Origin of the sequence: Arsukibacterium ikkense (assembly GCF_000987775.1) — a bacterium.
Lineage (GTDB): Bacteria > Pseudomonadota > Gammaproteobacteria > Enterobacterales > Alteromonadaceae > Alishewanella > Alishewanella ikkense.
Map to the genome: position 1 here is coordinate 1 of NZ_LAHO01000022.1, position 50,841 is coordinate 50,841.

The 50,841-nt window shown below is 51.2% G+C and carries 40 protein-coding genes; 22 read left to right on the forward strand and 18 right to left on the reverse strand.

Going from position 1 to position 50,841, the window contains the following annotated elements; genetic code table 11:
• Positions 1–31 precede the first annotated feature (31 nt).
• From WG68_RS17850 to WG68_RS17860, 3 genes are all read right to left on the reverse strand, one after another.
• Positions 32–2,083, reverse strand: a complete 2,052-nt coding sequence (locus tag WG68_RS17850) for a TonB-dependent receptor (RefSeq protein ID WP_200897631.1) — start codon at positions 2,081–2,083, stop codon at positions 32–34.
• A gap of 164 nt (positions 2,084–2,247) precedes the next feature.
• A complete protein-coding gene (locus WG68_RS17855; protein ID WP_235357781.1) occupies positions 2,248–3,612 on the reverse strand; it encodes a 5-methyltetrahydrofolate--homocysteine methyltransferase in 1,365 nt (454 codons plus the stop codon).
• Between the two features lie 27 nt (positions 3,613–3,639).
• Complete coding sequence (locus WG68_RS17860) at positions 3,640–6,099, reverse strand: TonB-dependent receptor (protein WP_046559091.1); 2,460 nt, start codon at positions 6,097–6,099, stop codon at positions 3,640–3,642.
• A 217-nt stretch (positions 6,100–6,316) separates the two neighbouring features.
• Between WG68_RS17860 and WG68_RS17865 the strand changes: the two genes are divergently transcribed.
• From WG68_RS17865 to WG68_RS17875, 3 genes are read left to right on the forward strand one after another with little or no spacing between them, the layout of a single operon-like run.
• A complete protein-coding gene (locus WG68_RS17865; protein WP_046559092.1) occupies positions 6,317–6,691 on the forward strand; it encodes a MerC domain-containing protein in 375 nt (124 codons plus the stop codon).
• On the forward strand, positions 6,678–7,898 hold the full coding sequence (gene zigA / locus WG68_RS17870) for a zinc metallochaperone GTPase ZigA (protein WP_046559093.1): 1,221 nt from the start codon (positions 6,678–6,680) through the stop codon (positions 7,896–7,898). The genes WG68_RS17865 and zigA overlap by 14 nt, the downstream gene beginning before the upstream one ends.
• Complete coding sequence (locus tag WG68_RS17875; protein WP_046559094.1) at positions 7,895–8,467, forward strand: DUF1826 domain-containing protein; 573 nt, start codon at positions 7,895–7,897, stop codon at positions 8,465–8,467. Before zigA ends, WG68_RS17875 begins: the two co-directional genes overlap by 4 nt.
• Before the next feature lie 104 nt (positions 8,468–8,571).
• Here the strand turns inward: WG68_RS17875 and WG68_RS17880 are convergent, their stop codons facing one another.
• Complete coding sequence (locus tag WG68_RS17880) at positions 8,572–9,540, reverse strand: hypothetical protein (protein ID WP_152663149.1); 969 nt, start codon at positions 9,538–9,540, stop codon at positions 8,572–8,574.
• Between WG68_RS17880 and WG68_RS19615 the strand changes: the two genes are divergently transcribed.
• The 3 genes from WG68_RS19615 (at position 9,539) to WG68_RS17890 (ending at position 12,126) form a co-directional block, all read left to right on the forward strand.
• Positions 9,539–9,796 carry a hypothetical protein gene (locus WG68_RS19615; RefSeq protein ID WP_152663150.1) on the forward strand — a complete coding sequence of 86 codons (258 nt, stop codon included), beginning with the start codon at positions 9,539–9,541 and terminating at the stop codon, positions 9,794–9,796. The two genes, WG68_RS17880 and WG68_RS19615, sit on opposite strands and share 2 nt — an antisense overlap.
• Positions 9,797–9,863: 67 nt before the next feature.
• A complete protein-coding gene (locus WG68_RS17885) occupies positions 9,864–11,471 on the forward strand; it encodes a sensor histidine kinase (RefSeq protein WP_046559096.1) in 1,608 nt (535 codons plus the stop codon).
• Entirely contained in the window at positions 11,452–12,126 is a 675-nt protein-coding gene (locus tag WG68_RS17890; protein WP_046559097.1) for a response regulator transcription factor, read from the forward strand. The genes WG68_RS17885 and WG68_RS17890 overlap by 20 nt, the downstream gene beginning before the upstream one ends.
• A 102-nt stretch (positions 12,127–12,228) precedes the next feature.
• Here WG68_RS17890 and WG68_RS17895 read toward each other — a convergent pair whose 3' ends face one another.
• Positions 12,229–12,780, reverse strand: a complete 552-nt coding sequence (locus WG68_RS17895; RefSeq protein WP_046559098.1) for a phosphoribosyl-AMP cyclohydrolase — start codon at positions 12,778–12,780, stop codon at positions 12,229–12,231.
• A 213-nt stretch (positions 12,781–12,993) separates the two neighbouring features.
• Positions 12,994–13,125 carry a hypothetical protein gene (locus WG68_RS19950; protein WP_268753186.1) on the reverse strand — a complete coding sequence of 44 codons (132 nt, stop codon included), beginning with the start codon at positions 13,123–13,125 and terminating at the stop codon, positions 12,994–12,996.
• A 74-nt stretch (positions 13,126–13,199) separates the two neighbouring features.
• Here WG68_RS19950 and WG68_RS17900 point away from each other — a divergent pair, with 74 nt between their 5' ends.
• The 4 genes from WG68_RS17900 (at position 13,200) to WG68_RS17915 (ending at position 17,019) form a co-directional block, all read left to right on the forward strand.
• Positions 13,200–14,516 (forward strand): ATP-binding protein, encoded by a 1,317-nt coding sequence (locus WG68_RS17900; protein WP_152663151.1) that lies wholly within the window; start codon positions 13,200–13,202, stop codon positions 14,514–14,516.
• Positions 14,517–15,038, forward strand: a complete 522-nt coding sequence (locus WG68_RS17905) for a response regulator transcription factor (protein ID WP_046559100.1) — start codon at positions 14,517–14,519, stop codon at positions 15,036–15,038.
• Between the two features lie 150 nt (positions 15,039–15,188).
• Complete coding sequence (locus tag WG68_RS17910; RefSeq protein WP_046559101.1) at positions 15,189–16,223, forward strand: CobW family GTP-binding protein; 1,035 nt, start codon at positions 15,189–15,191, stop codon at positions 16,221–16,223.
• A gap of 169 nt (positions 16,224–16,392) precedes the next feature.
• The gene (locus tag WG68_RS17915) at positions 16,393–17,019 is read left to right on the forward strand and encodes an outer membrane beta-barrel protein (RefSeq protein WP_046559102.1); all 627 of its coding nucleotides are present in this window, start codon (positions 16,393–16,395) and stop codon (positions 17,017–17,019) included.
• A 32-nt stretch (positions 17,020–17,051) separates the two neighbouring features.
• On the opposite strand, the gene WG68_RS17920 is transcribed toward WG68_RS17915, so the two are convergent.
• The 8 genes from WG68_RS17920 to bfr (WG68_RS17955) all read right to left on the reverse strand — a co-directional run bounded on the left by WG68_RS17920 (position 17,052) and on the right by bfr (WG68_RS17955) (position 27,807).
• Positions 17,052–18,116, reverse strand: coding sequence for a hypothetical protein (locus WG68_RS17920; RefSeq protein WP_046559103.1), 1,065 nt, complete (start codon positions 18,114–18,116; stop codon positions 17,052–17,054).
• Positions 18,117–18,121: 5 nt separating this feature from the next.
• On the reverse strand, positions 18,122–19,189 hold the full coding sequence (locus WG68_RS17925; RefSeq protein ID WP_046559104.1) for a hypothetical protein: 1,068 nt from the start codon (positions 19,187–19,189) through the stop codon (positions 18,122–18,124).
• Between the two features lie 317 nt (positions 19,190–19,506).
• The gene (locus tag WG68_RS17930) at positions 19,507–22,383 is read right to left on the reverse strand and encodes an insulinase family protein (RefSeq protein ID WP_046559105.1); all 2,877 of its coding nucleotides are present in this window, start codon (positions 22,381–22,383) and stop codon (positions 19,507–19,509) included.
• 137 nt (positions 22,384–22,520) lie between these two features.
• Entirely contained in the window at positions 22,521–23,411 is an 891-nt protein-coding gene (locus WG68_RS17935; RefSeq protein ID WP_046559106.1) for a ZIP family metal transporter, read from the reverse strand.
• Between the two features lie 158 nt (positions 23,412–23,569).
• Positions 23,570–24,424 carry a DMT family transporter gene (locus WG68_RS17940; RefSeq protein ID WP_046559107.1) on the reverse strand — a complete coding sequence of 285 codons (855 nt, stop codon included), beginning with the start codon at positions 24,422–24,424 and terminating at the stop codon, positions 23,570–23,572.
• 146 nt (positions 24,425–24,570) lie between these two features.
• Positions 24,571–26,709, reverse strand: coding sequence for a S9 family peptidase (locus WG68_RS17945; protein ID WP_083981972.1), 2,139 nt, complete (start codon positions 26,707–26,709; stop codon positions 24,571–24,573).
• Positions 26,710–26,865: 156 nt separating this feature from the next.
• A complete protein-coding gene (gene bfr, locus WG68_RS17950; protein ID WP_046559108.1) occupies positions 26,866–27,333 on the reverse strand; it encodes a bacterioferritin in 468 nt (155 codons plus the stop codon).
• Positions 27,334–27,807, reverse strand: a complete 474-nt coding sequence (bfr, locus tag WG68_RS17955; RefSeq protein ID WP_046559109.1) for a bacterioferritin — start codon at positions 27,805–27,807, stop codon at positions 27,334–27,336.
• 192 nt (positions 27,808–27,999) lie between these two features.
• On the opposite strand from bfr (WG68_RS17955), the gene WG68_RS17960 reads away from it, so the two are divergent.
• Entirely contained in the window at positions 28,000–29,544 is a 1,545-nt protein-coding gene (locus WG68_RS17960; RefSeq protein ID WP_235357782.1) for a S10 family peptidase, read from the forward strand.
• Between the two features lie 87 nt (positions 29,545–29,631).
• Positions 29,632–31,002: a class II fumarate hydratase gene (locus WG68_RS17965; RefSeq protein WP_046559110.1), complete on the forward strand. Its 1,371-nt coding sequence runs from the start codon at positions 29,632–29,634 to the stop codon at positions 31,000–31,002.
• Between the two features lie 18 nt (positions 31,003–31,020).
• Here WG68_RS17965 and WG68_RS17970 read toward each other — a convergent pair whose 3' ends face one another.
• The gene (locus tag WG68_RS17970; RefSeq protein WP_046559111.1) at positions 31,021–32,379 is read right to left on the reverse strand and encodes a peptidoglycan DD-metalloendopeptidase family protein; all 1,359 of its coding nucleotides are present in this window, start codon (positions 32,377–32,379) and stop codon (positions 31,021–31,023) included.
• A 391-nt stretch (positions 32,380–32,770) separates the two neighbouring features.
• Between WG68_RS17970 and WG68_RS17975 the strand changes: the two genes are divergently transcribed.
• Positions 32,771–34,732: a pectate lyase family protein gene (locus tag WG68_RS17975; protein WP_046559125.1), complete on the forward strand. Its 1,962-nt coding sequence runs from the start codon at positions 32,771–32,773 to the stop codon at positions 34,730–34,732.
• Positions 34,733–34,923: 191 nt separating this feature from the next.
• Positions 34,924–36,588, forward strand: a complete 1,665-nt coding sequence (locus tag WG68_RS17980) for an amidohydrolase (RefSeq protein ID WP_083981974.1) — start codon at positions 34,924–34,926, stop codon at positions 36,586–36,588.
• On the opposite strand, the gene WG68_RS17985 is transcribed toward WG68_RS17980, so the two are convergent.
• On the reverse strand, positions 36,570–37,589 hold the full coding sequence (locus WG68_RS17985) for an AraC family transcriptional regulator (RefSeq protein WP_046559112.1): 1,020 nt from the start codon (positions 37,587–37,589) through the stop codon (positions 36,570–36,572). The two genes, WG68_RS17980 and WG68_RS17985, sit on opposite strands and share 19 nt — an antisense overlap.
• Before the next feature lie 171 nt (positions 37,590–37,760).
• Between WG68_RS17985 and WG68_RS17990 the strand changes: the two genes are divergently transcribed.
• A complete protein-coding gene (locus WG68_RS17990) occupies positions 37,761–38,867 on the forward strand; it encodes an alkane 1-monooxygenase (RefSeq protein WP_046559113.1) in 1,107 nt (368 codons plus the stop codon).
• Between the two features lie 110 nt (positions 38,868–38,977).
• On the opposite strand, the gene WG68_RS17995 is transcribed toward WG68_RS17990, so the two are convergent.
• Positions 38,978–39,361, reverse strand: coding sequence for an HPF/RaiA family ribosome-associated protein (locus WG68_RS17995; RefSeq protein ID WP_046559114.1), 384 nt, complete (start codon positions 39,359–39,361; stop codon positions 38,978–38,980).
• A gap of 204 nt (positions 39,362–39,565) precedes the next feature.
• Between WG68_RS17995 and WG68_RS18000 the strand changes: the two genes are divergently transcribed.
• Complete coding sequence (locus tag WG68_RS18000) at positions 39,566–40,318, forward strand: TrmH family RNA methyltransferase (RefSeq protein ID WP_046559115.1); 753 nt, start codon at positions 39,566–39,568, stop codon at positions 40,316–40,318.
• Between the two features lie 54 nt (positions 40,319–40,372).
• Here WG68_RS18000 and WG68_RS19250 read toward each other — a convergent pair whose 3' ends face one another.
• Positions 40,373–43,273, reverse strand: a complete 2,901-nt coding sequence (locus WG68_RS19250; RefSeq protein WP_052749162.1) for an ATP-binding protein — start codon at positions 43,271–43,273, stop codon at positions 40,373–40,375.
• Between the two features lie 237 nt (positions 43,274–43,510).
• Between WG68_RS19250 and cysM the strand changes: the two genes are divergently transcribed.
• The 6 genes from cysM (at position 43,511) to WG68_RS18035 (ending at position 50,679) form a co-directional block, all read left to right on the forward strand.
• Positions 43,511–44,395 carry a cysteine synthase CysM gene (gene cysM, locus WG68_RS18010; protein ID WP_046559116.1) on the forward strand — a complete coding sequence of 295 codons (885 nt, stop codon included), beginning with the start codon at positions 43,511–43,513 and terminating at the stop codon, positions 44,393–44,395.
• 147 nt (positions 44,396–44,542) lie between these two features.
• Positions 44,543–45,841 (forward strand): porin, encoded by a 1,299-nt coding sequence (locus WG68_RS18015; protein ID WP_046559117.1) that lies wholly within the window; start codon positions 44,543–44,545, stop codon positions 45,839–45,841.
• A 21-nt stretch (positions 45,842–45,862) separates the two neighbouring features.
• A complete protein-coding gene (locus WG68_RS18020; protein WP_046559118.1) occupies positions 45,863–47,494 on the forward strand; it encodes a BCCT family transporter in 1,632 nt (543 codons plus the stop codon).
• 8 nt (positions 47,495–47,502) lie between these two features.
• On the forward strand, positions 47,503–49,350 hold the full coding sequence (locus WG68_RS18025) for a DUF294 nucleotidyltransferase-like domain-containing protein (RefSeq protein WP_046559119.1): 1,848 nt from the start codon (positions 47,503–47,505) through the stop codon (positions 49,348–49,350).
• 7 nt (positions 49,351–49,357) lie between these two features.
• Complete coding sequence (locus tag WG68_RS18030) at positions 49,358–50,101, forward strand: 3'-5' exonuclease (protein ID WP_046559120.1); 744 nt, start codon at positions 49,358–49,360, stop codon at positions 50,099–50,101.
• Positions 50,102–50,169: 68 nt separating this feature from the next.
• The gene (locus WG68_RS18035) at positions 50,170–50,679 is read left to right on the forward strand and encodes a DUF4442 domain-containing protein (RefSeq protein ID WP_200897632.1); all 510 of its coding nucleotides are present in this window, start codon (positions 50,170–50,172) and stop codon (positions 50,677–50,679) included.
• Positions 50,680–50,841 lie beyond the last annotated feature (162 nt).

Here is a 50,841-nt window from a genome sequence, read left to right on the forward strand (position 1 = left end):
CTGCCGGGCAAAGCCGGCAGCGGTTTTTTTATTAGAAATTTAAACGCACACCCACCGCCAGCTGTCGGGCGGGCAATGGCGCATCTTCTTTGATAAAAGAACTATGCACAAACGCCAGACGATTGGTCAGGTTTTGCAGCTTGGCAAACAGCATCAGCTCATTACCCTGCCAGTTGAAATAGCGGTTCAGGCCGGCTTCTAACACGGTGTAACCGGCTGTTGGTGTTTCATTTTCGGCTAAACGCTGTTGCCTGGCGTAGTGGTTTACGCCCAGCTGGGCGCCCCAGTTATCGGCGCGATAAGCATATTCAGCACCTAAACGATAAGCCGGTACCCGCGGTAAGTAACCGCCGTCCTGCAAACGGGCTATCACGGTATCGCCAAGCAGTGTCAGTTGATGCTCTGGCGTGACGTGCCAGCTGATACTGACCTCGGCGCCATGCAACCGGGCATCTTGTTGCTGATACTGGTAAGCGTCAAAATCGGCAATAATCACGCCGAGATTAGCTAAAAATGCGTAATCGTCTATCTGATTGTAAAACAGATTAAGCGTAGTGCTGATGTCCGCAAACTGACCGCGCCAGCCCAAATCCAGATTATTAGCCTGTTCGGCTTTAGCCAGCGCCGGGTTATGGATGATCACCGTCTCGCCCGCCGCTTGCTGCACTTGATAAGCCACGCCAATTTCATAAGAACGGGTACCAATATGAATGCCATTGGCATATAGCTCGTTAGCTGCAGGTGCCCGCTCAGCCTGGCTAAACGCTAACGTCAGCTGCTGATTTGGCCGCACATCGTACACCGCCCCCAGCGACCAGCTGAACAGGTTAAAGCGTTGCTTTAGATCGCGGCTACCTAAACTGTCGGTTAGCTGATAAGCCTGGTGGGAAAGCTGTTCATAGCGGCTTCCTAATTCCAGTTTTAGCACACCAAAACGTTTTTCATGCAACATAAATAGCGCATGGCTGTCGGTATCGGTATTCGGGGTAAAGGTTTCATCACCCAGCGCCTGATAATCGCGCAACATGCCATGGTAGCCAATAATACCGCGCCAACTGTCAGGCAACTGATAGGTCGCGGTAGTACGCAGCTCCAAGGCCTGGCTTAAAAACTCGGTGCCCGGTCCGCCATCTTCATACTCGGCGTGATCATAGTCGGTAAAGGCAAGGTCAAAAGTCAGGCTTTGCCATAATGCAAAGGTGGGCCGCCATTCAGCAGCCAGCGCTGCACGTTGCTGGTTTAGTTTAATAAACTCACCGTCATCGTATTCTGCAGCCGGGCCTTCAGGCAAACCATACTCGGTCTGGATCACCCCGTAGCTTACGCCGATAAAACCTTGCTCAGCAATATAGCTACTACCCAGGTTTAACACCTGATGCTCAGACCAGGAATTATGCAGCCGCGTGCTACTATCGCCCTGGTCATTCTGGTAACGCGGCACGGTGTAATCATGCCCCTTCCGCCAATTACCATCGACATGCCAGGCAAAGGTGCCGCGGCCATTATCATGAGCAACACTCAGGCTACGATCATTGGCCGCCGTACCAAAACGGCCGAGCAGCACCGTATCACTGTGGCTGGGTAGCTGCTGTGGAATTCGGTTATCCACCACATTAATCACGCCACCAATAGCGCCACTGCCATACAATAAGGTTGCCGGGCCGCGCAACACTTCAATTTGCTGGGCGGTTACCGCATCGGCGGTAATGGTATGATCCGGCCCCTCACGCGACACATCGCCGGTACCCATGCCATTGTGCACCACCTGCACCCGGGCACCATCCAGCCCGCGGATCACCGGCCGCGATGCCACAGGGCCATAGTAGTTGGCATGCACGCCCACTTCATATTTCAAGGTTTCGCCAATACTGACATCGGTGCGGCGCAGTAATTCTTCGCCGCTAAGTACTGATACCGGCCCGGCCATGTCAACAATGTCCCGTTTTAAGCCAGCAGCCCTGACTTCAACCCGTTCTACTGTCACCATAGGGTCGGCGGCATCCACGGTTTCGGCATAAACAAAGGCGCTTTGCGCCAGCACAGCGCAAACTGCCAAGGAGATTTTAGTTGCTCTGAATATCACAATTCATTTACCTTTAAAAAAGTTGCCGCATGCTAACGCCAGGCGCCACTGACGGCAAGAGCGGCTTGACACATTGAAGATACAAAGCGATAGATCCATAATCGCACGCTAAAAAAAACCGCTGGGTGCAACGCAGCCAGCGGTTACAGGGAACAGCAATTGTTTTAGTGATCGTGATGACCGTGCTCTGGTTCGGCAATGCCTAACCAGGTAATACGGTGCGGGATAAAGTTAAGTTGTTTAGTATTCACCACTTCAGCGTCATGCAAGTCAATGGTGTGCAGCTGACGGGCGATAGGATCAGTAACGTATACCTTGTCATCGGCAGCAGAAATCGCTAATTGAAAACGGGCACCCGCCGGTAAATCGGCCAGGTTTGCTGCGGTCAGCGCTAACTTAGCCGCAAATTCAAAGGCAGGCTCATCGCTGCCCTCGTGCTCATGACCATGGTAGTTAAAAATCGTCAGCGCGCCGGTGTTATCCAGCAGCACAAACTTCTCGCCCTGCTCCGCAAAGCCATAACCCCAAATTGCGGTAGCGGCACCCGGCTGCCAGTCCAGCAGTGCCATTTCAGCGTCTTCGGCATCAATCGCAAATACCGCAGCACCGGCTAAACCAATAAAGTGCTCTGCTGCATCATGGCCGGCCAGAGTGCCAATGCGCATGCTGCCACTGAACTCATCAGTATTGGCCAACTTGCTGGCAGTAAAGGTTTCACCGTCTTGCTCAATCAGCAACACACCATCACTGCAACCAAAAGCAATAAACTCATGGTTTTGCGCGCTACCGTGCATATTAGGGCAGCTGACAGCAAAGATTTCTTCTAAATCAAAGTGGTCACCATGCTGATGATATAAACCCACCTGATCCGGTAAGGTGGTGCTGCTGTTAGCATCACGAATGGAGCTAATCAGGAACTCACCGCGCGGTTGAGCTAAGCCATGCTGATGGGTAGTCAGGCTCAGTTGCGGGTAGTCGCTACGATCCTCACCAATATCGGCATCGGTTAATACCGCAACGCCGGCAGCCGCACCGGTTGCTGCATTACCATCAAAAAATACCGCTAACTGGCCATCTGCAGCACTGAAATGGGTCGGCCGTACCTGTGATAACTGAAAGGGCATTAAGCGCGGCGCCGCCTGAAAATCATCCATATGATCAACGTGATCTTCCTGCCATAAACCACCATCAATAAACTGAACTAAGTCATCGTTGCGCTGCACTACAGCGGCATAACGATAATCGCCTGAGGCATAAAGGGCACTAGGGGTGGTGCTTACCACAAAGGTATTCAGTTCGGTTTTAGCCGGCAACTCTAATACCTGGACAAAAGCACTATCAATGGCCGACAGCACTAAACGCCCTGCGGCATTGACGCCACCATGATCGTGATCATCGTCGTGGTCATGATCGTCACCAACAATTGGCGGCAGTTCATTAATGGTCACCGTGGTATCACCACAACCGGTTAACAGGGCAGCAGACATAGCGAGAGCCAGGTAGGCAACTTTTGTTTGTATTTTCATCATGTTCAATTCCAAATCCATTAGTATTAATTAAAAGCGGCCACGTAAGCCCACGGCCAGGCCACGACCAGGCAATGGCGCATCGTCTTTTAAGAAAGAGGTATGCACCAGCGCACGTTGATCCAGCAAATTCTGACCTTTTAAGAACGCCACCAATTCCTGGCCGGCAAAGTTAAAGCGATAGCTAACCGAGGCATCCAGCATACTGTAACCAGCGGTAGCAGATTCCAGTGCGGCCACCTTGCCCTGGCGGAAATAGCGGGCCAGGGTAATATCGGCATCGTAGTTATTGCCTTCATAAGCCAGTGACGTGAGTAAGCGCAGTGGTGGGGTTCTGGGTAATTCACCGGCACCACGCACACTACCCCGAACATAATCACCTTGCAGGGTAAAGCGCACAGGCTGGCTGATTTGCCAGACAAACTGGGCTTCTAAACCATATAAATTGACATCACGGTTGGTATACAAATACACCGGCAGTTCATCGGTATGCTCGTCATCAGCATGGTCGTTGTGGCCATGATCATCATGCTCATCGCCGTGCTCGTCATGAGAAACCTCGGCAAACAGCCCGGTAAACTGCTGGAAGTAGTAATTATCTACCCGGTTATAAAAGGCATTCAGCACAAAACCGGTGTTTCCCGAGACTTTACGCAAGGTTAAATCGATATTGTTAGAACGCTCAGTTTTAAAACCGTCTGGATTTAACACAAAGCCGTCTTGTGCGTCGTTCAGCTTAAATACGGCGCCGACTTCATAACTATTGGTACCAATATGCGGGCCAAATGACAGTAACTCCGCGGCACTGGGCGCGCGCTCTGCCCGCGATACCGACACGCCGACGTTATAACCCGGGGTAAAGTCATATACGATACCGGCAGACAGGCTGTAAGGGTTGTAACGGCTGTTAAAGTCAAATATCCGGGTAATATCGGGGCCATGGCCGTGATCATCGTGACCGTGGTCATCGTGGCCGTCATCATGGCCATGTAGCTCCAGCATCGGCAATAACACCTGAGGTGCTTTAATGCTAACCCGCTCAGTACGGGCACCCAGCTGCAGTAACACCGGGCCAAAATGCCGCTCTGCCATCCAGGCAGCAGCTAACATGGTGCTGTCTGACGGCGGGCTAAAGGCTTCATCGCCAATCGCCTTAAAGTCGCTGTATTTATAATGCAGGCTTAAACCGCCCTTCCAGTCCTGCCAGGGGCGGTGTAATAGTTCGAGCCGGGCTTCATGGCTTTTATTACTGAATAAGGTACCAATTTCACCATCTTCAATTTCAGCATGCTGATAATCGGTATAGGCCAGCTTGGTATTAACCTGGCTTAACCAGCTATCTGTGTAAAACAAACTACTTTGCAACTGAAAACGATCTTGCTTCTTATCAGCAAAGACCACTTCTTCGTCGCTATCGCCACTTTCAGCGTGACCACCATGGCTATGGCCCGGAATGCCATATTTACGCTCTAGCCTGCCGTAAGATAAACCAACAAAGCCATTTTCCAGCAGGTAGCTACCGCCGATGGTACCACCCTGACTGCGCGAAAAAGTGTTTTCAATCCGCTCGCCATGCCCTTCATCGCGGTCATGATCATCGCCATCATGCTCATCTGCTGCGCTATGGCCATGCGGGCCTTTATAATCGATGCTGTCACGCCAGAAGCCATCGACATACACCGCAAATAAATCGTTGCCATTAACCGCCGAGCCGGCCAGCAATTTCTCAGAGTTAACACTCTGCAACTGGGCAATCCACTCAGCACGCGGCGTGCTATCCGTGGGAACCCGTTCATCAACGATATTAACCACGCCGCCGATGGCGCCACTGCCATAAAATAAGGTAGCTGGGCCACGTAACACTTCAATTTGGGTGGCCGTGCTGGCTTCAGTGGCCACACTGTGATCCGGCCCCACTCTTGACGCATCACCGGCATCCAGGCCATTCTGGGTGATCAGCACCCGTGGGCCATCTAAGCCACGAATAATCGGGCTACTGGCGACACCACCATAAAAGTTGCTGTGTACCCCCACTTCGTATTTCAGGGTATCGCCTAAGGTCGCAGCCTGGCGCATTTTCAGTTGCTCGCCGGCTAACACGCTAACAGGTAAAGAAGATTCGGTAATAGAGGCATGCAACGGGCTGGCGGTAACGTCAATTACTTCAAACGGTGTCGGTTTCACGGTCAGGGTTAAATTAGTTAGGCCCTGCGCCGGTACCTGCACTTCAATATTGCGATGCGCAATACGCCGGCCAGCTAAATGCAGTTCTACCTGCTGTGCGGCGAGGCCCGTTAACTCAAAGCGCCCCTGACTATCGGTCAGCACTTTAATGGCGGTGCCCGATACCGACACCTCAACATTCGCAGCGGGTTTGCCAGCAGCATCCAGCACAGTGCCGCTAATTGAATTCGCTGCGGCATTCGCTGCAAACAACATCATGCCGATGGCCGATGCTAAAGCCATTTTACGTAACGTTTTACGCAACATAGTTACTCCCTTTATAGTGCTCAGGCTGAACGATGCAGCCGACAACAAGGCCAATATGTTATAGTATCTCATTATGTGACGCAATGTTATAATATTACAAAATGAGTCAGTGCCAACCTGTGAACTCACAGGCATAGTGCCCTGCCTCAATAGATATGTTATATTATAACAGTTGCTGTTCAACTCCATACCACAACCATCCTTTAAGTGAGGCCCTATGAAAGATCTGATTGCTGCTGCGTTATCCGGGCTTTGTGTGGTGCATTGTTTAGCCTTACCTATTTTGCTGGCTGTCGGCAGCTCTGGCCTGCTGCTGGGCGTATTCAGCTCTGAGTGGTTTCATTATCTGATGTTGCTGCCCATTAGCGCTTTGCTGGTGTGGAGCCTGCCTGGCGGCTGGTGTGTCCATCGCAACAAAACGCCATTTCTGCTGGGCTTAAGCGGTTTTTTATTATTAGTTATTTCATTATTTGCCGGCCACGATGCTGAGCTGGTGTTGTCAGTTAGCGGTGGCTTTCTGCTCGCAGCCGCTCATCTGCGCAACCGGGTTTTATTGCTGCGCACCCAGGAGATCTCCCATGTTACTAACTAACCCCGCTGCCGATAGCCGCTTACCGGTAACGGTACTATCCGGCTTTTTAGGTGCCGGTAAAACCACCCTGCTCAACCACGTGCTGCATAACCGCGATGGCCTGCGGGTGGCGGTGATTGTTAACGATATGAGCGACATCAATATCGATGCTAATCAGCTAAATAAAGAAGTCAGCTTAAACCGCGCCGAAGAAAAGCTGGTAGAAATGAGCAATGGCTGCATTTGCTGCACCCTGCGCGAAGATTTACTGCTGGAAGTAGGCAAGCTGGCCAAAGCCGGCCGCTTTGATTATTTGCTGATAGAATCAACTGGCATCTCAGAGCCGTTGCCGATTGCCGAAACCTTTACTTTTGAACACGAAGACGGCCAGAGCCTGGCCGAGATTGCCAGGCTGGATACGCTGGTGACCGTAGTCGATGCCGTCAACTTCCTGGCCGATTTTGAAGCGGCGCAGGACTTAGCAGAGCGCGGCGAAAGCCTGGGTGAAGACGATGAGCGCAGCGTCGCAGACTTGCTGATAGAACAGGTGGAATTTTGTGATGTATTGGTTATCAGTAAAGCTGATCTGGTAACCCGGCAACAGCTGCAGCACCTGAGCGCAATACTGCGTAGCTTAAATAGCCGGGCGCGGATTATTCAGGCCGAACAAGGCCGGGTAGCCTTAACCGACATTTTAAATACCGGCTTGTTTGATTTTGAGCAGGCGCAGCAAGCACCAGGCTGGTTAAAAGAGCTGCGCGGCGAACATAAACCCGAAACCGAAGAATACGGTATCAGTAGTTTTGCTTTTACCGCCCGCAAGCCATTTCACCCGGCACGCTTTCATGCTTTTTTGCATCAAGACTGGCCCAGCGGCCGGCTGCTGCGATCTAAAGGCTATTTCTGGCTGGCCAGCAGCCCCGAGCATGCCTGGCTCTGGCATCAGGCGGGCGGTATCGCCCGCTATAATATGGCAGGTTTATTCTGGCAGGCAGTACCGCAAACTGAATGGCCAGAGGAAGCAGAGATGCAAGACGCGATTAAGCAAAGCTGGCAAGAGCCCTTTGGTGACCGCCGGCAGGAACTGGTATTTATTGGCCAGCAGCTGGACAAAACCCACATGCTGGCCGAGCTGAACGCCTGCCTGTTAACTGACGACGAGCTGGCGCCAGGCGAGCAGCATTGGCAGCAGTTGCCCAGCCCGTTTGCTGCGGAGTATGTTGAATGAGTGCCTTATCCTTTAGCTCTTTTCATGCCATTAGCCGGCAACAGGTAAGCCGCACGCCTGAAGTACTGACGGGTATCTTCGCCCCCGATGTTAATCTGGCCAGCTGGCAGCGCCCTGCAGATCCGATAATTAGCGCCTACTGTGCACAACTAGCCTTTGCCATGCCGTTAAAACGTATTGTCACCACTGCTACCGTGCAAGCCGACATTGCAGCAGCGCTGCCTGACGCCCCCGGCAAAGCTGAGCTGTTAGCGGATATTGCGCTGCAATGCGAGATGTTCAGCTGCCTGATGGACTGCCAGCAGCTGGGGCTGCGACTAGAAACCCTGAGCAAACCGATGTGCCCGAAATTTCATACCGATCATCTGGTGTGCCGGCTGGTCTGCACCTATCAGGGGCCCGGCACAGAGTGGCAGGGCGACAGCCCGGCTGATCATAAACAAGCTACACCCTTTGCGGTAACTCTGCTTAAAGGCTCGGGCTGGGAAGGCAATGAACAGCAGGCCATAGTGCACCGCTCACCAGCGTCAGATTTGCCCAGAGTATTGCTCACCTTAGATCCGATGTAATTATAAACAAAGCCGCGTTTACGGCTTTCGGATTATGGATAAAGCTAACAAGCGCTGATACAGCAAGTTGTACTTGTTATGTCAGCGCTTAAAACGGGCAAGGTTTACTGTCTGTCAGTTAATTTATAACCTACAGGTGGATTAAACACAGAGTCGTGCACCATTTCTTCTTTTAGGTAAGTAATATCATATAGATAGTGAAACATTGGCTTTTTGCGCCATTCGTCCAAAATCCTTTCTTTTTGCTGCTCAACCATGCCCGACAACATACTTCTGGCAGCACCACCCAGCCCACTGCTTAAATCTACACCGGCGTTTTGCTTTTTACTGCGGCGCTTCTCCTGACAAGCCTGCGCATCGCGATACCATTCTGTTTTAATGGATAACGGGTAGCCTTTAATTGTGGCTAATTCTTTTAGGAAGCTGTTGTACTGCTCTTTATCGGTATTTTCAATATCGCCGGTGACAGCGGCTAGCGCCATATAAGCCTCTTTGCCCAGCAACCGCACTAACGCATTATCTTCAGCATTATCGGCATAGCCTTGTTGAAACTCGCGCTGTACCGACCAGGCTTGTTGCATTTCAGTCTCAGGAGTCGTGGTCCAGAAGACCATCTGCGCCAGATTAGTATCTTTTTTCGCTGAGGCGTCCTGCATCACAACTTGCCACTCTACTTTGTACTCTTCGGCCTTAACGTTGCTGATAACGCGTTGTTGCCCGGTTTTAACCACACTAAATTCATTACTAACGACACTGACCTCACAACCCATAGATTCATAGCTTTCATATTGCTCTTCTTCCCGCTCTGAAGCCGCGGTGAAGCCAGGAAAGCTAAAGGTTGTACACCCTGCTAACGGGCATTCACGATATTGTTTTTTATCATGGTCAAGCATGTAACTCAGCTTGGTATCAATGCGCCCAATTTGGCCGGTATGGCTGTTGGCCCAGCGCATCAAGATATTTCTAAACTTGGTATCATGGTCTAACCGGCGCATGTCAGAGCGAGTGTGTACGACTTGCTTACCACTAAATTCAGGTATGTATAAGCCGTTGATATAATAATCAGCCTTCATGACTATAGTTGGATTTTTTGGAGTGTTATCAACAACTTTAGGCTTTGAAGCACAGCTTGTTATTGTTGCCAGTACCGCCATAGCAACAAGACTTTTCACAAAAATCTTTCTCACAATAACTCCCTTTATAAAAAAAAAACAAAATTATAACCTTATAACCCGGCATCGCAAGCAATTTAGCTGGCAGATAAAATTAAGCGTTGCATCACTACACAGCGGCCGGCAGCGCATGACAAATACTGAAAAGTTAACCTGATATTCATGCTTTACTGCTGGCGGTTCTTTATACTGGCTCCCCTGATGGTTGCTGGTGGCGTTTGTTTATGTATCTGCGCAAACTGATTATTTCCCTGTGTATTCTGGTCGCTATTATCGTGTTGCAATCAGGCATTGGCTTCTGGGCGCATCAAAATTCTGAGTTTCATACCGAACGCAACCGCATTGCCAACCAGATGCTAACGGAATTTATTTCGTTGCGCGCCGACAAGCAACGTTTAAAAGTCTGGTTAGCCGAATACTTACTAACCGACAATGCCAACACCGATTTTCGCGATACCTTATTTCAGCGCAAACAACAGCAGTTGTCGGCTTTAGATAAACTGGCCATTCGCGATCAGCTGTTCAGCACCAGTGAGGCCGATTTACAACATATTATGCAGCAGGTAAAGGTGATTTCACTGCTGCAAACCAATCTGCAAACCTTAGAGCACGCCCTCAGAACCCGTGAAATTGCCTCGTACCAGGACGATACCGAACGCTGGCAAACGCTGATTTCGCTATTTGATAAATTTCAGGATACCGATCTGGCGGAATTGCTGCAGGCGGCGATTGCCCAGCAAAAACAACGCGCCAATGCCACCGAAAACGATGCACTTCGTGCAGTGCAAAAAGTGAAGCAGATAATGTTGCTGATCAGTATTGCCGGCATAGTGCTGGCCGTATTGCTGGGTTATCACTTATCTAAAGCGTTGCGCCAGCCACTACAACAGTTGCTTACAGGCACTAAGCAGCTGCAGCAAGGTAATTTTGCGCATCGTATTAACGAGCAAGGGCCGACTGAGTTTGCCGAGCTGGCCCGCCAGTTTAACCTGATGTCAGGCCATATTGATGCCTTTACCGGGCAGGAAAAGAAAAGCCAGCAAGCCACCGAGCAGCGGGTGCAGGCACGTACCGCTGAGCTGCAACAAGCCTTAGCACAATTACACCAGGCCGAGCTGCGCCAAAAACAACTGTTAACCGATATCAGCCACGAACTGCGCACGCCGGCCACCAGTATTCAGGGCGAAGCCGAAATCAGCCTGCGCGGCAAAGACAAAGACTTAATTGAGTATAAAGACGCCTTCGGCCGCATTTTAGCCTCCAGCCAGCAACTTAACCGGCGCATTGATGATTTGCTGTTTTTAGCCCGCGGCGAAGAGCGGCTGCTACAGGTCAGTTTGAAAAAAGTACCGTTAACGCAGTTTGTCAGCCAGCTTTGCTCACAAGTCCAACAGCAGTTACATAGCCGCTTTCAGTTAACGCTTAGCCCGCTGCCACCACTGAGTAGCACGCAGTGGTTACTGGTCGATAGTGAAAAATTTGCCACGGTGCTGGGTATCATTACCGATAACGCCCAGCACTACGCCAAACAAAGCGACCAGTTGCAGCTTGCTATCACCCCGGGCGACAACGAGCTTAGTGTCCAGCTGGCTGACCAGGGTATTGGCGTTAGCCCACAAGATCAGCAGCAGTTGTTTGAGCGCCACTACCGCAGTACTGCCGCCCGCCAGGCACGGCCCGATGGTTTGGGGATCGGGCTGAGTATCGCCCAGGCTATTATGCAGGCGCACGACGGTACCATTACGCTAAGTGCCAACCAACCACAGGGCACCATAGTCATGCTCACCCTACCATTATTTAACGGAGCCGTTGATGAAAATACTGATCATTGAAGATGATGAACGGGTAGGCAGTTTTCTGGCGCGAGGTTTAAAAGCCGAAGGTTATCTGACCTTATTGCTCAGCGATGGCCTGCACGCCCACGATACCATAAAGCAGTTTGAACCTGAGGTGATTATTCTTGACCGCATGCTGCCCCAGTTGGATGGTATAACCCTATGCCAGCAGCTGCGCAGCCAGCAGGTTAACGCCCGGATCTTAATTTTATCGGCGTTATCTGAAGTAGATGAACGGGTAAAAGGCTTACGGGCCGGCGCCGATGATTATCTGGGCAAACCTTTTCATTTTGAGGAATTATTGGCGCGCATCGAAGTGCTGGCCAAACGCAGCAGCAACATAGAACACAGCCGCCAATTGCAGGTGGCCGATTTAGTGCTCGATTTAGACAGTATGCGGGTGCAACGCGCGGGTAATGAGATTAGCCTCACCGCCAAAGAGCTGGGCATTCTGGAGTTATTAATGAGTAACAGCGGTAAGGTGTATAGCCGCGAGCGCATTTTAACCAATGTCTGGGGCATGAATGAAGATCCGCTAACCAATATTGTTGATGTTTACCTGGCACGGCTACGCAAAAAAATTGACGATGCTTATCCGGTCAAGTTACTGCATACCCGGCGCGGCATCGGTTATTGTTTGCAGGTGGAATAAAAAAGGCTGGTAAGCAGAGGCTCTTTACCAGCCAAAAGGGTTGGGAACCCGTTATGAAAGCAGTTTGCGCCCGCTTAACAGGCGCGGGTTAACTGGCACAGCTTAGTTAGCGCTAAAGGGTAAAGATGAGTGGTGCAGCACAATACGCAGTACGCCCTGCTCATCCTTTTTAAAACCCCAGGTTTTATCAACAGTGGTTACCTGGCCATTACTATCCGTTAGCATCACATGGCCCATAGTTAAGGCTAAGTCACCATTAACATGCACGGCAGCATTGTTAAATTCATAAGCCTGCCAGCCTTTTAACGCAAAGCCACTGTCGTTGGCGAAGCTGCTGTTGCCACCAACAAAGTAGGCCAGCGCGCCGTCATACTCAGTGCGAAACGTTTGCTCGCCACTGGCCAGAGTGGGCTTAAACAGCACCGGCCCCAGGTTATAACCATAGGCACCATCCAATACAGCGCGGGCTGTCTGCTCGGCTTTGGTATGGCCGCCTTCGGTATAAGCCTGGCTGATACTGATTAATGCCTTGCCCCAGGCTTGTTGCGCTGCTTGTAATTCAGCTTCGGTAATCACCTTGCCGGCAGTGGCTGCCTGCACGCTGCCCATCAGTATCATCGCGCTGCTTAAAATGGTTACTGTAAATGTTTTCATCATGTTCACCTTTTACTAAGCCCCTGTGGGCAATGGGTTTGCTGTAACTAGGGTTAGCTTAACTGCAGCAGATGAACCAGAGCGGCATGCAAAGATGAACAAGCTGCTGTTTTTACATTAAAACAACATGAACAGCGCGCCACGTTCAGCCTTGGATCATATCGAGCCGCAAGGCTGATAGCGCAAAGCCTGACGCGGTTTGGCCAGCGATAATCACCGTACGCCAACCTTAAGCGCCTGACGTTGTTCGCGCCTGAGCCAGGACATACTGGCCAGAGTGCGACAATTTGCCGCAGTGTCATCAAGCGGCGCCTGGCGTAGACTAACAGCACTCAGACATGACATTACCGTTGCAATGGTTTAGTCTTTTCTGACATTTGCAAACGGCTGCCTGGCAGCCGTCTTTTTTAGCGGGTGCTATGGCAAAACAACTTATTATTGCAACCGAACTCTCTGCTGAACATCAGCTGCGACATTTTATCCGTTTTCGCTGGGGCCTGATTGCGTTTACCGCCACTGCGGCAGGGGTGGGCTGGCTGTTCACTTACCCCGTCAGCTCATGGCCTTTAATTGGGCTGTTACTGCTTACCCATATTTCAACTAATCTGATTTTAAAATTTATTGCCCATCCAAAGCGGCTGAGCCAGATCTACACGGTCAGCTGCTGCCTCGATATCGTATTGCTGGGGTGTCTGCTGTTACTCAGTGGCGGCGCCAGTAATGGCTTAGTTGCGCTATTGCTGCTGCCCGTTGCCGTGGCAGCAGTGATGTTACCCGGCAAAGTGTGCTACTTAATCGCCATGCTGGCCGTTGCAGCTTACAGTACCTTGCTGTTTATTGGCGATTTAACGATTCCCAATGTCGACCAGCTGCTGCAACAGGCTGAATATGCACAGCATAGTGCACATAGCCACCATGGCAGCGCCGGTGCAGAAGCATTTAACCAGCACTTGCTGCAAATGTGGTGGGCTTTTACCTTATCGGCTTTGCTGATCAGCTGGTTTATTAATAGCCAGGCCAATTTAATCCGGCTTAAATCCCGCAAAATAAGCGAGTTACAACAACAACAAGTAAGGCATGAACATATGCTGGCTCTGGCCACCTTTGCCGCCAACGCGGCACACGACTTAGCCAGCCCCATTCAAACCCTGCAGCTACTGGCGGACGAATTGCAGGTTACCCAGGCCACTATGCCAGCATTAACAGAATTGAAAACTGAGCTAACGCGTTGCCAACACATAGTGCAGCAGCTACGGCAGGATGCAGGCAGTTTACGCTCAGATCAGCAACAGGCTCCATTATTGTTGCAAACCGAACAGCAGCTGGACCATTGGCTTAATAGCCGACCAGATATTAACCTTAAAATCAGTAAAGCGCTCAGTGCTGCCGATTTCAGTCTGAGTGACAGCCAGGGCTACAGCGCAGCGCTGATTAATATCCTGGATAATGCTGCCGATGCCAGTGTGGCTAACCAATGCCCGCAATTAACATTAACGCTTTCGCTTGACCCACAGGGCTTAACGGTCAGTATTCAGGATTTTGGCGAAGGCTTATCGCCGGGCCGCTTAGCTGAGCTGGGGCAATTACCCCAGCAAAGTGAACAAGGTTTGGGTATTGGCCAGTTTCTGGCCAACGTGTCGATTGAACGACTGGGCGGCACTGTGCAGCGCCAAAGCCTGGAAAATGGAACTCTAACGGTACTGACGATACCCCGCCCACCGATGGAGCTGCCCTGAATGAATTTGGTAATTGTCGACGATGATAAGCCTTTACTTGCTGCGCTGAGCCGGCGCTTTAGCCAGCTCGGCTATCGCGTTAGCACCTATGCTGATGTCACAACTGCTGAGCAGCTGATTGCCGAGCAAGCCGATGCCTACTTGCTGGATTTACGCTTTGCCAGCCAGTCGGGTTTAAGCTTTGTTGCGCCGTTACGTCAGGCGCTGCCGCAATGCCGGATTATTATGCTGACCGGCTATGCCAGCATCGCCAATGCAGTGCAGGCGATAAAACTGGGCGCTGATGATTACCTGACTAAACCGGTTGATTTTCAGCAGCTGGAGCAAGCGGTTAGCGGTAAACCGACCGCTACTCAGCAGCAAGCAGCACCAGGCAAAGCACTGCTGTCACCCGAGCAACTGGAGTGGGAGCACATTAACCGCGTGCTAACCGAGCAGAAAGGCAATATCAGCCGCACCGCAGAGCTACTGGGTATGCACCGGCGTACTTTGCAGCGCAAACTGCAAAAACGCAGGCCCTGAATAACAAACCACCTAATTCTGCCCCGCCATTTGCTGTAAAAATTACTACCGCTTTTGCATTAAAACAACATGAACAATCATAAGTTTGAGCCTTGGTAAGCCGCAACATATGCTTTAACATGGCGCCAACGATGTTAGCGATATAGCCATATGACAGAGCGCATACCCCTTTTTTTACTCACCGGCTTTTTAGGTAGCGGCAAAACCACCCTGCTGAATTATCTGGTAAAACAACCGGCCTTTGCCAATACCCTGGTGATTATTAATGAGCTGGGCGATATCAGTCTGGATCACCTGCTGGTTAGCCGCAGCTCGGAAGAGCAAGTGGTACAACTGAGCAGCGGCTGTATTTGTTGCAGTATACGTGGCGATTTAGCCAAAACGCTGCGCGATATCAGCTGGCGCTTTGCCCGCAATGGCCAGCGCCAGTTTGACCAGGTGATCATTGAAACCACCGGCCTGGCGGCACCGGGTAGTATTATACATACCGTAATGGCAGAGCCGAAAATTGCCAGTCAGTTCCGACTGCAAGGGGTTATCGTTACCGTAGATGCGGTAAATGGCCTCAACACCCTGGCACGGCATCGCGAAGCCCAGCAGCAAGTGGCGGTGGCCGATATACTACTGCTCAGCAAAACCGATTTAGCGCCGCCGGCCAGCCAAGCTGCGCTGAGCAAGCAGTTAGCGGTACTCAACCCGCAAGCGCAGCAGCTGATTGCCGTGCAGGGCGAGATCGATCCGACCATACTGTTAGCCCTGGATCATATCGAACCGCAGGGCAGCACTACCTCACTGGCGCAGTGGCTCAACACCAGCCGCTTTAGCACTGATCTCAGCGAGCCTGCGCTGCTTAGCCCGCAAAGTGCAGCATCGGTGCACGCTTCGCCGATTCAAAGCCATGTGTTTATTATTGATAGCCCGATTCCCTTTGCCCGGTTTGAGCAGTGGCTGAATGCTATGGTGCAGCAGATGGCGCCCAATATGCTCAGAATTAAAGGCATCCTGCATATCGCCGGTTTTCCCGGCCCCATGGTTATTCATGGTGTGCAGCATATTTTTCACCCGGCAGAGTTTATGAGCAGTTGGCCTGATACCGACAAGCGCAGCCGCTTGGTATTTATTACCGATGGCATCAGCCGAGAGCAGCTGGCGCAGAGCCTGACGCAGTTCGGCTTAGTGACGTAACGTGATGATTAATCAGATCTATCAGCCCGGGCACCAAAGCTAAAAACCTCAGGCAGCTGAGTTAATTCCCTCAAATACCATCACAATTTTCTGGACTTACAGCATCAAGTGAGACAAAGTTTAAAATAATTGAGATGATTTATTAGGGACGTCACAGGGAGCTTGCGCCATGAAAACTAAGACAAAATGTTGGTTTCACACGTTTGGGGTTACGGCACTAATCCTAACAAGTATAACTTTTATTTTTCCGGGGAGCGCCCAAGCGCAAGCATTTGAACGAGATTGGAAAGTCTCTATTCATACCGGCAGAGCAAGCTTAGATAGCATGACCGAAGGTACCGAAAAGTGGCTGGGAATGGAAACCGAAATGTGGCATCACATTACCGACGACAGCGGTACCGTCCTTGGTGGCTCAATATCCTATTTATTACACCCAAACCTCAGTGTGCGCGGCACATATGAACGCGCTAAAGACTTTCACACTGTTAATAGTTGCAAACCTGATGTCGTTTGTCTAACTGTCCTTATAAGCGAACGCGGTGATGTTGAGCATGCTGCCATCGCCCTTGTTCCAGAACTATCATTATCAGATAAAGTAGATTTATTCGGCAGTATCGGTTTCGGTACAACCCGCAAGAGCGCAGGCCCAGTCCTCACAAGTTACAGCGACAATAGTTTGGTGTATGGTGCGGGCCTTAGCTATCGTCTTAGTAGCAGACTCTATCTATCCAGTGAGTACCAACGCGCGGGCTCCGACTACAACGTTTTTCGCTTCGCCTTCGGTATCCGATTTTGATGCAAGTTCCTTTTAAATGTAGCGTTTCAGTATTACTGCTCTGCCATTTGTTGCAAAAACTGCAGCCGTTGCCGCTCTTCGGCGCTGGCCTGAAAGGGCTCGTCGCTTAACTGACTAAGAGAAAACAACTCCAGCGGATATTCGCTTTGTTCACTGTCGCCATAACGGGTTAGCTCGCCCGGGGCGGCCGATCGGCGCTCCAGCACAAAACCGCTTAACACATAGGGGCCTTCCTGGCCACGCAATACCGCTTTGTAAGCGCGTAACATCAGCTCGGTTTTGCCGCTCGACAGCTTTTCGGTCGCGGTCAGCAGCGCCAGTGGTTGCCCCTCGGCATTAAATAAATTAGCCCGTAACCGATAATGGCCGGCTTGCTCTACGGTAAGCTTTACCGGGATCAGCATATCGCTACCTACCCCGCGGCTGGAACCGACGCCGGTAATAGTGGCTACCGGTTGGCTGTAGGCGATACCGGTTTTCAGGGTTTGCTCGCGGCCGTTGGCACTAAAACTCACGCTGAGCTCTATTGGGCCATCCCAGTTGGCATTAGGGCTAAGTTCAACCTGCCAGGTCTCACCTGCGTCCGGGCCTGCAGCGGCTTGTTGCATAGCCTCAGCTGCCAGTAATTTACTGTTTTGCTCGCTGTGCAGCTGCACGTTAACATTGTGTACGCTAAGGCCACTGACCTCCAGGCTTACCACTATGGGCTGCGGGTAACTAAAGCGGTATTTATCCAGCACAATAGCCGCACTGGCACCGCCGTCCAGCGGTACCGGCTGCACCACATACTGATTTGGGTTTAGCAGATGGCTGTCGTCGGGGTGCAGCGGCCGGGCATAAGATGGGTATTCCAGTTCAGCGGCATAGGCCGTAGCCAATAGCTGGAAACTGTCACTAACCGATGCGGGTAGCCGCTCAGTTACCGTTACGCTAGCTTGCGCTGCTGCCGTGCTGCTGGCCGCCGCTGGCAGCGCTGCCTCAGCCGATAGTGCTGGTACAGCTACCGGCTGGGGCTTGGCAGCGGACGTTGGCCAGAATAGCCACAAGCCTGACAGCAATGCTGTCAGGCTCAGTATTATCCATCCTAATTTAGCCATACCCGCTAGTTCGCCGCCTGATACACCAGCGCAGACATGCTGGTATTGTTCGAGTTACGCACCACCCGATAGCGTGAGCTGAAAATCCACCAGCCGCGGGTTTCATCATAGGTATTAAACTGCAGGCGATCATTGTTTAAATAGCTGGCGCTGCTGTTCGCCGCAGTAATTTCATCCTGGGCCTGGTTGCCGATCACACCACCATGGCTGTAGCCTTTACTCATTAACAATGGGTAGTGATAGGGCATAAAATTGCGCACGCCATCACTCTGGCTGGCCAGCTTGCCATCAAAAGCCACATTCACCGAGCAGCTGCCAAAACTACCGGCTGTCGCGGCGCCGCAGGCAGAGTGGCTGGCTACAACGCCATCATCGGTACCCGGCAAAAATGGCCCGGTGGCGCCCAGATAATCGGAGCCGGCGCCGACAAAGCGCAAACGGGGTACCCGGCTATCGGGAAACGCCGCCAACTGACGGGCACTGTTTACCCGTAAATCATTTAGCACACCAACATTGCCAGCATTGGGTATTTCACCCAGCCAGGCAGCAATAGCCAGCCGTAAAGTCCAGTCAATAAGGCCTGAGCCGCTGGCAATATTCACCGCCAGATCAGCTAGCTCTGAGCCACCGCCGGCACCGGCAAAATCAAAAGTCGCTACAATATTCAGCGGTTGTAAGCCCGCATTTTGCAGCCACAAGGCCTGATTATCTATCAGATAGCGGGTGACTAAATCACCGGTGGAATGGGTGACAAAAATACAACCATTGGCACAGGTACCATTACGTGACATTTGCTGCAACCTGGGCCAGACATAGTCGCTGGCAATTTTGCCGGCTACCCGCTCGTGCGCTGGCCAGTCAATTCGCACATCGGCCCTGTCCCGCCAGTAAGCCTGCCAGTATGCGGCACCGTCACTGCTAACCTCACTGGCATTAGGCCGGCTGGCCAGCTGCTCGGGTTGTAAGCCATGCACCAGTACCACGGGATAGCCGCCGACAGCGGCACAGAGTTGAAAGCTGACGGCCAGGCCGCCAAGTAGTGCTGCGCTAAGCAGCCCAGATAGTTTTTTCATTGCAGATCCTCGTCTTTATCTTATTTTTATTGGTTGAGACTGGTAATACAGGCCTGACTCAGTGAACAAAAATAGAACAGCAGCCGCTGATTGCAAGCGGCATTTTTCGGGACTGGGCTGGCTCAGCCGACCAGTTAACAGCGGCGGTGTTTTAATAAAAAACCAACATGTTAACTAACACTACAACAGCGCACGGCAGACAGGCGCTAAGCTGCAACAGTGGCAGCAGCAATTGCCAGCTGCTGTTTAAAGTGATTACTCAAACTATTTTCAAAAAAAACGCAGCCGAAGCTGCGTTTTGGTAATAGGCCAACCGATTACTGAGTTTTCATCCGGCGATGAAACTCAGCCAGATCAGTGATCACCTGCTGCCCGTCAATTTTGGCAAAAGGCTGCTGGTTAAAGCCGGTACCACGCATTTGCACCGAAATCCTTGCCGCTGCCGGGTTTAACAGCGTTTGCTGATAAAACGCCTGTACATCAGCCAGGGTAAGTTGCTCAACTTCAGCAATTAGTTTTTGCAGGCTATCAAAGGCAAACTTTTCCTGATACCAATCGCTTAACAATGGTGCCATTTCTTCCTGCAGGTTTTTTGGCGGCTCTTTTAACGTTACCAGCAGGCTTTGTTTCAGTTGCTCAAAACTGGCGTTATCCAGCTGTTGCAGGGTTTGCCAGTATTGCTGCTTAAATTCATCAAAGCGCTGCTGCATGTCGGCAACTGACTTCACCGGTGTTTGAATGTACAACCCAAAGCCTGTGTAATCTTCCAGCGTGACTGCCGTACCACCTACCGCATAGGCCAGTTGTTCTTCAGTACGCAGTTTATCAAATGCCTGATTAGAGAAGTGCCCTTGCAATAAGCGGGCTCGGGCCAACTGTTTTACCGACGGATCAGGGTGAATATGCATATCCACCAGAGCCACATCTGCCACGACTAAATCCTGTTGCAGACTGATCACTTCGCCTGCTGCTGGCTGCCATACCGGGCTACGGCTATAAGGTATGCTAGTGCGCGCTGCTGGCAAGGCCGCAGCCAGGGTGTTGACCAGTTGCTGCACATCAGCCTGGTTATAATTACCAAAGGCAAAAACACGCGCCTGATGTTTCGCCAGTACCTGCTGCATAAACTGTTGTAAGTCTGCCGCTGTTAGCTGTTCGGCACTGGCGATTAACTGCTCGTTGTTGTAGTTGCCGCCGCGGAACACGCCATTAAATGCCATAAAGGCCTGCTGGAATGGAAAGCGGCGGTCTAAATTGCGAATACCCCTTACGTAACGGTCTACCGCCTGGCTAAAGCGCTCATCCGTCACCTGAGGTACTAAACCTGCCAGTGCCTGTTGCAGCAATTGCGGCTGCTTATCAGTAAAACCGCCAATGTTCAGTAACAAGCCATTGCTATCGCTTAGCCGCAGCTCCATCCCGGCAACGGATGCTTCCGTTGCCAGCACACTTTGCTCTAAATTGTATAAATCACGCCATAGCGCCAGCATCACTTTGGCGTTAGCATCCTGCAACGCTACCGGGCTATTCAGAAAAATATTCAGGCGACCGCGTGGCTGGCTGGCGAATTGCTGGCTGGGATACAACCAGGCTTTAATACCTTTATCCTCCACTACCAGCTCGGGTGTATCGGCTTTTACTGCGCTACGTAGCTCAAAGTTCTCAGGCAACAAGCGGTTAACCGCTGGCAAATTCAGGGCAATCGGGCTTTGCTGCCAGCTGGCAATTTCCTGCTCGCTGATATCGGCAATTTTGTAGCGGCCGTTATAGAAATGCAGCTCACTGTCAAATGGCTCCTGCTGGCTGATATACCAAACCCGCAGGCTTTGTGGGGTAAGTTGCGTTAGTACCTTATTAATGGCCGCGGCATCAAATCGCTCATAATGATAGTTGGCGTTAACCGCATGCTGGGCCGGCACAAACTGCATGGCGTGCGCCAGATTGGAAACATAGTCAAAACCATCGCTTTTCTCCAGGAAGCGAAAGCGGTTGGCCAGGCTGGTTTGGATCTCATTAAAATACTTGCTGTCGACGCCTTCTTGCTTAATCAGCTCCAGATACTGCATCACTGTTGCGATAATGGCTTCGCGCTGCGCCATACCGCTGTCAGTTAAATTAATATTGATGCTCAAATGGCCATAGTTGCCATAGGCTGCCGGGTCAGAATAAGCCGATAATGATGAAATTAACCCCAGCGCTTTTAGTTGTTCGGCCGGCGTGCCGGGCATTTCAGATCCGAGCAAATAGGTAATAAACTCGTTGGGTTTTACTGCAAATTCAGCACTGTTATTGCTGATAGTGAAATCCAGCTTCAGCTGTTTTACATCTTCATTCGGCACATAATGCACCCGCTTGGCACCAAAGTTCTGATAATTCAGTGCAGTTTCAACTGCCGGTTTCGCAATATTTTTGTTTTCAATAGCGCCAAAATGCTTGCGGGTTAATAATTCCATTTCTGCCAACGGTAAGTTGCTGACCAGCGCCAACTTCATGGTGTTGGCAGAATAGTAATCCTGATAAAACTTAACCGTTTCTTCATGCAGCTTACTACCCTCTTTATCGCTGAGGGTTTCCAGGTTACCAATTAAAAAGCGGTTAGCCGGATGCTCGCCAAACATAGAGCGCGCCAGCTTAAACTGGCCGAAAAAATCCATTTCCCGGCGCATTGACCATTCTGCATTAACCGCATTGCGCTCTTTTTCTGAATATTCTGGTAATAATAGCGGCGCTTTAAAAAAATCAGAAAAACGATCCAGCGCTTCATCAAATGACGGATTATTCACCTGGAACATGTAGTTAGTGATATCCAGCCAGGTATAAGCGTTGGCGGCGCCGCCGTTTTGAGTCATAAAGTTAAAGTATTCGGCCGGATCCGGGTAACGTTCTGTACCTAAAAAAAGCATATGCTCCAGATAGTGTGCCATGCCTTGCTGGCTCATCGGGTCTTGCAGCAAGCCGACACCAACGCTAAGTGAGGCTGCTGATTTTTCTGTCGTAGCATCAGACACCAAAATCACCTCTAACTGGTTGGGCAAAACCAGCGTCTTATAGGCACGTTCGTCGTTCGGGCTAACCAATATCTGGCCAGCAACCTGTTGCTGAACGCGCTGCTCTGCCGTTACACTAGTACGCTCTGTTGCACAGCCCGTCAGCACAGCTATGGCTACAGCGCTGATAACAAATATTTTTTTCATTAGGATACCTGTGATAAATCATTACGCATCGCGCAAATGTGAAATTTTGTAAGGCATAATGTAATGAATAGGCAAGCAAGCTGCCAGCAAAGCCTGTCAGCAGATTGTAATAAAATGTGTCCGGCAGTAAAAGCTGATTAACCCAGTGCAGTATCCAGCAGCATCATTAATACAAACCCCAGCATCAGGCCCGTGGTAGCCGGCAGTTCATGCCCTTGCCGGTGTGACTCCGGGATCATCTCGTGGCTTATCACAAACAACATGGCGCCAGCTGCCAGGGCCAGGCCCCAGGGTAACAACAAGCTGGAATCGCCCAGTACCACAGCGCCAATAATCGCCATAACCGGCTCGGTCAGCCCCGACAGCACTGCGATACTGACTGCCAGTGTCCGGCTGTAACCTGCCGCCAGCAGCGCCATTGCTACCACCAGCCCTTCGGGGATATCCTGAATGGCAATACCGGTAGCTAATGCATTGGCAGCAGCCAGGTCACCACTGGCATAGGACGCGCCAATGGCCAGCCCTTCCGGAATGTTATGCAGAATAATGGCAAATACAAATAACCAGCTGCGCCGCAGTTTCTGGCCAAGAGCCCGCTCTTCGTCTTTGATAAAGTGCTGATGTGGCACTAAGCGTTCCACCAGCAACATTAACGCGGCCCCCAGCATGATAGCCAGGGCAACACTGCCTGAGCTGCGCCACGATGACGCACCAGTTAGTTCCAGTATCGCCAGCGCCGGCACAATCAGTGAAAACATACAGGCAGCCAGCATCACCCCGGCGCCAAAGCCCAGCATCATGTCGTGCAGTTTTTGCGATAATTGTCGCAAGAATAATGCAGGCAAAGCGCCGGCAGCGGTGGCGCCAGCGGCCAGCATGCCGGCATAAAACGCATAACGTACATTCTGCTGCTGTTGCATTAGCAGCACCAGCTGCTGTAAGGCATAGCTGGCGCCCAGCACGATAATAAGGGTACCCAATATCTTGCGGCCACTCAGCCATGGTGGCTGCAGCAACGATAGCTTCATACCTGCTCCTGCTGCCACCGGTTAGCCGGTGGCCAGTTAATAATCTTAAAAAGCTTAAGTATAGGTGTTGAGTCCGCCCACGCAGTTGATGATAATTATCATTACGAAAAAGTAAAGCGGTTGGCGTAGTGAGCTGTGATGGCTACTTAAGTGGATACTTATTCAGCAGGCGGCGCGATTTTTACCAACACGACCAACGCAATCCCGCCCACAATGGCCAGGCCGGCCAGTAACAACCGCAGAGTTACCGGTTCTTGCAATAACAACACGCCAACCAGCGCAGCCAGCAGTGGCACACTTAATTGCACCGTGGCCGCAGTGGCCGATTTTAACAACGGCAAGGCACTGTACCAGATAGCATAACCCACACCCGAGGTTAATGCCCCGGATAGCAGCGCAAACCACACCCCCGCCCTGTCGAATGACGCCTGATTTAATAACAGCAGACTTAGCAGCAGTGCCATAGGCACCGTACGCCAAAAATTGCCGGCAGTTACCTGCAGTGGGTCCGCTGCGCCTTTACCGCGCAACGAGTAAACGCCCCAAGCTACACCGGCGACTAACATCAACATAGCGGCCGAAAGCGGCGGTGCCGCGAGCCCGGGCAACAACAAACCAACAAGACCAGCACACGCCAACAGTAAGCCCAGCCACTGTATCCCACTAAAGCGTTCACCACGCCACAGACCATAAGCTATCATGCTGGCTTGCACCGCGCCGAACAGGATCAGCGCCCCCACCCCGGTATTTAGTTGTATATAAGCAAAGGAAAACCCCGCAGCGTAAATAAACAGCGCCAGTGCTGACAGCCAGTTACCGTCACAACGTACCCCGCGGCTGTTGCGCAATACCACCAAAGCCCACAGCACCAAGGCACCAGACACCAGCCGGATACTAGTAAAGCTGGCCGCATCAATCTCGGTATGCGCCAATGCAGCACGACACAACAACGAGTTACCAGCAAAGGCGATGAGTGCCATCAGGGTTAAAGTCACGACACGGGTATGGGGCATTGCAAGGCCTTCGAAAACCAAACTGACTAAGCCAAGTTAACACTTAAACCGGGAGATTCACATAAATGGGCTCAAAGTAAATTCATAAATGGTAGTAAAAAAATGCCGGGCACTGAAGGCCCGGCATGGTCTTGTACTGGCGGCTTTTATTCTTCCATACCCAGCAGGTTCAGAATAAAGGCGTATTCCTGGGCAAACTCAGCCAGGCGCGAGAAACGCCCCGACTTGCCGCCGTGGCCCGCTTCCATATTGGTTTTAAACAGCAGTGGGTTTTGATCGGTTTTATGTGTGCGTAATTTTGCCACCCACTTCGCCGGTTCAAAATACTGCACTTGCGAGTCATATAAGCCGGTGGTGACTAAGATCGCCGGATAAGCCTGTTTGCTCACCTGATCATAAGGCGAATAAGCCAGCATATAGTCGTAGTACACTTTTTCTTTCGGGTTGCCCCACTCATCAAACTCGTTGGTGGTCAGCGGAATGCTCTCGTCCAGCATGGTGGTAACCACGTCAACAAAAGGCACATGGGCAACCAAGGCCCGATACTTTTCCGGCGCCATATTGGCCACCGCGCCCATCAATAAGCCGCCGGCGCTGCCGCCCATGCCAAATACTTTATCTTTAGCCACATAGTTATTGGCAACCAGATAATCAGTCACTGCTATGTAATCGGTAAAGGTATTTACTTTGTTCAACAGTTTGCCATCTTCATACCAATGCCGGCCCATTTCCTGGCCGCCACGAATATGGGCGATAGCATAGACAAAACCGCGGTCTACCAGAGACAATACGGTAGAGCGAAACGACGGATCGGAAGAACTGCCATAAGAGCCATAGGCATACTGATACAACGGCGCCGTGCCATCGCGCTTGGTGCCTTGACGATACAGCAGCGATACCGGTACTTTCACGCCATCAGCGGCGCTCGCCCATACCCGCTCAGTAACATAGTTGTTCTGATCAAAGCCTCCGAGTACCTCGGTTTGCTTTAACAATTGCTTTTCACCGGTTTGCATATTCAGCTGATAAACACTGTTTGGGGTGGTCAGCGAGGTGTAGCTGTAGCGCAACCAATGGGTATTTTGTTCAGGGTTTATCTGAAAACCGGTAACGTAAGCCGCTTCATCTGAGGCAATATAGTAGGCTTTATCAGGTGCCTGCCATGGCATCACTCTGATCCGGCGCAAGCCGTCGCTACGCTCACTGAGCGCCAGGTAGTGATCAAATACCTGAAAGCCCTGCAAAAAGACTTGCTGATCATGTGGCAGCAACTGCTGCCACTGGTTGCGATCGCCAAGCTTGTCGGCAGCAACAGTCATTAACCGGAAATTCGGCGCATCCCAATCGGTACGGATGATCCAGCGGCCCTGATGATGCTCGGCGCCATACTTAACGTCACGCTGACGCGGCGCGATAACCTGAAAGCTACTGTGCGGCGCGTTGCTCGGCTGCACCCGGATTTCTGTTGATACCGTACTTTCTGAGGTCACCATCACATACTGATCATCACCGCTATTACCAAGGCTTAAATAAAAACTGTTATCTGGCTCCTGATATACGGCTTTTGCCTGAGCAGCAGTATTACCCAGCTTGTGTTGCAATACCGTGGTGCTTAACAAGGTAACCGGGTCGTTCTGAATAACATACAGCGTTTGATTATCTGCCGCCCAGGCCAGGCTGCGTGATAAGCCGGTAAGCTCATCGGCTAAATCCTGACCGGTGCGTAAGTCACGAATTTTCAGGCTGTACTGGCGCCGGCCACTACTGTCCTCCAGATACGCCAGCAGGTTTTGATCCGGACTTACCTGCCAGTTGGCGACCTGATAAAAGTCTTTGCCAGCGGCCAGTTTATTCAGGTCCAGCATCACCTGCTCGCTGCCATCTTTAAGTGATTTACGGGCGTAAATCGGGTATTCCTTACCGGTTTCAAAACGGCTGTAATAGCTGTAATCGCCTTTGTTATAAGGCACTGAGCTGTCGTCTTGCTTGATCCGGCCAATAATTTCATCGGTGAGTTTGTCAGTCAGCGGCTGATAGGCTTTGGCATAGGCGGCTACATAATCGTTTTCCTGATGTAAGTAATCCAGCACCGTTGGCGAGGTGCGGCTGTCATCACGTAGCCAGTAGTAAGGGTCCTGCCGGTCGCCATGCGGCGAGCTAACGTTGTAGGGCTGCTGCACTGCAACAGGGGCAGTGGTTTGGGTACGGCTGATTTCTGCAGCCTGAAGCCAGCAGCTGCTAACAAGGCTGGCAGCCAATAACAGTGAAAGCTGTTTTTTTTGCATATAAATGTCTCAAATAAAAAATTTGCACAAAAGTAACATAAAGCTATCGGCAGAGGCTAAAACCAGCAGCTGAAAAAGTGTAAGCGAGTGTAATAAAAACGCCAGCAGTGAACAGGCTGCTGGCGTTGAGGCGTATATTTTACTGATGCGGTGACATTACATTTGCGATTGCAGGTAATTTTCCAGACCTAACAATTTAATCAATCGCAATTGTTGCTCCAGCCAGTGAGCATGGTCATTCTCGGTGTCGTCCAGCAACTGCTGCAGCATGGCGCGACTAACGTAGTCCTGCTCTTTTTCGCACAAGGCCATGGTCTTTTTCAGCAATTTCGCCACCGTATATTCCACATTCAGGTCGTTTTGCAACATAGCGGGCACATCTTTGCCTACCTGAATGCTATCGCGATTCTTTAAATCGGGCGTGCCTTCCAAAAAGATAATGCGCTCAATCAGTTTGGAGGCATGGCCTTTTTCATCGTCAAATTCATGGTCAATCCGCTCGAATAATTTGTGCAGACCCCAGTCATGATACATCCGCGAATGAATAAAATACTGATCCATCGCTGCCAGTTCATTGGCTAGCAGTTCATTTAATGCCGCTATAACCTGTTGATTGCCCTTCATCTAATTGCCTCCCAGCTGAGCTTGCAGGTAATTGGCCAGCCCCATTACGCTGATTTGATGCTGCTGGGTTTCCAGCCAGTCTAAATGCTCTTCTTCATATTCCAGTAACTCCGTCAGCATATCGCGGCTGACATAATCTTGCTCGGTTTCGCACAGGGCAATGGCCTCACGCAGCAACGGCAATTGCTCATGCTGAAAGTCTTTATCGCATTGCAGCATTTCTTCGGTGTCTTCGCCGATACGTAATTTGCCCAGCGCTTGTAAATTAGGTAAGCCGTCCAGCATTAAAATACGTTCAATCAGCTGATCGGCCTGCTTCATGTCCTTTATCGATTTTTTATAGCAAACGTCATTTAATGCCTGCAGCCCCCAGTTTTTATAAATGCGGGCATGCAGAAAATACTGATTAATTGAGGTCAGTTCAAAGGTAAGTACTTCATTTAGTTTACTAAGTACTTTGGGATTGCCTTGCATAATGCGGCTCCGTTAGCGGTAACAATGGTTTAAGCTTAGGCTATTAGCTGCTTTTAAGCAAAATTACTTTTAAAATCATCACGATACAATTAATAAGTATTCGTATTTTCATCCGGTGTGCTGTCAGGTTATCCTGCAAAACGGTTGTCAGTCGCATCGCGCTTCGCAGCACTGCGGTTTACCAGTACAGTAATGCCAACCTTACAACCAAGAGAGCTGTTTATGCTGCACTTTATTAAAATTAGCGGCCTGCTTGCCGCCCTGCTGACTGCCAGCTGGCAACTGGCTGCTGCCGAACCCATTCGAATTGACGCCGACTCGGTGGTTGTCACCGAACACCGCACCGAAATTAACGGCAAACGGGTGAATTACAACGCCTATACCGGCACCCAACCGGTCTGGGACAGCGAAGGCAACCCAACCGCAACCCTGTTTTACACTTACTATCAACGCACTGATATTAAAGATACGGCCAAACGCCCACTGCTGATTTCGTTTAATGGCGGCCCGGGCTCAGCGTCGGTCTGGATGCACGTGGCCTATACCGGTCCTAAATCTCTGAATGTCGATGACGAAGGCTATCCCATTCAGCCGTATGGGGTTAAAAGCAACCCGCACTCGGTGTTAGATGTGGCCGATATCGTGTTTGTTAACCCGGTAAATACCGGTTACTCGCGGGTACTGCCGGATAAAGACGGCAAAATGCCTGGTAAAGATCAGCAACAGAAAATGTTTTTTGGTACTAATGCCGATGTGACCTATCTGGCCGAGTGGATTAACAGCTTTGTCAGCCGCTATCAGCGCTGGAGCTCACCTAAGTTTTTAATTGGTGAAAGCTATGGTACCACCCGGGTAGCTGGCCTGGCCCTGGCCCTGCAAAACCAGCAGTGGATGTATTTAAATGGCGTGGTGCTGGTGTCGCCGACCGATATTGGTATCAGCCGGGACGGCCCGGTAAAAGCGGCTAACCGCCTGCCTTATTTTGCCGCTACCGCCTGGTATCACCAGATGCTGGCCGCCGATTTACAGCAACAAGATTTATACGACATTCTGCCTGAGGTAGAAGCCTTTACCCTTAACCAGTATCTACCGGCACTGGCCAAGGGCAATATGATTAGCGACAGCGAAAAACAGCAGATTGCTGAGCAGGTCAGCCGCTATTCAGGCATCAGCGTGCAAAACGTGTTGCGCAGTAATCTGGATATCAGCACCAGTTATTTCTGGAAAGAGCTGCTGCGTGACCGCGGCCAGACTATCGGCCGGCTGGATTCACGCTATCTGGGGCTTGATAAAAACGACGTCGGCGCCCAACCGGACTACTGGGCCGAACTGACTTCCTGGCTGCACTCGTTCACCCCGGCGATTAACCATTACCTGCGTACCGAGCTGAACTACAAAACCGACATTAAATACAACATGTTTGGCCCGGTGCATCCATGGGACCGAACCAACGACAACACCGGTGAGAACCTGCGCCAGGCGATGGCCCAAAACCCCTACCTGCAAGTGTTAACCCAGTCGGGCTACTATGACGGTGCTACCAACTACTTTGATGCCAAGTACAATATGTGGCAATTAGACCCCAGTGGCAAAATGAAACACCGTATGAGCTTTAAAGGTTATCGCAGCGGCCATATGATGTATTTGCGCGCTGAAGATTTAAAAAAATCGAATGACGACTTGCGGCAGTTTATTTTAAACGCCCTACCTAAAGCGGGTGAGGCGGCAAAATACTAAGTTCTCTGTTGCAAGCCTTGAGAACCGACTAAAAGGAGCCCATGCTATACGTTCAGCCCTAACATTGATAAGGCAAAGGAGCCCGCAATGGCAACCCGGATTGAACATGACAGCATGGGCGAATTACAGGTACCCGCCAATGCCCTGTATCAGGCGCAGACCCAGCGTGCCCTGAATAACTTTACTTTCAGCCCCCTTACCTTACCCCGGCCTTTTATCCAGGCCATGCTGCAAATTAAAAAAGCCGCGGCCGCAGCCAACAGCGAGCTGGGTATGCTGGACGGCGCTATTGCAGCGGCTATTATCCAGGCCGCTGAGCAGCAACTGGCCGCCACCGATATGCAGCACTACCCGCTAGACGTATTTCAAACAGGCTCAGGCACCAGCAGCAATATGAATGTCAATGAAGTACTGGCAACCCTGGCCAGTAAACAGCTGGGCCAGCCCGTTCACCCGAATGACCACGTTAATGCCGGCCAGAGCAGCAACGATGTGATCCCCACTGCCATTCAGCTAAGCAGTGCCCTGGCCATCCACAACCAGTTGATTCCGGCGCTGCGACATATCCAGGCGGCATTAGTGCTGAAAAGTCAGCAGGTTGGCGCCATTGTTAAAACCGGTCGCACCCATTTAATGGATGCGATGCCAGTGCGCTTTGAGCAGGTACTGGGCGGCTGGCAAAGCCAGCTGGCACACGCCGAGCAACTGTTACAACAGCAGCTACCCAGCTTGCAGCAATTGGCACTAGGCGGCACGGCGGTGGGTACCGGCGTGAATACTCACCCGCAATTTGCCGCCAACGTTGCGCACAAGCTAAGCCAGGATACCGGCTTAAAGCTCAGTGCCAGCGCCGATTTTTTCTTTAATATCAGTTCACAAGATTTAGCCGTGGCCTGCTCCGGCGCCTTAAAAACGCTGGCCGTGGCGCTGCTGAAAATAAGCAACGACTTGCGCTGGATGAACTCCGGGCCGCTGGCCGGCCTGGCCGAGATTGCATTGCCGGCGTTGCAACCAGGTTCATCTATTATGCCGGGGAAAGTAAACCCGGTGATCCCGGAAGCCGTTGCCATGCTGTGTGCGCAAGTGATCGGCAACGATAGCACTATTACTGTGGCTGGCCAGTCAGGCAATTTTGAACTGAACGTGATGCTGCCGGTCATTGGCTATAACTTACTGCAGAGTATTGAGCTGTTAAGCAACGGCTGCCTGGCACTGGCCGACAAAGCGATTAGCGGCTTTAAACTAAACGAGGCTAATATTGCCCAGTCGCTGGATAAAAACCCCATTCTGGTTACTGCCTTAAATTCAATTATTGGCTATGAGCAAGCGGCGGCCATTGCCAAGCAAGCCTATCAGCAACAGCGGCCGGTACTGGACGTCGCTCTGGAGCAAACCAATTTAAGCCAGCAGCAGCTGCAGGATTTGCTTAATCCGGCCAAACTGACCGGTAAGCATTAGATCATGCAGCGCAGACTGTTACTGCGGCGCCGTCGGGTTATCAGCCTCAGGTTGCCGCGCCAGTAAGCTTTGTTGCAGCATTAAATCTGTCAGGAAGCTTACCCGTTCAGCAAATGCAGCCCGACTCTCGGCCGGCACCGGCCGCGCCAGTGGAATATTGGCGGTCATCGGGTTTACCAGCCGGTTATTAATATGCAGCTCGTAGTGCAGGTGAGGGCCGGTCGAGCGGCCGGTATTGCCAGATAACGCTATGCGTTGGCCGCGGTTGACTTGCTGGCCGCGCTTCACCAGAAAGCGGTCTAAGTGCAGATAGCGGGTTTTGTAGCTACCAAAATGCTGTATTTCGATATACTTGCCAGCAAAAGGATGATTTTCGATGCGGGTCACCACGCCATCGGCCGGCGCCAGCACTGGCGTACCTATCGGGGTTCTGAAGTCAGTACCGTTATGCGGTGACACCCGTTTGGTTACAGGGTGCAGCCGGCGCGGGTTGAACGCCGAACTTACCGCAAACTGGCGTTGTAACGGGTAACGTGAAAACGCCCGCTCCAGACTTTCGCCTTTTTCATCATAAAACTGGCCATCGCTATGCAAAAACGCGCTGAACGTCTGGCGACGGTTAATAATCCGCACGCCTTCAATCCGGCTTAAGCCGGTACTCTCGTCACCGACATAATTATCACTGCGCACCACCTGCAGCATGGCACCGGCCTGAATATCGCGCCGGAAATTTAACCGCTCCCGAAACAGCTGATTAATGTTAGCAATGTCAAAATCAGTCAGTCCGGCCTGTTTTGCCGAGACATAAAAGCTACCATGAATTTCACCCAGTAAAATGTCGCTTTGCCAACGGCCCTCGTCAATGAGCTCCTGATAACTGAATTCACCACTGTCGTCACGTTGATATAACACCCGTTTGCCGGCATGAATATACAATTCCATACTCAGCAATTGCAGCTGCTCATCCAACTGCAGTGTTAAACGATTACCCGGCCGCAATATGTCCAGCGCCAGCAGCGACTCATCGGCAGCCATGATGCGTTGTACCTGGCTATAGCCAAAGCCAAAGCGCTGAAATATCCGGCTTAAGCTATCTCCCGCTACTATGTCATACATTTTAAGGTATGGGTCTTCTGCCGCTGCTGGCTGCACCCAATACTGCCAGCGGGCCAGCCAGTCGTCGCTAGCCAGCAGGTGGCTCTGGCGCTGACTGAACATTAGCCCCTCGGCAAACAGCAGCGATGACAGCTTTAAATTAACACTGCGCGGCTGAGGCCAGGCAAGCAGCACAACCAATAGTGAGAAGCTCAACACTATCATACGCTGATGAAACAGCGGCAATCGGCGCCGCAGCTGGTGATATAAGTTCAATAACATCTACTACACTTTTAAATTCAGGGCTGACGGCACGTGCTGACCATAAGTCATTTTGTTCCAATCCAGTAAGTAACCAATATTGCTGCAAAGTTCATTTTACGGCTTATCTAAGCTATTTGCATCCCCGGCAAAATGTCAGTTGCTGTCGGAGTAACCGACAAAACACGATATAGCTGTTGTTTTATGCCAGATACGAAATTTATTGCACAAATGTTAGCCACTAAACGCAAAAAGTTTGCCCACCTGCCCGACATTCGTCATAACTGAAAACGCCGGCCTGACACCTCAGGTATTTTTCAGTGCAATCTCAAACCAAAAATGCCACCGGTAGACAAAATAATTCAGGTCGCAACACTTATAAAAATAATGAATGAAATCAGAGGGTATAATTATGTACAACAAACGTATTGTCGCAGTGCTGTTAAGCAGTATCTTGCTGGCCGCCTGCAACAGCAGCAGCGACCCGGAGCCAGAGCCGATCGTGGCGGCACCACCGCCACCCCCGGATACCAGCGCGCTGTTGTTAACCGATTTTGATACCGTCTATGGTTTTGCTGCCGAAAACGGCGGCACTACAGGGGGCAGTGGCGACAATAAAGTGGACGTTATCGTCTGTACCGGCGAAGAGATGATTAACGCCATTAAGAATAAAGATCCGAACCGGCCATTAACCATCTGGGTAAACGGCCCTATCACGCTGCAAAATGCCAAAGACAGCCGGATAGATATTAAAGATGTGTCTGATATCTCCATTATTGGTTTAGGCAGCCAGGGCGAAATGGCCGGTATCGGCTTTAATATTGTGCGAGCCAACAACATTATTATCCGTAACCTGCGCATCCACCATGTGCGGGCCAATTTGGGGGCACCGGGCGATGGCATCAGCCTGGAAGGGCCGGTGAGTAATATCTGGATTGACCACAACGAAATTTATAACAGCTTAACGGTAGATGACCCCTCCCTGACTGAAGATCAGGTAAAAGACTATTACGATGGCCTGGTTGATGCAAAGGGCGATGCCAGGTTTATTACCATTTCCTTTAATAAATTTCATAATAGCTGGAAAACCTCATTGGTCGGGTCGTCAGATAGCGATAACCATCCACGCACCCTGACCTACCACCACAACCACTGGTACAACGTGAATTCGCGCCTGCCGCTGTTCCGCTTTGGTCAGGGGCATATCTACAATAACTTTTACGATGGCGCCCTGGAAAGCGGCATTAACTCCAGAATGGGGGCAGTGATCCGGATTGAGCAAAACCATTTCGCCAATATGAAAAACCCGGTAATGTCGATGTACAGCCAGGAAATTGGTTTCTGGCAATTGATTGACAATCTCTTTGAAAATATCACCTGGGAAGCGGGTGCTGCGGGTTCGGTGATTGCCGATAATAATCAATCGACCGGCGAGCTTAACCTGCCTTACGATTACCAAAGCAGCCTGATCCCGGTGCACAATGTTAAACAAACCGTATTGCGCTACGCCGGCGTGGGCGTGATAGACACGCCACCAAGCCCGGGCTTGTGTCCGGCACCGGAGCCAGAAGCACCAGCACCCGTCGAGCCAGAACCGGTACCTATTGAGCCGGTAGCACCGCCAACAAGCGTAGACTGGAATGGCTATAGTGCTGATACCGACCCGTTCACCGCCGATGCAGTGGTATTGGCCGATGGCAGTTTAAGCCAGTTTGTGCCGCAGCAAAGTGGTGGCGTCGACGAGCCGAACCATTTCAGCGCCAATGGTGATGGCACTGTGACGTTTGACAGCACGGTCAATGGCGCTGATCGCAGCCGGGCCAAAATTGACAACGTGGCAGCCAGTGACGGTGTCTATCCGAAGTTCTTCACCCTGTTAATGGGCGTGCAGGGCAATAGCGATGGCCAGCGTATTCTGGAAACCGAAATTGCCCTGGGTGATGCACAACCTGTTGGCGCCAGCAGCCGGTTGAAAATTATTTTCCGCGGTGATGGCAATAACTCAGGGGTCCAGCTGGAAAACGCTGATAATGGCTCGTCCGTTACTGCCGGCAAAGGTAACGAACCAGATCCACTGGATATGAGCCAGTACCGGGTTTACCAGTTTAATATCAGTCTGAGTTCCCCCACCACCGGCAATGTTGAGCTATACGTTGCGGGTAATAATACGCCTCTGCTGGCACTGGAGAATGTCAGCATGCGCCCGGCAAGTAATGCTGCCGACAACTACCTGCAACTGGGTGACGCCGGTAGCAGCAGCTACAAAGGCATTATTGACTGGGTGATCTGGACCGATGCCGGTGCCTATACCCCTGACATGTTAAAAGGCCTGTTACCACCAGGCATTGGCGATATTAGCGGTTACCAACCATAACAGTGCTGTTTTGGTATCAGCCTTAACCAGCCCGGCCTTTATGCCGGGTTTTTAATGCCCTGTAAGCCCGAGTTCTCTGCCTTATGCGGGCTTTTACCGCAGTAAACTGCACGCTAACCGCGTGCCATGTCACCTGATTGTTATTGCTGCTATAGTAAACGCCAGCTTATTGACAATATTCAAGGTTTTCGATGAAACACTGCAAATTTATGCTGCTGCCGCTGCTGCTGGCAACGGGCACCACACTGGCAGAAACCGTGTTGCTGCACAATATTACCGGCTATGGTTTTAACACCGAACGTGCACTGGTGTCCTTTAGCGTGCTGGCGTTTGACGATGCCAGTGGCAAAGTGCTGGCCCGTGGCGATAACAGCCTGCGGCAACACTATACCGACGCCCGCCTGCTGGATGGTGGCGGCAAAACATTGTTACCCGGTTTAATTGACGGCCACGGCCACTTGCTGGGGTTGGGTGAAGAGCTAAGCCAGGCCGATTTACGTGGTCAGCCAAGTGAAGAAGCCGCAGTTAACGTAGTGGCTGAGTTTGCCCACAGCCAGCCGCAGGCTGCCTGGATTAAGGGCCGCGGCTGGAATCAGGTGTTGTGGGAAAGCAACCAGTTCCCCACCACCGCCTTGCTGGACGAAGCCATTCCCGACCGGCCAGTCTGGCTAACCCGGATTGATGGCCATGCCGGCTGGGCTAACAGCAAAGCGCTGGCACTGGCGGGCATTACCAAAGACACCCTGGACCCACCAGGTGGTAAAATTATCCGGGATGCCGCCGGCAACCCGACCGGTGTATTGATGAATAACGCCCGCAGCTACATGGAACGGGTGCTGCCAGCGAACAGCACAGCCGATAACATCAGCGCCCTGCAAGCCGCTTTTGGCCAATTGCTGTCGCTGGGTATTACCAGCGTGCACGATGCCGGCATCAGCAGCGAGCTGGCAACGCTATATCAGCAGCTGGCGGCTGACGGCAAATTGCCACTGCGCATTTACGCCATGTTATCGTCGCGCAATGCTGATTTGGCAGACTGGCTCTCTGGCGGCATCTGGCAAGAGCCAGCCGACTGGCTCAGTATTCGCGCTGTTAAAATTTATGGTGACGGCGCCCTGGGCAGTCGCGGCGCCGCCTTGCTGGCCGATTACAGCGATCAGCCAGGCCATACCGGCTTACTGGTCACCCAGCCCGATGCGCTAAGCCAGATTATCAAGTTAACCATTGATGCCGGCTTTCAGGCCAATGTGCATGCCATTGGTGACAGAGCCAACCGCCTGGCGCTGGACCGCTTTGAGCAGCTGGCCACCGCAGAACAACGGCTGGCCGGCCGCCACCGCATAGAACACGCCCAGATAGTGGCACCAAAGGATATTCCGCGTTTTAAAACGCTCAATGTACTGCCTTCCATGCAAGCGGTGCATGCCACCTCAGATAAAAACATGGCGGGCGATCGCCTCGGTGTAGCGCGCTTAAGGGGGGCTTATGCCTGGCGTAGTTTTATCGATCAGGGCAGTATTATTGTTGGCGGCTCAGATTTCCCGGTAGAACTGGCTAATCCGTTTCATGGCCTGCATGCCTCGGTTACCCGGCAGGATCAGCAAAACCAGCCAGAGGGTGGCTGGCTACCCGAGCAGCGCCTGACGCTGGTTGAAGCCCTGCGCTCGTTTACTGTTGACGCCGCCTATGGTGCCTTTCAGGAAAACGCCATGGGCACGCTGGCGCCGGGCAGCTGGGCCGATTTTATCCTGGTCGATCAGGATATTTTTAACATCGACCCCAGCCAGTTATGGCAGGTACAAGCCGAACAAACCTGGGTACATGGCCAATTGCGCTATCAGCAATCAGCTGAATAAGCCTGCTGCCGGAATTGCTGCGGCGACAGGCCATACGCTCGCCGAAAAGCCCGGCCAAAGTTGGCCGGGTCGGCATAGCCTAGCAGGTAGCCTATTTGCTGCACGGGTAAGCGGGTGGTCAGCAGGTATTGCGCAGCCATTTGCTGCCGCCAGTCTTCTACCAATTGTTGGTATTGCGTGTGCTCCGCAGCCAGCCGTCGGCGCAGCGTGCGGCTGGATAGCGCAAACTCACTGGCTACTTGCTCAATGCTGGGGATCCGCCCTTTGGTGCGCCCCAGCATCAGCCGGATGAGCCCCGTCATACTCTGGCTTTGCTGCCAGCGCTGCAGCTCTTGCTCGCATTGCGCAGTAAGCTGGCTTTTTACCTGCCGATCGGCCCAGGGCGAGGCGATGTTCAAATCGGCCAGCGGCATAATAAAGCGGTGTTCGGCAGCGGCAAACTCGACCGGACAAGCAAAAAACGCCTGATATAACTCGCTGTAGTCTGGCCGAGGCAAAGCTAATTGCAGCCTTTGCAGGCGGTATTGATGCGCTGACACAAAATCCAGAATGGCATGCAGTGCCACGGCAAAGGTTTCTACTACAAAGTGCCGGATGCTCCCCAGGGGCTGCAGCTCCGTTAACGTCAGCCACACTTGTTGTGACTGAATCTGCATGCTCAGCGTCAGTAACGGGCTGCGAGTTTCGGTAAATTTACAGATTAATTCTATGGCTTCCTGCAAGTTACGGCTGCTCATCGTGGCCAGCCCTAACAAACCATGGGTAGTAATGGTTAGCTGGCTGCCCAGATATAAACCCAGCGCCGGCTCCTCAATCATTGCACAACTATGCGCAATGATTGCCTGAAACTGCGGCCAGCTCAGCGCAGCTGGCAGCTGCTGATCCGGGGTTTCACTCAGGCCGGCACTGGCCAGCACCGCCTGAGTGTTGCCACCACGGCTTTGTACTAAATCCAGTAAGTTGCGCAGGTAATGCCCGGGTAAATACACCTGATAAGCCATCTTGCTGTTATCTCCACTGCCGGCAGCACGGGTTATTGGCTCAGTCTACGTTATTCTTCATACAACAACAGCGCCCTGGCCGCAAATGACCAGAAGTTGGCTGGCAAAGCCCTGCCCTCTGCCAAACAGCTGATCTAGACTACTGATTCATCTATCAGCCGGGCGGATATCATGCTGCACTATGTAAAATTCAGTTTTTTTCACCTGCTCACGATACCGTTTCTGCTCGGCCTGACGCTGGGTGGGGCCTGGATGGCATTGGGGCTGGGCTCAGTATTAGCTGTGGTAGTGTTTGGTGATCTGTTGGCCGGCGATGATCACAGTGAACCGGTGTACCAGCAGCCCTGGTTGTTAGAGGCGCTGCTATATAGCTCATTATTGTTTATGCTGCTGATGTTCACCCTGATGCTGTGGACGATGGCCAGCGCGGACCTATTTTACTATGGTCAGTGGGTATACCAGCTCACCGGCTATGATGCCTTAGCCGCGCGGGCCGAAAATCAAAGCTGGCATTTGATCCCGGTAGCGCTGGGCGCCGGCTTATTGATGGCCATGGTTGGTACAGTACCGGCCCATGAGCTGACACATCGCATTAAGGATGGGCGCGCCATGCTTACCGGCCGCTGGTTACTGGCCTTTAGTTGGGATACCGCCTTTGCCATTGAACATGTGTATGGCCACCATCGTTATGTTGGCACCCGGCAGGATCCGGCCACGGCACCGCGGGGGCGTAATGTGTATCAGCATATCTGGCTGTCTACGCTGGGTGGCAATATCAGTGCCTGGCATATCGAACAGCAGCGCTTAGCCCGCAAGCAACTGCCGCTGTTGAGTTATCACAACCGCTTTTTACGCGGCATCGCCATGTCGCTATTGCTAAGCGTGCTGGCGCTGTGGCTGGCCGGTTGGCAAGGGTTGGCGTTATTTACTGTCAGCGCTTTACTGGCCAAGGCCACACTGGAGGTGGTGAATTACATTGAGCATTATGGCATTGAGCGTAGGCCCAACGAGCCGGTGCGCCCCCATCACAGCTGGAATAGCACTAAGCGCATCAGTAGCTGGGCCAGTTTTAATTTAACCCGTCATTCGCACCATCATGCCAGGTCGCAGCTGCCGTTTTATCAGCTTAAAGCCTACCCCGATGCGCCAGACTTACCCACCGGTTATCTTGGTTCGATGCTGCTGGCACTGCTGCCGCCACTGTGGTTTCGGTTAATGACGCCGAAGTTAACGCAATGGCATAGCCGTTATGGCCAAAATAAGGTATCAGAGGATTAAACCGGACATGCAACCAGTGATTGCAAGGCTATTAACAGAGCCGCGACAACAAAAGAAAAGCCGCAGTATGATGATTACCTTGCTGCGGCTTATAACTTAACCTGACAACTTTAATTCACTTCATCTACCGGATCTGCTGGCTCTGGTTCAGAGAAATCCGGCGTGCCGGCACGGCTATGTTTATCGCGCAATTTACCAAGTACTGAGCTTAACTTACGCTGCAGCTTGTCGGCGGCACCGCTGACAGCCTGGCCTACTGTGGCCGCCTGCTCGGTTACGGCAATAGGATCAAAACCTTCCAGCCTGGCTTCCAGTAAACAGCGTTTATCGTTGCCATCATGTTTGGTACTGCTATTTTCATCGCTTAAATGCACTTCAATCCGGGTAACATGGTCAGCAAACCGGCTTAATTTACTGGTTAACGTATCACGTACAAACTCGGCCAGCCGTTCATCGGCCTGGATATTACGGTCACTGTTAATCTGAACTTGCATAGGCTACTCCTGTTGATAACGCTGAATGGGAACTCACTTTACAGACCCTACTCGCGTCGAATGGTTGCATGCTGCTATCATATATCTGGTGACGATAAGCAGCACTCTCAAGGTCTGGCTTGCTAATTTATCGCCAATAAAATCAGACAGCACGGTAAAGTCTGGGTAAAATAGCCTTATTGTTTGCCAATACTGACCTGTCGCATGATAAGTAACAAATGGGCCAAGCTGATTAAATCGCTGCATCTGAAAAAATACCGCAAAGCCGAGCAGTTGTTTTTCGTTGAAGGCGAAAAAGCAGTGCTGGAAGTACTGGCGTCGCCCTGGCCAGTGCGCGCCCTCTTTGCCACCAGCAATTTTATCCAGCAACATGGACAGGCACTGCAAACAGCGGCGTTGCTGCAAGAGTGCAGCAGCGACGAGCTGGTGAAAGTCGGCACCTTCAGCAGTAACGATGCCGCAATGGCCATAGTGGAGATGCCGCAATGGCCGCTGTTTAGCACTAACGCCAACAGCTGGACTCTGGTGCTGGATAACATTAACGACCCGGGCAACCTGGGTACTATTATCCGCATTGCCGACTGGTATGGCATCAAGCATATTGTCTGCTCGGCCGACACCGCCGATTGTTTTAACCCCAAGGTTATAGCGGCAGCCAAAGGCTCGTTCTTGCGGGTACAGCTGCATTATCTGCCACTGGCAGAGGTGTTAAGCCACGCCAGTATGCCGGTGTATGGCGCTTATCTGGGCGGCGACAATGTGCATCAGCTAAACCTGAACCAGGCTGGCGGTTTTATTGTGTTGGGTAATGAAGCGCACGGCATCAGTGCAGAGCTTAGCCGGTATATCAGCCGCAAAATCACCATTCCGGCCTTTGGCGGCGCTGAATCGTTAAATGTCGGCATTGCTGCGGCGGTCATTTGCGATAACTTACGCCGGCAGAGTCAGCAAAATTAGATAAAGCCTGGTTTACCAATGAAACTTAAAATCAGGTTGATTACTCAAAACAATTCACACTATGGCAAAACAGCAATAAAACGTTGCACCTTGACCTGCAACTGATTCAAACCCGATCTCACCTTGCATGCCGTTAACCAGCTCTTTGGATATAGCAAGGCCCAATCCAGTACCGCCGATAGCTCTTGAATCTGAAGAGTCAGCCTGAGAAAACCGCTGAAAAATTTTGCCGTGAAAACTTTCGGCTATACCAGGCCCACAATCAATTATAGCGATTCGTGCTTGTTGATCCTGTACGCTTAAGTTGATCTGCACTGTGGTGGTTTCAGGAGAGAACTTAATAGCATTGCTAAGAAAGTTGGATAACACTTGCATTAACCGGTGTGCATCGACGCAAATTTTGCAATCTTCATTTTGAACATTAAGTTGCAGGCTAATATGCTTTTGCGACGCCATCACTTTATTCGCTTCTATGGCTTTTTGCAGCATCGGCAATACCCACTCAGGCTGCATATCAAATATCATTTTGCCAGCAGATATTTTCTCAAAATCTAATAAATCATTGACCAGAAGCGTTAAATTCTGGCAGTTTTTATATGCTACTGTGACCAGCTGATCCGCTTTTTCAGACAATACCCCCAACTTACCACTTTTTACCAATCCTATCGCACCGGTAATAGAGGTCAAAGGCGTGCGCAACTCATGACTCACTGTAGATACAAACTCATTTTTCAACCGCTCAAGGCGTTTACGTTCTGATATATCCCGAACGGTAGCAATATATACAAATTTACCTTGCCTAGTGATAACTGATAGTGCTAATTCAATAGCAAAAATACTGCCATTCAGCTGCACTGCATCTAGTTCTCTGAGTACACCTAACAAAGGAACCTTGCCGGGAGAGGGAAAATAGTTCTCAGCAATCCGCTGTGGATCTGTGAGTATGGCTGACAACATGAGTGTAACATGACAGCCGAGATAATCTGATTCCTTACCACCAAACAACTTGATTGCCGCAGGGTTAAGACTAACTATCTGCCCATCGCTGTCCATGGTAATAATACCGTCTACAACACTATTCAAAATAGTTTGAGTATGTTCGGCATGCTCTTTGCTCGAACGCTCAGCTTGCTTTTGTTGAGCAACTGAGATTACCTGAGCCAACACTGCGGCAGCTGCGGCCACAAATGCTTCCTCGTCAGGTTGCCACTGTCTTGCACCGCCAACGTGTTCCAGGCAGATAATACCAACCACTTTTCCCGCTATTAATATACCGGCATCCAGCATAGCGCTAATACCGAGCGGTTTTAGATATAAATCAGCAAATTCAATGGTTGCGCTATCAGTTAATGCGTTATTAGCACAAATCCAACCGTGCTTTGCTATGGCTGCAAAATACTGAGGATATTCAACCTGCGTGAGTATGATTTCCTCCTTCAGGTCAATATTTTCGCCATCATGTAGCGCCACACAATGCATTTTCTCCCCTACGTCAGACATCATCCACACACTGACACGCTGGCAAATAAGTGCATCTGCTGTAATACGGGTCAGGTTTCTGATAAACGCCTGACCATCTCCTTGAGCAACAGCGTCATCTAACACTAACTGTGCTAAAGCGCTACGCTGCCGCTCAGTTCGCTGTTGACGGTCCATAGCATCCAACGAAAATTGCTGCAAAGTAGCTGCATCTTGCAAAGCCTTAAACTCCAGCTGTGAAAAAGATGCCGCCATGTTATTAGCCATTAATTTAAAAGAGAGGATAAGCCCATTGAGCTCATACACTTCGGACTCAGGCAGCTTAGCGTTACCCTCCTTGCCTAAAGCAAGCTGATCAGCGTAACGGTGCATGGCTTCAATCGGTTTTATAAGCCTGCGACTAAGCAGCAGGGCTAATAATGCACCCAAGGTGATCGCTAACAGGATGAGCCATAAAGCATTATATAAATATTTATCCAAAGAACTTAGCAAGTCACCCTTGGGTATCAGCACAACAGTTTTAAAATCTAAACCAAGCGGATCGCGATATTCAGCCACATTCAATAAAAAATCCTGACCATCCACCTCAAAGCTGAGTTGCTCCTTACCGGTATACACAGCCATTTGTTTTGCCGCAGCGCGTATTAATGGGTTGTTACTTTCTGACGCGGGTATCAGTCTATTTACATCATCAGCTGTCAGATCTGATTCTGGCTTTGATGCTGCTATGATGTTGCCACGAGGACCTACAGTAAATACCGTCATAGCAGTGCCTAATTGCAGTGACTGCAGGTAAGAGCTGACCAGCGACAAACCGAAATCCACTGCCACTACAGCTTGTAGCTCACCTGAATTTGAGAAAACAGGCGCTGATACTCCGATACCAAACCCCTCCCCCGACGCATATTGATAGACGGGATACCAAGTCATTGCTCCCTTGCTTAACGCTTGTGTAAACCAGGGGCGATGTGTTGCATCAAACTCATCCAGTACCTCCAGACTCTCTCCTTTTAAACCATTAGCTTGAAGGCTGTAGCGGGTTCTGCGCAGATCAGAGGCATGATAAGAACTGAGTAGTGATAATTGCCCCGTTGTATGATGCCGGTTGATCGCCAAATACTGACCATTAGCAAGGCCAATAGCAACAAAAGTGATATAGGGTGAATTGCTGATTTGCATTACCAGATAACGTATCAATTCAGCTTCAGATTGCAGATCGACTAAGCCGTTTTCGACAGCCTTTACGCTATTATTTAAAATTGTTTGCGGCACAGACACCAGCAGGTCTAATTGTTCGTGAGTACGCTTACTGACTTGAAAAGCCAATTGCTGACTAAACTGGGTGGCTGCATATTGCGAGCTAAGATATGCAATAACGCCAATTGACACAGCGATGAATATAAAAAGCATTAGCAACGGAGCTGTAAAAAAAAGCTTTAAAGGTATGCCGCGGCTAAGTTTGTTCACTGACAACATTCAAGCTACTCATTACCATTGAATATCTGCTTATATTAGCTATACCTTAGCATTATTTTTAGCCAAACCATCAAACAAATTATGCTTGCTCCCTGCGATTAAATGCTTTGACTGATGTTTTTTGATGCCGCCATGCTGAGGTATCGCAGTAACTCACTGCACGCTAAGGCATTAACAACCCCAGCGCTTTGCGCTAAACTGGTGCCATTCTGTTGTTTGTTTACCGGCGGTTTTAGCATGACATTTCCTACTATTGAGCACGCGATTGGCAACACCCGGCTGGTCAAATTACAGCGGATGGCGGCGCATACTAACAGTACCGTATTGCTGAAACTGGAAGGTGATAACCCGGCAGGCTCGGTAAAAGACCGGCCGGCGCTGAATATGCTGGTGCAGGCGGAATTGCGCGGCACTATTAAGCCAGGCGATAGAATCATTGAAGCCACCAGCGGCAATACCGGTATAGCGCTGGCGATGGCAGCGGCGATTAAAGGCTATGCCATGACATTAATTATGCCGGACAACGCCACCGCAGAGCGCAAAAGCTCGATGCGGGCTTATGGTGCTGAGTTAATAGAAGTTAGCAAAGCCCAGGGCATGGAAGGTGCCCGCGATTTAGCCTTGCAAATGCAGGCCGAAGGCTTGGGCATAGTGCTGGACCAGTTTAATAACCCCGATAACCCGGCGGCGCACTATGCCAGCACCGGGCCGGAAATCTGGCAGCAAAGCCAGCAGCAAGTTACGCATTTTGTCAGCAGCATGGGCACCACTGGCACTATTATGGGGGTGTCGCGTTATTTAAAGCAGCAAAACGCGGCGATTCAGATCATTGGCCTGCAACCGGCGGAGGGCGCCAGTATTCCGGGGATCCGGCGCTGGCCTGAGGCTTATCTGCCGGGCTTTTTTGACAAAAACCGGGTGGATCAGATCATCGACATCAGCCAGCAAGATGCCCTAACCGCCATGCGCCGGCTGGCGAAAGAAGAAGGCATCTTTGCCGGAGTGAGTTCGGGCGGTGCGGTGCATGCGGCTATTCAGCTGGCTGAGCAGCACGACAATGCGGTGATAGTGGCGATAATTTGTGACCGCGGCGATCGCTATTTATCATCTGACATTTATTAGTTCATAGTCAGCTTATATTCTAAATCATTGTTATCGAAGCGATGTACGCCTCGTTGATGTCGGTATCCGGTTTGGCATTACCGGCTATTTAGACTATCCTTCTACCGACTGCGTTACCTGTTTTTCCGCTAACAATAAGGCCCGCTTATGAAAACCCACTGCAGAATCGCCCTGATCGCTGCGGCAGGCTATTTTGCTTCACCAGCAATTTTCGCCGCAACGCCTACCGAAACAGATGAAATAAAACAGCAACTTAACCTGTTAAAAGTCCAAATTGCTGCGCTGGAAGCGCGCTTAGCTGAACAGGAACAAGCTCAGACTGAGCTTAGTGCCGAACAAGCAGAATTAGCCGCCAGCACACCCGTTACACAGCCCGCTGCCAGTGCAGACGGCATTAAGCTCGGTGGTGCCATTCGCACCAATTACAGCCATACCTCATACAGTGACGGCAATAAAGACCGCGGCGGTGATTTCGCGTTTGATATTTTCCGGCTGAATTTACACGGCAGCATCGGCGATATATTACTTAATGCCGAAATTCGCTTTTTCGATTATATGACTGCCGTAAAATATGCCTATGTTGGTTATCAGCTGACTGATGACTGGCAGGTGCAGGCAGGCATTACCCAGGTACCTTTTGGCAATTGGCCTTATAACTCGCATAACTGGTTTTTCAGCACCAACTATTATATCGGGCTGGAAGACGACCATGATTTAGGCATTTTATTTAAGCGCCAGTTGAGTGATAACTGGCAGCTGGATTTAGGTTTCTTTAAAAACGATGAATTAGGTGGAGTAGATGGCTATGTTGGCAGCCGTGCCGACCGCTACTCGTATGATGTGGTCGGTTTCCGACTGCCTGGCGATGGTATTTATGATGACCCCACGCAGCCGCTGGGCGAATACAATACCTTTAGTGGTCGCTTTGGTTACCATGTAACCCAGGGCGAGCTGACAACCGAGCTGGGCATATCAGCACTGGCCGGCAGCCTGCATAACGGCCAGACTAAAGCCGGTGACTACAATGCCTGGGCATTGCACAGCAACAGCCACTACCACAACTGGAACCTGCAACTGCAGTACAGCCAGTATCAGTACAATATTACCGGGGTAGACCGGATGGCCGTTGGCGCTTACGCCTTTTACGACTCTATTGCCTCTGAAGCCAGCTCGGCCACCGTCAATCTGGCCTACAGCCTGCCAGTGCAATGGGGCCCGGTTTCCGGCCTGCAATTTTATAACAACTATGGTTTGGTGTACGACAAGTCTGACGGCAGCCGCGATACCATGATGAATGTTACCGGCGTGTCGGTGGCAGCCGGTGGCTTGTTTACCTACTTCGATCTGGTACACGCGAAAAACCAGCCCTTTGTTGGCGGCAGTGCCAGCGGCGACAGCAGTGAAACAGAGCGTCGCTTCAATATCAATATTGGCTATTATTTCTAAAATAACAACAAGGATATACTGATGACAACTGACAAGGATCCGATGATCCCGGATGGCAAAGTTAATCCAATAGACACCGATTATCAGATTGGTCAGGATAACATAGTGGTTAAAGTCGGGCCTTTCGGGCTGGATATTCATAACCGGGTATTTTTAATTTCCGGCCTTACCATCATTGCTTTTGTGTTACTGACGCTGATTTTTCATACGCAGGCAGCACCACTGTTTGGCACAATGCGTGGCTGGCTTACCAGCAACCTCGATTGGTTCTTTATCAGCGCTGCCAATATATTTGTGCTGCTTTGCTTAGGTTTAATTGTCTCACCACTGGGTAAGGTGCGGCTGGGTGGCACCGAAGCCACCCCGGATTTCAGCTACCTGGGCTGGTTTTCCATGCTATTTGCCGCCGGTATGGGCATTGGCCTGATGTTTTATGGCGTGTCTGAGCCGCTTTCGCACTTTAACAGCGCCCTGGCTGGTACCACTGTTGAAGATGGTGTGCGCACCGACTGGGCGCCACTGGCTGGTGCCGCTGGCGATGCGCTGGCCGCTGAACGGTTGGGCATGGCTGCCACTATTTATCATTGGGCGCTGCATCCCTGGGCCATTTACGCCATTCTGGCTCTGGGCTTAGCGCTATTTTCGTTTAACAAAGGCTTACCCTTAACGATTCGTTCGGTATTTTATCCGCTGCTGGGCGAGCGGGTCTGGGGCTGGCCCGGGCATATTATTGATATACTGGCGGTGTTTGCCACCCTGTTTGGCCTGGCAACCTCGCTTGGTCTGGGCGCATCCCAGGCCAGTGCCGGTTTAAACTATCTGTTTAACTGGCCAGAGGGCGTTACCACCCAGATTTTACTGGTTATTGGTATTACTTTGATAGCCCTGGTATCGGTATTGGCGGGCCTGGAAGCCGGCGTCAAGCGCTTGTCAGAAATTAATATGACCCTGGCAGCGTTACTGCTGTTGTTTGTCATTATTGTTGGCCCTACTTTAGCAATTTTAACCGGTTTTTTCGCCAATTTAGGCGCCTATCTGCAGCATTTGCCGGCGCTGGCCAACCCGATTGGCCGCGAAGATGCTAACTTTTCTCAGGGCTGGACCGCCTTCTACTGGGCCTGGTGGATTAGCTGGTCGCCTTTTGTCGGTATGTTTATCGCCCGGGTATCGCGGGGCCGTACCGTGCGTGAGTTCTTAATTTCGGTATTGCTTATTCCGTCGCTGGCCTGTGTGTTGTGGATGACGGTATTTGGCGGCACTGCTATTAGTCAGGTGGTACAAGACAGCTACATGGCCGCAGCTGAAGCCGCCTTACCGCTGCAGTTATTCAGCATGCTGGATGCACTGCCACTGGCCGGCATTACGTCTTTTATTGCCATTATTCTGGTGGTGGTGTTCTTTGTCACCTCCTCAGATTCCGGCTCCCTGGTTATTGATACCATCGCCGCTGGCGGTAAGATGAATGCCCCCACCCCGCAACGTGTCTTCTGGTGCACCTTTGAAGGGTTAGTGGCGATAGCGTTAATTATGGGTGGCGGCCTGGTCGCGCTGCAAGCCATGGCGGTCTCAACCGGTTTTCCGTTTACGATAGTGCTGCTGGCGTCTTGTGTGGCAGTGGTGAAGGGCTTAATGTCAGAACCACGTGGCAAGTAGGCAAGCCAATGGAAATAGAACAAATTGAAATACTCGAGTTTTTGAAACGGCATTCGCCGTTTCAGGAGCTACCCGCCGGGCAACTGCTGCAGGTGGCGCTGAGTATTGATATTGGCTATTTTAAGGCTGGCAGCGAGATCCTGCGTTTTAACGCGCCATTAAACGCCCTGCATCTTATCCGTAGTGGTGCGGTAGAAACCTTCCGCCGTAATGGCGACTTATACAACCGGCTGAGTGCAGGCGGAATTTTTGGCGAGCAGGGTTTATTGCGTGGCGGTAAGGTGCGCTTTCCGGCCAGCGCACTGGAAGACACGCTGATTTACTTTATTCCCAACGAGGTGTTTCAGCAGCTATTTGATGAAAACGAGTTTTTTGCTGACTACGTAGAAGTAGGCGACAGCGAGCGACGCAAAACCAGCAAGGCCAGCACCCAGGCGCGGGCCGATTTACTGGGTGCCACTGTCGCCACCCTGTTAAGTCGTGAACCCGTTACCATCAGCACTGATGCCAACGTCTGGCAGGCCGCCCAGCTAATGACCGAGCAAAAGGTATCATCCTTGCTTATTTTAGATGCCAAGCAGCATCTGACAGGCATTATCACTGACAAGGATATCCGGGCCAGGCTGGTAGCGCCGGGTTTAAAATCTGAAACCCCGGTGACCGATATTATGTCGGCTAACCCCGTCACCATTGAGCAACAACAGTATATTTTTGAAGCCATGATGCTAATGCTGCGCCATAACCTGCACCATTTGCCGGTTGTAAAACAGCAGCACACCGTTGGCGTGATCGCCATCTCTGATATTATTCGCTTTGAGTCACAAAGCAGCTTGTATGTGGTTAGCCGGATTTTTCGTCAGCAAACGGTTGCAGAATTGCAGGCGTTGGTGCCCGATGTGCATGCCTGCTTTGTGCGTATGGTTAACGAAGATGCCAATTCACAAATGATTGGCAGCGCCATGGCCGCCATTGGCCGCAGCTTTAAACAACGCCTGCTGGAACTGGCTGAAGCTGAACTTGGCCCACCACCGGTGCCCTACTGCTTTTTAGCCTTAGGCTCAATGGCCCGCGATGAGCAGCTAATCCTGACCGATCAGGACAATGCGCTGATCCTGGATAACCGCTTTGACCCGGCCCAGCACAACAGCTACTTTCAGCAACTGGCAACCTTCGTCTGTGACGGCCTGGCGGCTTGTGGCTACAGTTATTGCACGGGCAAAATAATGGCAACTAACCCCGAGTGGCGCCAGCCGTTAAAAGTATGGCAGCAATATTTTCAAAACTGGATAGCGCAGCCATCCGCTGAACGTTTATTACATAGCTCGATATTCTTTGATATCGATGGCGTGTGGGGTCAGACGCAGTGGGCAGAGCAATTGCAGCAACTGGTTAGTAGACAGGCACAAAAGCATCCGTTGTTTTTAGCCAGCATGACCCGCAATGCGCTGAGTCGCACCCCGCCGCTGGGCTTTTTTAAAGACTTCGTAATGGAACAAGACGGCAAGCAAAACAATAGCTTAAACATCAAGCGCCGTGGCACTGCCCCTTTTGTTGATTTAATCCGCATTCATGCGCTGGCCATTGGTGCAACTGACAGCAACTCCTTCAGCCGCCTACAGCAGATCATTGCCGCTAAGGTGCTGCCCCAAGGCCGCGGCGAAGATTTACGTGATGCCTTTGAAGTCATTGCCATGACCCGCATTCGTCACCAAGCGGCGGCTTTGCGCCAGGGTAGCGAGCCCGACAATAATGTGCTGCCCGAGCAGCTATCAGAATTTGAACGCAAGCACTTAAAAGAAGCCTTTCAGGTACTGAGCAATGCCCAGAAATTCCTGAAATTTCATTTTAAAGCCTGAGGTAACTATGTTGTATCTGGGGCCAAACCAACATGATAACCCTCAAGCGCCGGGTAGCAACACTGACTGGCAGTGCTACTATCAGCAACAAGCCAGCCAGGCAAAGCACCCGTTATTACAGCAATTTTACGGCGCCGGCATGGTAGCCGCCAGTACGCCTATCAGCCAGGTACCACTGGTGGCTGTCGATTTTGAAACCACCGGCCTTAGCGCAGCTGACAACGGTATTGTCAGTATTGGCCTGGTGCCCTTTAACCTGCAGCGTATTTTCAGCTCCCAGGCCCGGCAGTGGTTGTTAAAACCGCGTTTTACGCTAACCGATAACTCGGTTACAGTACATCGTATTACCCACTCAGAAATCAGTAGCGCGCCTGACTTAAGCGCCTTGCTGCCCGAGCTGCTGCCGTTACTAGCCGGCAAAGTGGCTGTGGTGCATTACCGGCAGATTGAACGGGCCTTCCTGGCCGCCAGTGTGCAAGTGCGGCTGGGCGAAAGCATCTTATTTCCGGTGATTGATACCCTGGAACTGGAAGCCCGCCTGTACCGTACCAGACCGTTAAGCTGGTGGGATAAACTGCGCAAGCGCCAGCAACTTTCCATCCGGCTGGATGCCAGTCGCAGCCGCTATCAGCTGCCGCCTTACCGGCCGCATCATGCGGTGACAGATGCTATCGCCAGTGCCGAACTGCTGCAGGCGCAACTAAGTTATCGCTACAGCCCGGATACGCCGGTGGGTGAACTATGGTGTTAGCACCAGCGGCTTGCAATTGCGGTACGGCGAAGGCATAGTAACCAAAACAATCATCAGGTCAGACCACCATGAACCAAATGCCCTTAGCAACCAAACCAAACAGGCTACAACGTATCGTCAATAAGTGTTATCAGCTGCCCACGGCATTGCAGGCGTTTGCGTTAAGCACAGTATTTGGCCGGGTGATAAAATTTGCCGGCACCGCCGGGGTAGAAGTGCTGGAACTAAAAGGCGCCCGCTCGGTACTGCGTCTAAAAAACCGCAAAAAAGCCCAGAATCATATTGGTTCGGTGCATGCGGCTGCAACCGGCTTACTGGCCGAATCGGCCACCGGCTTTTTAGTTGGCATTCACCTGCCAGACAGCAAACTGCCGCTGCTAAAGCAAATGCAAATTGACTATATAAAACGCTCCACTGGCGATTTAACCGCCATCGCCACCCTGACGGATAAGCAAATTGCGGCGATGCATAATGAAGATAAAGGTGAGGTGACAGTCGCGGTTACCATAACCGACAGCGCCGGTGTTGAACCAGTGAATGCCAACATGACCTGGGCCTGGATCCCGAAAAAGCGCTGAGCAGATTGTCAGCACTTAACTTACTACTTTTAAACAGGACAGGCACAACAACACACTTCAACCCCCATCACCAAAACCTTGACAGCCGGGTAATCGACAACTAACTTTACCACTGTATATTTAAACAGCTATTCAGGTGCGATATGCCCAGACCCCGCAAAG

What these genes read in the sequence shown, in the direction of transcription:
- WG68_RS17940 (WP_046559107.1), bottom strand. Translation starts at nt 24,424, where the DNA reads ATGCCCCATACCCGTGTCGTGACTTTAACCCTGATGGCACTCATCGCC.
- WG68_RS17895 (WP_046559098.1), bottom strand. Translation starts at nt 12,780, where the DNA reads ATGAAAACATTTACAGTAACCATTTTAAGCAGCGCGATGATACTGATG.
- WG68_RS17935 (WP_046559106.1), bottom strand. Translation starts at nt 23,411, where the DNA reads ATGAAGCTATCGTTGCTGCAGCCACCATGGCTGAGTGGCCGCAAGATA.
- zigA (WP_046559093.1), top strand. Translation starts at nt 6,678, where the DNA reads ATGTTACTAACTAACCCCGCTGCCGATAGCCGCTTACCGGTAACGGTA.
- WG68_RS17990 (WP_046559113.1), top strand. Translation starts at nt 37,761, where the DNA reads ATGCTGCACTATGTAAAATTCAGTTTTTTTCACCTGCTCACGATACCG.
- WG68_RS18000 (WP_046559115.1), top strand. Translation starts at nt 39,566, where the DNA reads ATGATAAGTAACAAATGGGCCAAGCTGATTAAATCGCTGCATCTGAAA.
- WG68_RS19250 (WP_052749162.1), bottom strand. Translation starts at nt 43,273, where the DNA reads ATGTTGTCAGTGAACAAACTTAGCCGCGGCATACCTTTAAAGCTTTTT.
- WG68_RS17900 (WP_152663151.1), top strand. Translation starts at nt 13,200, where the DNA reads ATGGCAAAACAACTTATTATTGCAACCGAACTCTCTGCTGAACATCAG.
- WG68_RS17875 (WP_046559094.1), top strand. Translation starts at nt 7,895, where the DNA reads ATGAGTGCCTTATCCTTTAGCTCTTTTCATGCCATTAGCCGGCAACAG.
- WG68_RS17890 (WP_046559097.1), top strand. Translation starts at nt 11,452, where the DNA reads ATGAAAATACTGATCATTGAAGATGATGAACGGGTAGGCAGTTTTCTG.
- WG68_RS17945 (WP_083981972.1), bottom strand. Translation starts at nt 26,709, where the DNA reads ATGCAAAAAAAACAGCTTTCACTGTTATTGGCTGCCAGCCTTGTTAGC.
- WG68_RS17960 (WP_235357782.1), top strand. Translation starts at nt 28,000, where the DNA reads ATGCCAACCTTACAACCAAGAGAGCTGTTTATGCTGCACTTTATTAAA.
- WG68_RS19615 (WP_152663150.1), top strand. Translation starts at nt 9,539, where the DNA reads ATGACTATAGTTGGATTTTTTGGAGTGTTATCAACAACTTTAGGCTTT.
- cysM (WP_046559116.1), top strand. Translation starts at nt 43,511, where the DNA reads ATGACATTTCCTACTATTGAGCACGCGATTGGCAACACCCGGCTGGTC.
- WG68_RS17970 (WP_046559111.1), bottom strand. Translation starts at nt 32,379, where the DNA reads ATGTTATTGAACTTATATCACCAGCTGCGGCGCCGATTGCCGCTGTTT.
- WG68_RS18025 (WP_046559119.1), top strand. Translation starts at nt 47,503, where the DNA reads ATGGAAATAGAACAAATTGAAATACTCGAGTTTTTGAAACGGCATTCG.
- WG68_RS17930 (WP_046559105.1), bottom strand. Translation starts at nt 22,383, where the DNA reads ATGAAAAAAATATTTGTTATCAGCGCTGTAGCCATAGCTGTGCTGACG.
- WG68_RS17865 (WP_046559092.1), top strand. Translation starts at nt 6,317, where the DNA reads ATGAAAGATCTGATTGCTGCTGCGTTATCCGGGCTTTGTGTGGTGCAT.
- WG68_RS19950 (WP_268753186.1), bottom strand. Translation starts at nt 13,125, where the DNA reads ATGTCATGTCTGAGTGCTGTTAGTCTACGCCAGGCGCCGCTTGATGAC.
- WG68_RS17925 (WP_046559104.1), bottom strand. Translation starts at nt 19,189, where the DNA reads ATGAAAAAACTATCTGGGCTGCTTAGCGCAGCACTACTTGGCGGCCTG.
- WG68_RS17885 (WP_046559096.1), top strand. Translation starts at nt 9,864, where the DNA reads ATGTATCTGCGCAAACTGATTATTTCCCTGTGTATTCTGGTCGCTATT.
- WG68_RS17905 (WP_046559100.1), top strand. Translation starts at nt 14,517, where the DNA reads ATGAATTTGGTAATTGTCGACGATGATAAGCCTTTACTTGCTGCGCTG.
- WG68_RS17985 (WP_046559112.1), bottom strand. Translation starts at nt 37,589, where the DNA reads ATGGCTTATCAGGTGTATTTACCCGGGCATTACCTGCGCAACTTACTG.
- WG68_RS17965 (WP_046559110.1), top strand. Translation starts at nt 29,632, where the DNA reads ATGGCAACCCGGATTGAACATGACAGCATGGGCGAATTACAGGTACCC.
- WG68_RS17880 (WP_152663149.1), bottom strand. Translation starts at nt 9,540, where the DNA reads ATGAAGGCTGATTATTATATCAACGGCTTATACATACCTGAATTTAGT.
- WG68_RS18030 (WP_046559120.1), top strand. Translation starts at nt 49,358, where the DNA reads ATGTTGTATCTGGGGCCAAACCAACATGATAACCCTCAAGCGCCGGGT.
- WG68_RS17855 (WP_235357781.1), bottom strand. Translation starts at nt 3,612, where the DNA reads ATGATGAAAATACAAACAAAAGTTGCCTACCTGGCTCTCGCTATGTCT.
- WG68_RS17975 (WP_046559125.1), top strand. Translation starts at nt 32,771, where the DNA reads ATGTACAACAAACGTATTGTCGCAGTGCTGTTAAGCAGTATCTTGCTG.
- WG68_RS17920 (WP_046559103.1), bottom strand. Translation starts at nt 18,116, where the DNA reads ATGGCTAAATTAGGATGGATAATACTGAGCCTGACAGCATTGCTGTCA.
- WG68_RS18015 (WP_046559117.1), top strand. Translation starts at nt 44,543, where the DNA reads ATGAAAACCCACTGCAGAATCGCCCTGATCGCTGCGGCAGGCTATTTT.
- WG68_RS17910 (WP_046559101.1), top strand. Translation starts at nt 15,189, where the DNA reads ATGACAGAGCGCATACCCCTTTTTTTACTCACCGGCTTTTTAGGTAGC.
- WG68_RS18020 (WP_046559118.1), top strand. Translation starts at nt 45,863, where the DNA reads ATGACAACTGACAAGGATCCGATGATCCCGGATGGCAAAGTTAATCCA.
- WG68_RS18035 (WP_200897632.1), top strand. Translation starts at nt 50,170, where the DNA reads ATGAACCAAATGCCCTTAGCAACCAAACCAAACAGGCTACAACGTATC.
- bfr (WP_046559109.1), bottom strand. Translation starts at nt 27,807, where the DNA reads ATGCAAGGCAATCCCAAAGTACTTAGTAAACTAAATGAAGTACTTACC.
- WG68_RS17980 (WP_083981974.1), top strand. Translation starts at nt 34,924, where the DNA reads ATGAAACACTGCAAATTTATGCTGCTGCCGCTGCTGCTGGCAACGGGC.
- WG68_RS17915 (WP_046559102.1), top strand. Translation starts at nt 16,393, where the DNA reads ATGAAAACTAAGACAAAATGTTGGTTTCACACGTTTGGGGTTACGGCA.
- WG68_RS17860 (WP_046559091.1), bottom strand. Translation starts at nt 6,099, where the DNA reads ATGTTGCGTAAAACGTTACGTAAAATGGCTTTAGCATCGGCCATCGGC.
- bfr (WP_046559108.1), bottom strand. Translation starts at nt 27,333, where the DNA reads ATGAAGGGCAATCAACAGGTTATAGCGGCATTAAATGAACTGCTAGCC.
- WG68_RS17995 (WP_046559114.1), bottom strand. Translation starts at nt 39,361, where the DNA reads ATGCAAGTTCAGATTAACAGTGACCGTAATATCCAGGCCGATGAACGG.